Raw genomic sequence first — 57,671 nt, forward strand, 5'->3', positions numbered from 1 at the left:
CCCCTTGTTCCTTTCTGGCCAAGCCTGTTTACAAGCAGAACCTGAAACAGGCCATAGGAGCGGCCCTGGCCGAAAGGGAAAGGGAAACCCTTCTTCAAAACAGCCTCAGGCTGAATTCATTGCTTCTTGACAGCCTGCCGTATCCGGCCCTTTTGATAAATCAGCAGCGAGTGATCATAAAGGCCAATAAGGCGGCGCGTCTGATTGGCGCTTCCGAGGGCGCCGCCTGCTGGAAGATTTTTTCAAAAAATGAAATTCCTGCTGAAATCTTCTCCCCATGCTGCGGAGTGACAGAAAGGCCCCAGGAACCAGCCCGTTGCGACTTTTGCCGATTGGACGAAGTTTTGAAGACAGGACAGCCGACAAGTAATGAGTCGGTTGAACTGGATGCAAAAGTTTATGATTTTTTCTGGATTCCGGTGGATGGTGGAAACCTGATTCTGCATTACGCAGTGGATGTGACCAGGCGGGTGCGCAACCAGGAGGAGCTTTCCTGGGAACTGGCCGTCAACAATACCCTTTGCCGTCTTACAGAGCCCATTATCAGCGTTTCGTCCGATCTGGATGCCGTGGCCGACATGGTGCTGGCCGAGGCCATATCCCTTACGGCGAGCAGGAGCGGGTATATTCTTGAATATGGCTTGGGCGATATGGTGAAGGTTTTATGCAGCATCAACGATGATGTCTCTGCAGCCGGGGGCCTTTACGGGGATTTCTGCCTTCTGAACAACGATGAAACGGATGGATCTGACGAACAGTCCGACCCGCCGCCTTCCGGCCACACACCCTCCTGTTATTCCGATGCATATGCCGACCCGTTCGTTGACTTCCAGGGCGCCCCTGGCAGGACATTGTCGGTGCCGGTGAAAATGGGAACTGAGGCAATAGGCCGGATAATCCTTGCAGGCAGGAGGGATGAATACCGGGCCAGGGATTTCCAGGCCGCCCACGAGCTGGCTTCAATGTATGCACTGGCCGTCCAGAGGCGCAGGTGCGAGGACGCACTTGCCAAGAGCCGGCAGGAACTGGAGCAAAAGGTTTCCGAGCGGACTCACGAGCTTTTGGAGGCCAACCGGAATCTCACCCGCGAAATTGAGGAACGGAAACGGATGGAAGGCGTTCTCATGCAGCTCGCCCACACCGTTTCCTCATCCGGGGGGGACGAGATTTTCCCGATGCTGGCCGCAAACATCGCGGATATCCTCAAAGTCGATTTCGCCATGATCGGCGAGCTTTCCGAGGACCGTCAGGAAAGGGTCCGAACGATAGCGGTCATGTCGGGCGGCGAGAAGATGGACAACTTCGAATACGCGCTCGCCGGAACCCCCTGCGCCTACGTGGCGGGTAAAAATCTCTGCCTGTACCCGGATGGCGTGGCCGGTCTCTTTCCCGAAGACACCATGCTGAAGCAGATGAACATAGAAGGTTACGGCGGCATACCCCTGTTCGATTCCACGGGCCGCCTGTTCGGCATACTGGCCGTAATGGACACCAAGCCCTTTTCCGACACCAGCTTCTTGGTTTCCATGCTGAGGGTCTTCGGAATAAGGGCCGCCGCCGAGTTGGAGCGCCGGAACAGCGAGGAGCGAGTACGAACCAGCAGGAGAATGCTCCAGACCATTTTCGACGGAATCCCTGAGCCCCTCCTGATGTTTTCCCAGGACCTGGCCGTCCACATGCTGAATCGTCCGGCTGCCGCCTATTTCCAGACAAGCAACGCGGGCGCGGTGGGCCGGAAATGCTACGAGGCCTTCATGGGCAGGGACATCCCCTGCGAAGGATGCGGCATAATAAAGGCTATCGAGGAGGGGGCCTCGTACCGGTTCGAGCGCAAGAGCCCCCATGATCCCGACCGGCTTGAAAAAGTGATAATCTATCCCATAAACTCCGAAGCGTCCGACTCCGAGCGTTTCATAGTGCGCATAAGGGACATTACGGAGGAAAAACTTCTCCAGCGCCAGTTGATTCAAAGCGAGAAACTAACCACCCTGGGGCTGCTGGTTTCGGGAATAGCCCATGAAATCAACAACCCCAACAGCTTCATCACCTTCAACATCCCCATAATGCAGGATTACGTGAACGCCATCATGCCCATCGCCGACGCCCACTTTGAGGATTTGCATGATGCGGAGCTTTTCGGAATGAGCTACCCTGAGTTCAGGGAAGATCTTTTTCGCCTGCTGGAAAACATCAAGCACGGCTCGGATCGCATCAACGCAATCGTAAAGAAGCTCAAAAGTTTCGTCAAAATGGATTCCGTGGAGGAGAAAGCCTGGTTCGCTCCCCAGTCGGTCATTGAAAAGGGCGTCAACATGGTCAGAACCCAGGTCAACAAGAAGATCAGAATAATCACCATGGACATGGAAGAGGACATGCCGCTGGTTTACAGCAACCCCATGGTGGTGGAGCAGGTTCTCATCAACCTCCTTCTGAACGCCTCCCACGCCGCCGACAAGGCCGACTCGTGGGTGAAGATTTCGGCCTCGGTGCGAAAGGGCGGGCAGGACATCCTTTCCATTGAGGTAAGGGACAACGGCTGCGGAATGGAGCCGGAGGTCAAAAGGAAGCTGTTCAGGCCATTTTTCACCAGCCATTCGGCGGGAGACGGAACCGGGCTCGGCCTTTACATCACCAAGAACCTCATAGAGGGCCTTGGCGGCAACATAGAAGTGGAGAGCACCCCCGGCCTCGGAAGCACCTTTCAGATCAGCATGCCGGTAACGCCAAGGCGGAAAACCACGGAGCAGGCGGCGGGCTGAAGGCCCCGGCCCGGCGCAGGCCGGCTTCACGAAAGGCATCGATACCCATGACCGATTCAATTTTGGTGGTCGACGACGAACCGCACTTCCTGGACACCATCAAAAGGGGCCTGTCCTTGGCCGGTTTTCGGGACGTGGCCACCGAGAGCAACCCGGTTGCCGCCCTGGCCCGCCTGGAAGATGGCGAAAAGGCCGACCTGGTTCTTTTGGATGTAAGTATGCCGGAGATGGACGGGTTGACCCTTCTTTCCCGGATCAGGAACCTGTGCCCCGACACCGAATGCATAATGGTCACGGCCATCAACGACACCCGGATAGCGGTGGACTGCATAAGGAGGGGGGCCTACGACTACCTGTTAAAGCCCGTGAGTCGGGAGGACCTGGTTTTCGCCGTCAACAGGGCACTGGAGCGCAAGCGCCTCCTTGCCGTCTACAGCATGGGAAAGGCCGGTGACGACGTAAGGGACGACCTGCCGGAAGCCTTCGACCCCATTGTCACGCGCTCCCCGGCCCTGATACGGGTGCTCCGGGAGGCCTGCCTGCACGCCGGGAGCAATGTCCAAAGCCTGATCACGGGCGAAAGCGGCACCGGAAAGGAACTCCTGGCCAGGGCCATGCACCAGGCGAGCCTGAGAAGCGACATGCCCTTCACCGCCATCAACATGGCCTCCCTGGCTCCCACCCTTTTCGATGCGGAATTTTTCGGGCACACGCGCGGGGCATTTACCGGAGCCCAGTCCGAACGCAAGGGCTACCTGGAAACCACCCACCGGGGGACCCTCTTTCTGGACGAGATAGGCCATCTTCCCCTGGAACTCCAAGGGAAGCTCCTCAGGGTCTTCCAGGAAGGCGAATACATGAAGCTCGGCACCAGCCGGGTCATGAAGGCCGATATCCGCTTCATAGCCGCCACCAACGCAGACCTTACAGCCCTGGTGGAGTCGGGCCAGTTCAGGAAGGACCTCTACTACCGTCTCAAGGGGGCCTGGCTCAACCTGCCGTCCCTGCGGGAGCGAAGGGAGGATATACCGCTTCTGGTTTCGGATTTCATGGCTAAAAAAAGCGGCGGGGAAGGAAGGGCGGGGATCACCCAGGAGGCCATGAACCTTCTTATGGCTTACGATTTTCCGGGAAACGTGCGGGAGCTTCAGTCCATCGTAGCCTCGGCCATGAACCTGGCCCGGAAGGGAGACATAACGGCCCAGTGCATTCCGGCCTACGTGCACGAAAGCGCCAGGGTCGCCCCAACGCCCTGCCGCCCGGTTGCGGGCAAGGCAGAAAGCCTTTTTGCGGTGGAAAAAAACCACATCGTTTCAGTGTTCGAATCAACCGGGCGCAACAAGATGCAGACCGCCCGCATCCTCGACATAGGGCTCAACACCCTTAGGAGGAAACTCAAAACCTACGGCCTCGACTAGCAGCCCACCGAAAAACGCGATTTGCGGTGTTGCACTTCAAAGCCAATTCCGTCACGTACATTAAGTACGCTTACTCATTGTTTTTTCGTGCGCCTTGCGACTCATCGTTTTTCGGTGGGCTTTACTTCCAGCCTTTTTCAACAGGCTGATAGGCTTTACGGGCGATGCCGTTTTGGACCGTATCAAAACGGCACGGCATCGTATTGGAATGGCAGGCTTTCTGTTTTGGCCTGAGGCAGCCGACAGATTCAACCGCACCCCAGGGATAAAACGGGGCCCCATTATTATTGGCACGGTGCTTGCTGATATCGGGCTAAATGGACCGCCCTGAATTCCTTCAGGGCCTCAAAGTTCCGGATAGGTTGTGAAGGAGCCGTTAATGAATGTCCTTATTGTTGATGACGAAAAGGTCCAGATCGAGACCCTTCGCCGTGGTCTTCGGAGCAAGGGGCACAGCGTTTTCTCCGCGCTTTCGGCGGAAGAGGCCATGGTTCGCCTGGAAGAAAAGTCCTCGGAGATTGATTTCGTCATCACCGACTATCTTCTGGACGGAGACGACGGCCTGTCCCTTTTGCGGAAAATTCGGGAAAAATACGGAAAGCTGCCGGTCATAATGATGACCGCCTACGGCGAAAAAAAGGTGCTGATCGACGCCTTGCGCAACGGCTGCAACGGTTTCCTGGAAAAGCCCTTCACCCTTGACGACCTTTCCGCCGAACTGGCCCGCGTACAGATGAGCGTTATCCAGAACACGCCCAGCTACCGCATTGAGGAAATCCTGCCCTATCTGGTCCACCAGGTCAACAATCCCCTAAACGCCATCATGGCCTCGGCCTATCTTGCCATGAACAAGCCGTATGAGAAGGATGCGCTCAAGGTTTACATGGAGCACATCATTTCAGCCATCAACAGCATCAAGGACATAAACAAGAAGATCGGCCTCTTGAGCCGCCCAGCCGAGGAATACCTGGAAAAGGTGGACCTCTATGCCCTGGTGGAAAGCTGTGCGCGGATGTTCGATGAGCTTCTTGTATTGAAGGGCGTTTCCTTCGAGGGCGTGGAAGCCGCAGAGGGTGAATATTTTGTGAAAGGCAACGCCTTCGAGCTTGAGCAGGTTTTCAAGAATCTCATCCTGAACGCCATCGATTCCATGGACGGCTGCGTCAAAAAGGTTCTCGGCATAAGCCTGGGCCCCGGCGACGAAGCGGGCCTGGCAAAGGCCGTGATACGCGACACCGGATCGGGGATCGGGCAGGAGAACCTTGACAAAATCTTCAATCAGTATTTTACCACAAAGGAGCAGGGCACGGGCCTAGGCCTCCACGTGGTTAAAAGCATAGTGGAAAAACACCGTGGCAGGGTCTCGGTGGAAAGCGCTTTGAACAGGGGAACCGATTTTTCGGTGGTACTGCCGCTGGCTGAGCCCGGTTGATCTTGCAACAGCCTGCCTGAAAGCTGTATACTTAAAGTTGCGTGAGAAATGAGCCGATTTGCATGCGGGTGGGACAACCCGCTTGAATAGGTGTTTCCGCGCATTTTCGGTGTCTGTTTTCATCCGGCCATAGCGGTCAGCCGTTACAATCGGGCCAGCGGAGCCTCCCTCTGACCGGGAAACGAAAGGCCGCCCTGGCGCAGGGGCCATCCTGGGCGCCCGGCCCGGGGCTTTTTTCGATCCCCCCAAAGGAAACGGTTAATGGACAACGTGCTCATCGCGGAAGACGAGTCACGGTTCCTGTATTTTCTCGAAGAGGCCCTTGAGGAGTTTTCCGACCGGTTCAGGGTCCTTACCGCAGGCAACGGCCTGGAAGCCCTGGCCGTCCTGGAATCGAAGTCCGTTTCCGTTCTCGTCACCGATCTAAACATGCCGCGCATGGACGGCTTCACCCTTCTGTCCCACGTCAACGAACGTTACCCCGACCTTCCCATAATAGTGATGACGGGCTACGACCGGCCCGAAATACGCGCGAAACTCCCCAAGGATTTGGTTTCCTTCCTGGAAAAGCCCTTTTCTCCCGACAAGCTGGCCAACGCCATCATAGCAGCCCTGGCCAGGGATGCGCCGGAGGGAGCGGTAAAGGGCATAAGCCTGCCCAGCTTTTTGCAGCTCATAGGCATGGAGCAGAAAACCTGCCTGATGGAGGTAAGCTCCAAGGGCCAGCCTCCGGGGATTCTCTATTTTGAAAAGGGTGTTCCCTTCGACGCGGTTTTCGGCCCGCTCACCGGCCAGGAGGCTGCCCTGAAGGTCATCGGCCTGGAAAATCCGGGGATCAAATTTTTGAAGCCGCCGTCCAAGAAGGTGAAGAGGCGCATTTCATCAAGCCTGGCCAACCTTGTCATGGACGCCACAAGGGCCAAGGACGAGTTTGAGACCGATCTCGTTGGCGGGGACGAGGCGGTGTCCCGAAGCTGGGGCAACGGCCTTTCGGAAGGCGGCGAGCCGGACCTTTTTTCCGAAGACGAACAGGACGAGGATTCCGGGACTCACGACGAGCTTGCCAGGGGGCTCTCGGAAATGGCGGGTTGCCTTGCCGTGGCGGTCCTGGACGGGTCAGGGAGCCTGAAGGGCTCATTTGCGGGCGATTCGGGCATAGACATGAAAGGCCTCGCCTCAGCCGCATCCGACTGCATCATGGCGTCACAGAACGTCGCCCGCGCCTTGAACGCTCCCGGCGAGACCGAACTTTTCATAAGGCTTCCGGGCGATTTTCCGGCGGTGGCGGCGGTTCCGGTCGGCAGGGATTCCGATCTTACCCTGGTGGTCATTCTCGCTTTTGGGGTGGATGAAAAAGCGTTCCTGGGCCAATTCAGGGCAAGGGCCGGGGAACTGGCGGGCCTTTAAAAACATCATCCGAACGGGGCGGCCTCCGCACCGGCTTCTGATACGGGCTTTAAAAAAAATCACGGAGACAACCACATGACACAGGAGCCTTACGTTTCCGACCAGCGCAGGTATCCGCGAATACCCAAGGAAATCAAGGTGGAGGTGCAGCATCTCACGTATCCGCTCCCCAAAAATTCCGCAGCCACCGCAAAGAGCAAGGATATCAGCAGGGCCGGAATCTGTTTTTCCTCGGAATCGCCCTTTGAGCCAAAAAGCGTTTTAAGCTTGAAGATCAACCTTCAGGGCCTCGAAGGCTACAAGCGGCCCCATTCCAGGCTGGTGGACCTTTCGGAGGCACAGCCCTTGAGCGTCATCGGCGAGGTGGCCTGGTGCAAAAAATCTTCGGATGGCGCGAGTTTCGATGTGGGCATCCAATTCGTAAACGTTTACGAAGACGACGAACGCGCCCTGGCCCGGTATCTAAAGGATACGTGAGTAGCCTTTTCGATTTTGGAGTCTTTCCCCTGGGGCGGACCGGCGGTCCGCCCCTTTTTTGCGCCCGCAGTTTTCCGACCGTCCCGCCTTCCGGTTTGTCATGGTATGCCTAATTCTCACCATTCCAAAATGGCATGGGCCAATTTGGATAGCGCCCCTTTTTGGACATCCCTCCCGCCCATCCCCGTACCGCCCCTCTCCCTGCCGGGGGAAATCGGGGCCGCATCTGTGCACAATTTGTTTTATGCTGTTTTTACAATATGTTGAAAGCCTTTTTCGCATGTTGCCCTGTTTTTCCGGTTTCTGGCACGAGGCTTGCTAAGTTTTGCCTTGAGCAGGTTGTGTCTCGGAAACGAGGGTGGGCGTTCGCGGCTTTTCCGCCCCTATGGCGAAAGTCACGCGACGCCGGTTATTAATCAAACCGGAAAGGAAGGGGTGGAAAGATGCTATTCAAGAACGCGAGTCTTCGAACCAAGCTGATCGGCGGATTCGTTGCGGTTGCGGTTATTCTGGCGATGGTTGCGGGCGTTTATCAATACGCCCTAAGCAAGACAACCGGCGACCTTCTGGAATTGAACGATCATGAACAAAACATCCGCTACAACGCCGTCAAGATTCTTGCCGACACCCTGTTCATGCGAGTCAATACCAACATTTATCTTCAGACCAAGAACATCGCATCATCCGATACAGGCATGGCAAGATTGACCGTTGTCGAGGAAACCCTCAAGAACCTGAAGCCGGTTATCGAAGCCGCCAAGGCCACCGGTATGGAAGCGGATCTCGAGCCTCTGCGTAAAACGGCTGAGGAAAACCTTATAGCCTACCACAGGGATTGGCTGGCCCTGGTCGAACTTTACAAAAAACAGGGCGTAAATGAAAAAGAGGGTATCCAGGGCATCATGGTCCAGGCAGGGCGCGACATTGAAGCCGGCATCACGGGCACGGGCAGTCTTACAGCGGTATCGGGCACTGCAGGAGAGTTGAAGGCACAATCCCTGCTCCTGCAAATGCGCAGGCATGAGAAAAACTACATGTTGCGCAAACTGGTTGGTGTTACCGATGTGGAAGTTTTAAAGTACATCGAAATGGTTCACGACTTGGCGAAAAAGTTTTCAGCAGCGGTCTCGGAAAGCGGAATTCCCCAGGACAGGGCAATTGCCGTAAAGAAGGCCCTTGCCGATTACGAGAAGGCCCTGGATGATTTCGTGGCAATGGACAAGTCCATCGACGAACTCGTTGTAATTCTGCGCGGTTACTACGGCAAGGCTGACCCCGCCCTCAACGACATGGTCAAGGCGTCTGAAGAGCAGGTCACAAAGTCTGCAGAAGGCGCACGCAAAGACGCCAGAGGACTGTCGGTCCTTGCAGGCTCGATGGCCGTAATCGGCCTTGTGGTCACCATCCTCCTCATCATCCTGGTTACGGGCATCGTCCGCCTGGTGGTGAAGATTTCGGACATCATCCGGGAAGTGGCCCAGGAGCGCGACTTCACCGTGAAGATTCCGGTGGAGTCCGAGGATGAAATCGGCAGCATGGCAGAAGAAATGAACACCCTGATCGAGATGCTGGACACCTCCCTGGGAGTCGTGGACAAGAGCGCCGCCGACGTCAAGGCCCATGCCGCCGACGTGGCCCAAAGAGCCGCCGCCAACAGGGACCGCGCAGCCAAGGAAGCGGACCGCGCCCAGGAAGTGCAGAACACGGTTTCCGAAATGGGCCAGACAGCAGGCGAGGTTGCAGGAAGCTCCCAGGCCCAGAAAGTGGCAGCCGAGGAGTCCATGAAGAGCATCGAGGGCCTTGCGAAGGTTCTCGCCGAGGTGGTTGAAACCTCCAAGATTCAGACCGCTGAAGCAAACGTCGCCACCGACCGCGTGAACGACATGGGTGAGACGGGCGGCAAGGTCGTGGCCACCGCCCAGAAGCAGGGCCAGGAAGTGGGTAACGCGTCCAAGGCGGTGAGCGAGATCGAAGTGGCCGTCAACGAGCTCACCAACGCGGCGTCCCGCGCCATCAAGCACGGCCAGGACGTTCTGGACGCAGCCAACGTGGGCAGGGAATCGGTCAATGCCACCGTTGAAGGCATGAAGTCCATTTCCGAGTCATCCAGCCAGATTTCGGAAATCATCCAGGTCATCACGGAAATCGCAGAGAAAACAGACCTTCTGGCCCTTAACGCAGCCATCGAGGCAGCCCGCGCAGGCGCGCACGGCAAGGGCTTCGCGGTGGTCGCCGATGAAGTCGGCAAGTTGGCCCAGCGGTCTTCCGAAGCGGCCAAGGAAATCACCTCCCTCATCAAGAACTCCGCCGTGCGCGTCGACCAGGGCTCCCAGCTCTCCGACCGTTCCGCCGCAGCCCTTGCAAGAATCGCCGAAGGCGGCAAGGTCAACATGGAAGCCATCGTGGAAATGGGCAACGTCGCCGAGCGCCTTGCGGCAGGCACCCGGAAGGTTAACGCCATGATGCAGGATTTGAACAAGCTGGCCCAGGAGATCGGAACCATGGCAGGCGCCCAGGGCGACCGCCGCAAGGCCGCCGAAGCAGCCTTGGCCAACCTGGTGCAGAAGGCCAAGCTGGTCTTCGACCTTTCCTCCAAAATGGACGCTGCGGCAAGCGCGGTTTCCAGGGAAATGCAGGGCATCGTCTCCCGCACCGGCCAGATGGAGCAATTGACGTCCATGCAGGCCCAGCGCTCCAGAAAACTCGTCAGCCTTTCCAACGAGTCCCTTGACGCCGCCCGCCAGACGGTGCAGGGAGCGGGCAACGTCGTGAAAATCACCGGCGAGCTCCAGGAACTGTCCGAGGGTCTCACCGCCCAGGTCGACCAGTTCAAGGTGTCGGCCAAGAAGAAGTAGGATGCTTGAAACAGGCTTTGCGGTGGAGCTTTGTCCTCCCGGCGGACCCACCGCACAGACCGGCTTGGGCCGGTTGCAAGGCGCTCCCTTCGGAGATCGCCCCCCTCGAAGGGAGCGCCTTTTTCAAGCCAATATGCCTGCCGTCTTCATGGCGGTTGATCGAAAAGAACATCTCGCCATCAGGGAGAAGCCATAATGGAGCGTTCATACGCTGACGACATGATGGAAGCCGTGGAAAAGGAAAAGGATCAGCTTCTTCAGCTGGTCGGTTTCATGATCGGCAAGGAGCATTTCGGAGTGAATATCCTGATGGTGCAGGAAATCATCCGTTCGGCCTTCATCACCACGGTTCCCAACGCGCCCGATTTCATCGAGGGCGTCATCAACCTTCGCGGCAACATCATTCCGGTCATAGACCTAAGGAAGCGCCTCAACCTCAAGAAGGACGACGGCGTGAGGGAAGACAACACCCGGATACTCATAATAAACGTAAGCGGCAGGGTTACGGGCTTCGTGGTGGACGCGGTTTCCAAGGTCCTCAAAATCCTGGCCTCCACCATCAAGCCGCCACCGGACATCGTGGTGGCGGGGCTAAAGAGCAAGTACATAGAAGGCGTCTGCGAGATTGACAACAGGCTGGTTATTTTGCTTGATTTCAACAAGATTCTCCAGATCAAGGAAATGGCCAACCTGAAAAAGTTCGGCGACGAAGCCCCGGCCTGACCAGGGCGTTTTTGAATATCCTTTTTGGAGTCGGCCTAAGGCCGGCAAGTGAACGAATCGAGTAAGAAAGGGCCGGTAAATGGGCAAGCGCGTACTTGTGGTGGATGATTCATCCATGATGAGGAAAATGATCACGAAAACCCTGACTGACGGCGGCCACTCCGTTGTCGGGGACGCCAAGAACGGCCTGGAGGCCGTCGCCCTTTACAAGTCCTTGAAGCCCGACGTCGTGACCATGGACATAACCATGCGCGAGATGGACGGTTTCGCTGCGGCGCGGGAAATACTGGCCCATGACGCAAACGCGCGGATCATTTTTCTTTCCAACCTGGAAGAGGACAAGTACAGGCAGGAGGTCGAAAAAATAGGGGCCAGGGCCTTCGTGAGCAAGCACGCTGCGGAGAAGATCCTCACCGTTATTGAAACCCTGTGAAGGCGGAGAGGGTCCCTTAAGCCATGAAGGGTGCGAACGACCGGAAACACGTTTTGGCCGGATTATTCATAGCGGCGGCTTCGGGGCTCGCTTTGTCGTGCGTCCTGGCCGCCGCTTCCGGCGAGCTTGCGCTCCTTCTGCTGCTGGTTCTGGTGCTTGGGTTTTTCCTCGCGGGGGCGGTCCATTTTTATTACAGGTGGCACCTGCCCCTTGCCGAAAGCCTTGGCGTCATTATGGATATGGCTGACGGAAAGTTTGACGGGACAGCTCCCCCGACGCTTTTGGGAGACGCCGTAAACCAGGTTAGCGTCAACACCCAGGAGGCTTTTTTATTGGTCTGGAACCATACGAAAGACGCCTTGGGTTCCGTTGCCGGGGCCAGAGAGTCGATAGCCGCCCATGACGAGATGGCCGGGGCGGAAATTTTAAAGAATCTGGACAAGCTGGATGAGGCCCTGGCCGGAATAAGGGACGTCATATCCGCCTTCGGTTTTTACGGGGTCCATCTTGTGGACGAGGGGGGCGTGGCCGATTCCTGCGGTTGCGGAACGGCTCATGCCTCGCGGCCCGACTGAAAAGGGGCGGCGCAAAAAGACCGCCCCGAATGAAAAATTTTAAACACTTACAGGCATATTTAAAGTCTACATATAACGGAGTCAACATCGCGCGCCGAAACCCGCAAGGGGAAGGCGGCCAAAAGTTCACCGAAGGGAGTTCGACATGGCGGATCCTTCCTTGTTCCAGGATTTCATTCCAGAGGCCGTGGAGGCCTTGGAGGAAATGGAAACAGGGCTTTTGCAGCTCGAGGCCCAGCCCGGAAACAAACAGGTAATCAACACCATATTCCGGGCCGCCCATACCATCAAGGGGTCGGCGGAATACCTGGGGCTCGAAAGCCTGTCAACTCTCGCCCACAAGCTGGAAAGCCTTCTCGAAACCTTCCGCCACGGCGACAAGGTTCCCGACGGCCCCACCCTGGACGTCCTCATGGCCTCCAAGGACCGTATGGTCCGGCTGGTTGGCGATCTGGACGCAAGCCAGGAAGAGAGAACCCCGGTGGACGATCTCGTCGGTCGTCTCGAGGAGCTTTCCCTGATACCGGCCAAGGCCGTAAAGCCCAAAAAGGCGGACCCGGTGAAACCTCCCCCCAAAAAGGCCGCCCCGAAAAAGGCGGCGCCCGAAGCGACAGTGACGGAGGCATCCATGGACGATCTCGGAGAACTCGACTCCCTTTTGGACGATGATGTACTGGAAGGCGGCCCGAAAAAAGCCGCGTCATCCGCTCCCGCCAGGCCCGTGGACGCGGCTTTTGCCTCCGATTCCCCGCTGATGAAGGACGCGCTCGCCGAAATGGACGCCTTCGCCACCCTGGAGGAGGAATACGACAAGGAGCTCTTCTCCATCTTCGAGGAGCATCTGAAGGAGCAACTTGCCCTTCTGGCGGCGACAGTGAAACGACTGGCGGAAGGCGGCGGCGAGGAAGGCTGCCTTAAGGCCCTGGAAACGGTGGAAGCGCTGAAATCCTCCGCCGGCTACATGGACTACCAGAAGCTCGTGGCCCTTTACGATGAATGGAAGGCCGCTCTGGAAGGCTTCAGGCGCTCGTTCCCGCTCGGCGACCGGAACCTTGTGGGGATAATCGGAATCCAGGCGGGCCTTCTCCTTTCACACACGGCGAGCGTTCCCAAGGAGCCCGTGGCGGAGGATGCGGGTGAGGCCACCGAGGGCTTCGACCTGGCCTCGCTGGTGGGGCAGGCGGCCCCGGCCCCTGAGGCTCCGATCCGCAAAACGGCCCCGCCCGCCGTTTCGAGCCCGGCGGAGCCACTTTTCGAGGACCTTGCCCCCGCTCCTTCGGCCAGTGACAACCAGGGCCTTTTCGACGAGCTGGACAACGTATTCGACCCGCTGGCCGCACAGGCCCCGGTTGACGTGGCGGTGGCCGACCCGTTTGCAGACGATTTTGAGGAAAGCCTTTCCCGTGGCGCCGTGGTCCCACCCCGGACGCCCGCCCCAAAAAAGACCTTTTCCCCGGTTCCTGCGGACAGGCCTCAGCCCGGACCGGAGGCGCCCCCACCCATTGGCGCGCCTCCGGCCCCCCGGGCGGCGGGGAAGCCTCCGGCTCCTCCCGCAGCCGAGCCTTTCGTAATCGAGCCCCTGCTGAAGGCGGCTCTTGAAGATGCCGACGCCGCAGAAATTTTGGATGCCGAGCCTGAAAAGGCCGTACCCGATGCGGCCCCGGAACCAGCGCCCGCAGATTCGGCTCTTGAATCAGCAAGCGCCCCTTCAGCCGAGCCCAGGCAGCCCGCCCAGGAAATGGCCGGTTTCGGCCAGGACGATCTCGTCACCGAGCGCATCGCCAAGCAGAGCCTTCGGGTGGACGCCACCAAGGTGGACAACCTCATGAACCAGGTGGGCGAGCTGGTTGTCTCCAGGGCCTCCTACGGCCAGCTTTACTACGACATGAGGCAGTTCCAGCAGCGGCTTCACGAGATGCGCATAGATTCCAAGGAACTGAAGGCGGTGAGGGAGCTCACCTTCCGCCTTTCCGAGGCCACCGTCGCCTTGGGCCGGGTGGCCAACGACCTTCAGGAAGGCGTGATGAAGGTCAGGATGCTGCCCATTTCCCAGCTTTTCAACCGCTATCCGCGCCTTGTCCGCGACCTTGCCCACGACACGGGGAAAAAGGTCCACCTGGAAGTGAAGGGCGAGGACACGGAACTGGACAAGATGGTCATAGAGGAAATAGCGAATCCTCTGGTCCACATCATAAGGAACGCCGTGGATCACGGCATCGAGACTGTCGCGGAGCGCCTGCGGGCGGGCAAGCCCGAAACCGCCGTGGTGAAGCTGGAATCCTACCACGAGAGCAACCACGTGGTGGTGGAGATAACCGACGACGGCAGGGGCATCAACACCGACAGAATTCGCGAAACCGCCCTCATGAAGGGCTTCGCCACCCGCGAGGAACTGGACAGGATAGCCGGGAGGGAGTTGATCTCCTTCATCATGAAGCCCGGCTTCAGCACCGCCGCCTCGGTCACCAAGACGAGCGGACGCGGCGTTGGCATGGACGTGGTTAAAAAGAACATCGAAAAATTGAACGGCACGGTGGAGATAGAGAGCAAGGTGGGCCAGGGAACCCGTGTGCGCATCAAGATTCCCCTTACCCTGGCCATCATCCAGGCCCTCTTGGTCAGGGTGGGCAACGAGATTTTCACCCTGCCCCTTTCGGTGGTGGAGGAGACCCTTTCCTCGCAGATATCGGACATCGCCACCATCGAGGGCATGGAGGTCATCCAGATGCGCGACCGGGTGCTTCCGCTCCTGCGCCTCACGGACATCTTCCACCTAAAGTCCAAAAACACGGAAAGCGGCAAAATCTACGTGGTTGTGGTCAACACCGGCATGAGGGACGTGGGCCTTGTGGTGGATTCCCTGATAGGCCAGGAAGAGGTGGTCATAAAGCCTCTGGTGGATTATCTCCAGGAAAACTGCGGCTTCTCCGGGGCGACGATTCTGGGCGACGGGCGGATATCGCTAATCCTTGACGTCTACCAGATGGTCAACCTGTCCGTGGCCAGGGTGGCCAGCGCCAGGGGCCTTCTGGAAGCGACGCTTGAGAGCAAGTCCCTGGCGGGCGTGAGCGCCAAGGACGCCGGCTCCCAGGGGCTCCAGGCACAGTAGCGGCCGTCCTTCTGCATGGAATCCCCTCGCCGGGAGGAACTGCGCGACCCTGGGCGTACGGCCTTAAACCGGCGGAGTGTCACATACTGATATGTTCGTTTCGGGTGTTTGACCGGGATGGACGGCCAAAGCGGCAGGCGGCTTGAACGTGACGAACTCGCTATTAGCGGAATTGATCCAAACCTGCTGCGCCTCCGGCATCAGCACGGCCATCGCCGTTTCGCACGGGCGGGAGGAGGGTCGCCTCTTCATCAGGGACGGCGAGCTGGTTCACGCCGAAACGGGTGAACTCACGGGGGTTGACGCTCTTAGTCTGATGGCCTCCTGGGACTACAGCCAGTTCGAGACCCTGGGCTTCCCGGCGGCAGTAAAGGCCACCATAACGACCCCCTGGCGAGAGCTTCTGGAATCCCTGGCCCCGGAACCCGCAGACGCCGCCCCGGAACCCGCTCGGCTCAAGGTCCTGGTGGTGGATGATTCCGCCATGATGAGAAGGGCCATTTCGGACATTGTGGCGGCCCAGCCCGACATGGAGGTTGCGGCCACGGCGGCCAACGGCGAGGACGCCCTGGCCAAAATGGCCGAGAGCAGGTTCGACGTGATTACGCTCGACGTCAACATGCCGGTAATGGACGGCTCCACGGCCATCAAGCACATAATGATCAAAAAACCCTGCCCGGTGGTTATCATCTCCAACACAGACCGGGCCGCCGTGGGCAACATTATGGATTTTCTCATGCTGGGCGCTGTGGATTTCGTGGCCAAGCCGGTGCGCGGCGGCAACCTTGCCCTTGCCGCCGACCGCATAGCGGGAAGAATAAGGACCGCCGCCACCGCCGGGGCTTCCTCCATCACCCGGTTCAAGCCCCCCGCGCCCAGGCCGGAGCGTGAATTAGAGACAGCGGAGGGGAAAAGGCCGACGGACAGGCTGGTGGTGGTGATAGCCGGGGCGGGCGGGCACGCGGAGTGGTTCAAGCTGGTGTGCGGCCTTCCCGAAAACCTGGACGCCTGCGTTTTGGTGATTCAGAACATGCCCCCCGATTTCATGGCGCCCCTTGCCGAATATACGGCGGCAAGAAGCATGGTGGACGTCGCGCCTCTCAGCGGCGAGGCTGCGGTGCTTTCGGGAACCTGCTACATAACGGCGGTTGACGCCCCGCCCGCCATAATGATGCGGCGCAGCCTGCCCATTCTGGTGGAAGGGGACCCCGTTGCGGCCAGGAATCCGGCAGAGGCCCTTTCCGGATTTTTGGCAAGCCTTGCCGAGTCGATGGCGGAGCCCTTGAAGGTGCTTGTCCTTTCGGGCGGCGGAGGCTCACAGGCGGCGGAGGGGCTTAAAAGCGTCATTGAAAAGGGCGGCTCCGTGGCCATTCAGAACCGGGAGACCGCCATGGTCCGGGCCCCACTGGATGAAATAGCCGGACAGGGCCTTGCTGCCGGGGAAACCAGGGTGGAGGCCATGATCGAAGGAATCGTAACTTACGCCTCAGGCCGGGAGAAAAATCCGTCCTCCGTCGATGACGACGACCCCGGCCTGGACTGGCTCATTTGATATGGCTTTATCGGAGGGATTATGGCGGAAAAGCTGAAGGTCCTCATAGTGGATGACGCTGCCTTCATGCGCAAGGCCGTGGCCCAGATACTGGACTCCGACCCGGACCTCACGGTCATCGGGGAGTCCAAAAACGGCCTGGAGGCAGTCAGGGCGGCCCGGCAGCTCAAGCCCGACGTTATCACCATGGACATCGACATGCCGGTCATGGACGGCATAACCGCCATAAAGCACCTGATGATCGAACACCCGGTGCCCATAGTGGTCCTAAGCTCCCTCACCTCCGAGGGGACCGTCACCTTCGAGGCCCTTCGCCTGGGGGTGGTGGATTTCGTGCCCAAGCCGTCCGGGTCCATATCCACGGACATGGATTCCGCCAAAAAGCAGCTCATCGACCGCATCAAGGTGGCCCGCTCCGTCAACATGGACAACGTGCGCCGGGTCCGCCTTTCCCGCAAATGGGGAATAAAGGACCGCATCAACAGCCTCTACGGCTACATCCCCCTGGATCACATCATAGCCATAGGAACCACCCTTTCCGGACCCAACACGGTGATAAGGCTCCTGTCCCAGCTTTCGCCGTCCCTTCCGGCCTGCGTGGTGGTGATCCAGGAGATTTCCCCCCGGATCATCGATTCCTTCTGCCGGGAATTCAACGAGCACGTGCCCTGGAGGGTGGAGGTGGCCCGCGAAGGCCAGGCCCTGGAGCAGGGAACCTGCTACATAAGCTCCACGGAAAGCCCCCACTCCATCGATGCCGACTCAAAGGGCCTTCCCTGCCTCAAGGCTTCGGTGAACCCAAGGCGTCCCCTGGACGCCTTGTTCGAGACCGCCTCCAGGATTTTTTCGCGATCCACCTTGGGGCTTTTGCTCACGGGCATCGGGGAGGACGGGGCCGAGGGCTTCGCCGCCATAAGGGACGCCCACGGGGTGACCGTGGCCCAGAAGGCGGACTGCTGCGTCTACCCCAACCTCACCGAAAACGCCATTCTCAGGGGCGTGGTGGACAGGGAGCTGGACGAGACCGATCTGGCGAGGTTCATAGAAACCATAATCGTGTGACGGTTTGAAGTTTCGCCCCGCCCCGGAAAAGGGGACGGGACGTCGGACGCGCCCGCTTCGGCGGGCCAAACGGAAAAACGGGCGGGGTCCGCAATGGAAAGTACCATAATACCAGTGGCAAGCGGCAAGGGCGGCGTGGGCAAGACCCTCATTTCGGCCAACATCGCCATCGCACTCGCCCGCATGGGCCACTCCACCGTGGCGGTGGACCTGGACCTCGGCGGCTCCAACCTCTACACCTATCTTGGGGTGCCCAACAAGTATCCGGGCATAGGGGACTATTTAAAGGGCGGGGTGGCCGACTTTCAGGACCTTGTCGTTCCCACGCCCATCCCCAACCTGTCCTTCGTGCCGGGGGACGGCAAGACCCCGTTTCTGGCCAACATCACCTTCGAGGAGCGCCGCGCCCTCATCAACGGCATAAAGAACATCCGCGCCCGCTACGTTATTCTGGACCTTTCAGCCGGGTCCACTTTCAACACCCTGAATTTTTTCGGCATCGTGAAGCGCGGCTTGTGCGTCACCAGTTTCGAGACCCCGGCTGTCATGAATTTCGTCATGTTCCTGCGCAATTTCATGCTCCGGGTGCTTTCCGGGGTGGTGAGGAGCGACAAGAGGGTGTTCGAGATGGTGCTCTCCGCCTTCGGAGACACGGCCAGGGCGGAGATCATGACCGTGCCCTATCTCGTGGGGCAGATATCGGCCATCAACCCAAGGCTTGCCGCCGCCGTGGAGGAAACATGCCGCCGCTACAGGCCCGCAGTAGTCTTCAACATGGGGGACGACCCGGAGGAACTGGCCGTCGCAGGGCGCATAGAATCCACCCTGCAACAGGGGCTCGCCATATCCCCGCGCTTTTTCGGTTTCGTTTACCATGATGAGTCGGTGAGGGTTGCGGCCAAGAAAAGGGAGGTGCTTCTCACCCGCTATCCCACGGGCAGGGCCAGCCAGGGCATAATCCGCCTTGCGAAAAAGATCGTCTCCGACTGGGACTCGGACGCGGAGGAAACGGCCATGGATCTCTTGGAACGCACCCGCCGGGAACAGGGAGCCTTCAGGGCCTGAGGACCGGGCTGACGCCAGACGGCCACACCGTGGAGAACTTGATGGATTTGTTCAAGAAAATTCCTCCAGCCCTCATCTCCTTCGTTCTTCTTCTCTTGTGCTGGGAAGGAGTGGTGAGGCTTGGGGTATGGAGTGAAAACGTGCTGCCGGGGCCGTTAACAGTAGGCCTCGGAATGTGGGAACTGGCGTGCAGCGGGCTTTTGCTGAAGCACACTGTTTCAAGCCTTTTTCGGGTGACGGCCGGCTTTTACCTGGCCGTGGTCCTGGGGGTTCCGGCGGGAATACTGCTGGGCTACTTTGTTTTCGCAAAAAGGGCCTTAAACCCCATAGTCCAGTTTTTCAGGCCCATTTCGCCACTTGCGTGGATACCGCTCGCCATGCTGTGGTTCGGCATCGGCGACAAGCCTGCGATTTTTCTGATCTTTCTGGCAAGTTTCTTCCCCCTGGCGGTTTCAACCGGGGCCGCAGTTGAAAGCATTAAAAAGACCTATTTCCAGGTGGCGGCCAATTTTGCCTTCACCAAAAGGGAAATTTTCACCATGATCATTTTTCCGGCCATTCTTCCAACGGTTCTTGTGAACCTTCGCATAAGCCTCGGCATCGCCTGGATAGTGGTTGTGGCCGCCGAGATGATAGCGGTCAAAAGCGGTCTGGGCTTTTTGATAATCGATTCCAGAAACGCCTTGCGCATGGATTACGTTCTGGACGCCATGATCATAATCGGCGCAATAGGGGTGGTGCTGGATTCGGTGATGCTCAGACTTTCCATGGCGAGAGAAGTGCAATGGGGCGTTCGAGGCCGCTAACCCAGGCGTCCTGAAAACGCGAACTGCTAAAGCGGGCGGGTCGTCATGTACGACAAGTACTATTCCTTCCCGCCCGCTTCACTCTTCCTTGCATTTCATCGTTTTCAGAACGCCTGGGCGTGATAGCCTGAAATAAAGAACGCCTGGGTATGAGGGCCTGAAATAAAGAAAGTCGGCCTGGGCGTGTCGGTTTTTAGAAAAGACAATTAGCTGCTGGGCGGCGCAGAAAAGAGAGCCTGTGCGTGGCGGCTTTGAAAAAGAAGGTGATTCGCCATGATGAGCGCGATGCTTGCGAAGGATGAGAGGCGGAAGGACTACATCCGTATCCGCAGCCTTCGCAAGGCTTACCAGGAACGTCGCCAAGCCAGGAGGGAGCCCGAAGACCCGGCTCCCCGCCTTGGCCAGGAGAGCGTGGTCCTGGAAAACATCGATCTCGATATGGGAGAGGGCGAGATCGTGTGCGTCCTGGGGCCTTCGGGATGCGGCAAGTCAACGCTTTTACGGATCGTGGCGGGTTTTGATCCGGGCTACACAGGCCAGGTCGAGATTGACGGAAAAACGGTGAACGGGCCGAGCCCCGATCATATTTTCGTGTTTCAGCAAAGCGGCCTTCTGGACTGGATGACCGTGGGGCAGAACGTGGGCCTGGGGCTCCGGCACATGAAGGACAAGGCAGCCATGAAGGAAAAGGTGGCCGAGTATCTCGATCTGGTGGATCTTGCCGGTTTCGAGAGCCGCTACCCCTTCCAGCTTTCTGGAGGAATGCAGAGGAGGGTGGAGCTTGCCAGGGCCATGGCGGTGAACCCGGACGTGCTGTTCATGGACGAGCCGTTCACGGGCCTGGATTTTCTCACCCACATGCGGATGCGCGAGGAGGTTCTGAACCTTCACGATTATCTGCAAAAAACCATTGTCATGGTGACCCACGACATAGAAGACGCCCTCATAATGGGAGACCGCATAATCGTTTTCGGAAGCCGCCCCACCAAGGTCAAAATGGCGAGGGTTCTGGATTTTCCAAGGCCCAGGGATTTTTCCAGCGACCCGGACCTTGCCGAGCTAAGGCGCCAGATTTATCTCATGATGGGTGTCCACTATGCGCTATAGGCAGACCCGCATGGCCGAGTGGGTGGACGGGCTTTCGCTCAGGCGCAAGGTGCTGATGCTTTCCCTTGCCTGGCTTGCGCTCATTTCGGCGTCGCATTTCTGGGTCAACCGGGAGCCGACGGGCCGGATCGTGGTTCGCATGGGCTACATGCCGGTCATCTCCAACATCGCGGCCCCCATTCTTGACGCAGCCTCGAAGGAGGGAAAGGGTGTCAGGTTCGAGGCCATGAAGTTTTCCAGCTTCGCCGAAATGGGCGAGGCCCTCAGAAACGGAAGCATAGACGCGGCCTTCATAATCGCCCCCCTTGCGGTGGCCTTGCGCCAGCAGGGCGAGGACGTGAGGATAGTGGCCATTGGAGCCCGCCACGAAAGCACCCTGGTGGTGAAAAAGTCGCTTCCGGTAAAGACCTTCGCCGATCTTGCAGGTAAGACCCTGGCAGTGCCAATGCGTTTTTCCGGCCACAACCTTGCCGTAAGAAGGCTTGCGGAAAAATACGGCCTGGGGGAGAGCATCAAAATAGTGGAAATGAACCCGCCCGATATGGCAGCCGCAATGGCCGCCGGGGTGCTGGACGCCTACTGCGTGGGAGAGCCCATGGCAGCCAAAACCATCATGGCCGGGCAGTCCAGGGCGCTGTCGTACGTGGAGGAAGCGTGGCCGGGCTTCATCTGTAACCTCGTGCTCGTAAAAGGCGACTTGGTGGAGAATCACCCGGAAAGGGTGGCGGCCCTGGTTCAGGGCGCGGCGAGGGCCGGGCTGTGGGCTAAGGCCAACCTGAAGGAGGCGGCCAGGATAGCCTCCGATTACTGGGGAACGCCCCTGCCTCTTGTGGAGTACGCCCTTGAAACCCCGCCTGGAAGGGTGGTTTTCAACCGGTTCGCGCCCAAGGAATCGGAAGTTCAGGAAATGGCCGGTTACATGGCCCGGTTCAGGATCATCGAAACCGCCGAAATAGAGGGCCTGGTGGAGCCGCGCTTCGCTCTTGCAGCCGACCTTGACGGCATAAAAGGTTTTTCCTCCATCCTGCGTAAGGCCCGTGGCCGATAGGCAAGGAAGGTCTTCATGAAACGCGACGTCAAACTTTTAGTAGTGGACGATTCGGCCCTTTTCCGCCGCGTTGTGTCCAACGTCATAAGCGCCGATCCCGGCCTGACCGTTGTGGGCGAGGCGAAAAACGGCCTTGAGGGCGTAAAAATGACCCCGGTGGTCAATCCCGACGTGGTTCTTCTGGATATCAACATGCCGGTGATGGACGGCATAACTGCCCTGAAGCACATAATGATCCGCTCCCCCAAGCCCACAGTGATGTTCTCCACCCTCACCAAGGCCGGGGCCTTTGTCACCTTCGACGCCCTTCGGTGCGGAGCCGTGGATTTCATCCACAAGCCGTCTCGCCAGGGAGCGCTCGACATGGAGGAGCAGAGCCGGGAGATACTGCGGAAAATTAGGCTGGCGGCCAGGGTCAAGGTCTCCTCCATCCGCTATCTCCGGCAGGCGCATTCAAGGGCCGAGGCCGATGAAACCCCCGATGTTTCCGCCGGCAACGTGGAGAGGGTGTTCGTAATCGGGGCCTCCGAGGGCGGTTACGGGGCGCTTTTAAAGATTCTTCCGGCCCTGGACAGGCGGCTTCCCGCCACCTTCCTGGTGGTGATTCACGATGACCCTGAGCACGTGGATTCATTTATACGCTACATGGACAGCCTCGCCCCCGGCCTGGTGCAGAAGGCCAGAACCGGCGTGCTCCTGTCGCCCGGCAGGGCCTACGTGTCATCGGGCATGGAATACGTCACCCTTTTGCGAAGCGGCGCGGATCATTCCCTGCACGTCTCGCCCTCGCCCTTTCCGGGCCGCAGAGGGGCCATCAATATGCTTATGTTTTCAGCCGCCGAAGCCATAGAGGACAGGGCGGCGGGCATGATTCTTTCGGGGTCGGGAAACGACGGGGCCGAGGGGTTGGCAGAAATAGCCAGGGTCGGGGGCGTGGCTCTTGTCCAGGAGCCCTCCACCGCCTTTTGCGACGAGATGCCTCAATCGGCCTGGGACATGTGCCCTTCGGCCAGCCTTGTTTCCGACCGGGACGCAGCTCAAAGGTTCATGGAAATCTGCCTTGCCGACAGGCCTGGTTCCAAGAGACCGCCCCGCCAGTCTTCGGGATTATGGGGCCTGTGAGGCACGGTATCGTCGGCGCATTGAAGGCCGATTTCCTGCCGTGAATGGGCTTTTCGGACGGGCCTCCCCCAGGGTCAACGATGGGGCTGATCAATTATTACCATCCATTTCATTTGGTTATGCTTCCGCTGGGGAAACCGGAACACCTTTGGCCTTGTGCCATGTTGAAACCTAAAACCCCATTCAGGACCTTTTCCCTCGATGGAAAACGATCAGGATAACAGGGGGGCTTTGCCCGACGGCGGAGGCTTCTCCGGCGTCAAGCCCGACGCCCTCAGCCGGAAGAGCCGGGGGTTCAGCTTTCTCCTGGAACTTTCCCGGCTCCTTTCCAGAAAAGACCTTGACGATGCCGAGGTCCTTTCCAGGGTATCAGACCTCGCCCCCACGGGCCTGGCCCGTCCCGAACATGCAATGGTGCGCCTGTTGGTCAACGGGTGCATTCACGGAAGGCCGGATTTCCCCGCCGGGGCAAAAACGATCGAAAGCCCGGTAATGGTTTCCGGCCACTGCGTGGGAAGCCTCGATGCGGCATATCCAGGAGAGACGCCGGAAGGTTTTTCCGTCGAGGAAAAGAGCCTCATGGCCGAAACCGCGCACAGGATTTCCAGCTTCGTGGAGCGCAGCTTTCTGCAGTCGGCAAGAAAGAAGGGCATGGCGGCCAATGATCTGCTTACGGATTTTTTTTCCTGCATCCTAAATCCGTCGCCCATTGGCGAATTGACCTTGAAGGCGCTGGAAATATCGAAAATTCTGACCGGGAGCCCCAATGGGTTCGTGGGTTTTCTGGACCCGGAAACCGGCTACATGGTCTGCCCCACCATGCCTGCCGCAAAGAGTGTGCAAGGCGAAGGCCCCGGCGACCACATGGTTTTCAAGAAGTTTTCCGGCCTGTGGGGCTTTGTCCTCAAAAATCGCCGGGCCCTCATGGAAAATTGCCCCGAAAAGCATCCGAGTTCCGTGGGGGTTCCAGCCGGGCACATAAACGTCAGGCGCTTTCTGGGCGTTCCGTCGGTGATAGACGGAAGCATTGTGGGCATGATCGCCCTAACCAACAAACCCTCGGATTACACTGATTCGGACCTTAAAATAATATCCCGCGTGGCCGATCTTCTTGCGCTGGCCATTTCGCGGGTTCGTGTGGCGGACGCCCTCAATCAGTCCAATGTACTTCTGGAAAGCCGGGTAAGAGAGAGAACGCGACAGCTTACGGACGAAATGGAGGCGCGGAGCCGGGCGGAGGAAGACCTTAGGCGCAGCAAGGAAATGTTCCAGGCGGTGTTTGACGGCATATCCGATCCTCTTTTAATGCTGGGCTCGGATATGTCTGTGCTGATGCTCAACAGGGCCGCAGCCGAGTACTATCGCCTCAGAAATCCTGAACGCTCACTCGGAAAGGCTTGCTTCAGGACCCTTGGGGGGGCTTCAGCCCCGTGCCCGGAATGCGGGATTCTCTCCGCCGTTGAACAGGGGCAGGCCGTGACCATCGAGCGCAAGGGGTTCAAGGATCCTGACCGCTACGAGCAGGCCACAGTTTATCCCATCAAGAATTTCGCAACAGCTTCCTCAGCCTCGATTATTCACATTAGGGACGTAACCGAGTCAAAGGCCGTGCAACGCCATCTGGTTCAGAGCGAAAAACTGGCGTCCCTCGGCTACCTCATTTCGGGGATTGCCCACGAAATCAATAATCCCAACAATTTCATAACGTTTAACATACCAATACTGCGGGAGTACATTCAAAGCGTGTTGCCGGTTCTGGACGAACATGCTGAAAAAGCGGGTGATTTCAACGCCTGCGGTATGCCATACCAGGAATTCCGGGAAGACCTTTTCAAGATTCTGGACAACATAGAGTACGGTTCCTACCGGATAAACTCCATAGTCAGCAACTTGAGGGCTTTTTCCAGAAAAAGGGAGCAGGCCGAACCCAAGTGGGTGGACGTGGCCGAAGTTGTTGAAAACGCGCTGGCCATCTGCCGGATAAAGCTCTCGCATTCCGTGAAGACCCTCCAGGTTTCGGTGCCCGAGGACCTGCCGAGGCTCAAGACCGATCCCGACATGCTGGCGCAGATAATAATCAATTTCATGGTGAATGCCGCCCAGGCCGCCGACAAACGGGATTCATGGGTAAGCCTTGGGGTGAGGCTGGACGAAAGGGACCAGGGGCTTTTGGTGATCGAGGTGGCCGACAACGGCTGCGGCATGGACGAGGCCACAAAGGAGCGCATTTTCGACCCCTTCTTCACCACCAGGAGGGCGGGGGAGGGGACCGGGCTGGGCCTGTCCATGAGCCACCACCTGGCCGCCACCCTTGGGGGAAGAATCGAGGTGGAGTCAAAACCCGGCGAAGGAAGCTCCTTCAGGCTTTATCTTCATCTGTAGCATGGAGTTTTTGCCTGACGGAAATTTCAGGCTTGCGGGCTCTGCATTAGGGCAGGTGGGAGATTATGGCCGACTGAAGCTCTTCCTCCCGGCCCCAGAAAAAATGGTCGGCATGGGGAATCATCGTGAAGCGGGCTTCCGGGTTCCACTTTTGGGCGGCTTCGAAAACCATGTCTGGCGGGCCGAAGGTGTCATCCTCCCCGGCGATTACGGCAAGAAGGCCTTCTATCCGGTCTTCCGGGAAATCCAGAAGCGCCACCGGCGGGGCCACCAGGAACATGGGTGGATGCCCCAGCCGCCCTGATGCCTTCGCGTTGATCCAGGCTCCGAAGGAATACCCGGCTAGAAATATCCTGTCTTTTCCAAGGCCGAGAAGGTGATTCATGGCGGCCATCACGTCGTCCTGTTCGCCAAGGCCGCCGTCGTAAGCCCCTCCGCTTTGCCCCACTCCCCGGAAGTTGAAACGAAGCGTGGAAATGTCCGTGTTCAGAAAGGCCATCTGAAGCGACACCACCACGTTGGAATTCATGTCCCCCCCGTAGAGGGGATGGGGGTGGGTTATCACCGAAGCCGTGTTTCCTGAGGCTTCCGTATAAATCCCTTCAAGCTCGATGTCGCCGGAACCGAAACGGATTTGTCGGGTCACGTCAAATCTCCGAAAGGGCCGCTTCGAAAAACGACCCAAGGCTCTTTTTCGCTATGGCTTCCTGTTCGTCCAGAATTTCCCGCAAAATTCCCATGTGGGTTATGGGGTTCATTATTACGGCGCGAAGCACCACCGTGGGGCCGCCCTTGTTTTCCGGGAGCCGCAGCGTGGTCCTGGAAACGAAGCTCTTGCCCGCCTCCCGCTGCATCCTCTGAAGCTCGGTGTTGGCGTTGTTGACGTGCTCGTTTAAGCGGATGATGAGTTCCGGGTCAGCCTTGCCGAATTTTTCCTTAAGGGCCTCTGGCATGTATCTGTAAGTCAGGATGTTCAGCTCCGGCCTTGTCATTAGGGCGAAATTCGGTCGGGATTCGATCTCTTCGGCAAAGGCCCTGGCGGTTTCTATGCCGTTGTCGATTAGAAGCGCGTAGCCCCTCTGGCCCATGATTTTTAAGGCGCAATCAAGGATGAGGGATGTGGACGAGCGCGATCCTGCAAGGCTCCGGATGCCCAAGTCCACCGAGCCGGGGCGGTTGACGTAGGACGCGTAGTAGGCCACGGCGTCCATTGCGCGGGGGTCCTTGAAATAGACCATGCCGCAGGTCATTGGCATGTAGAACTGCTTGTGGCCGTCTATGGTCACCGAGTCGGCCTTTTCGATGCCGGAAAGCAGGTGGGCGTATTTTTCGGAAAAGAGGGTGGGGCCTCCCCAGGCCGCGTCCACGTGAAAATGGATTTTGTGGCGCGCGCAGATTTCGGCGATTTCATTCAGGGGATCCACGGTTCCGGTTTCGGTGGTGCCCGCCACTCCCACCACGGCCATTATAAGGGTGGCCGGGCTTTCATTTTTGAGGGAGTCGATGGTGTTTTCAAGGCAGTGAAGGTCCATGCGGTTCTTGTTGTCCACCGGGACAGAAAGCACGTTGGCGTTTCCGATTCCCAGCACCCCCCCCGCCTTCCTTAAGCTGTAATGGCCGAGCTGGGACACCAAAACCACGCACCTTTCGATACCGTAGGCCTTGCAGGCGGCGGCCACGCCCTCCTTTTCAACGCCGGAGAAACCGTTTACCGGAGCCAGAAGCCGGTTTCTGGCCACCCACAGGGCGGTCAGGTTGGCCTGGGTTCCGCCCTCCACGAATCCTCCGAGGCTGGTGTAGCCGCTCTGGATGTGCTCGTTGTAGAAGGCGTCGTCCTCCTTGTAGATCATGCGGTGGAGTTTGGCCAGAACCTGCTTTTCGACGATGGAGACCACCTTGCTGGTCTCCAGCTTGACCACGTTCTGGTTCAGCGCTGAAACTATGGTGGAAAGATGAACCATGAAAAAGGGGATGGCCGAGGTCATGTGCCCTATGAAATAGGGCGACGACACGTTCACGGCGTGGGGGGCGATGTTGTCTATGAGATCGGTTATGACCTGAGCGAGCTTTTTTTCCGGTTCCTTGCTTATGGCCGAATCCATGAAGCGCCTTGAAAGCTCGGTCAGGGCAAGTTCTTCGGTGATGCCCACGTGGTTGCGAAGAAAATCCTGGAGCCCGAAAAGGATCTGCTCCATGTACTTGACAAGGGTGGCCCTTGCCGAGTCGTTTTCCCTCAGTATGAAGATGCGTTTAAGGGTCTCCCGGTTCGCCACGAGTTCACGGGTGGCGTCAGGGGGCCTTGCCGCTGTTCTATCGAATATCTGGGCCGTGTTTTTCATTTCTCTATGGGCAGGCGAATTTTTCGCCGGAAGCTGCTGCAGGTTTTGCCCCGGTCGATTCCGAAGGCCCTTGAAAAGAATTTCTTTTCACCCGGTTTGCTTCTGCGGTCAAGGGAAAAGATCGGGGAATGCGCCCTTCCGGTCCGGCTTGCCGCAGGTCCCGTTGGCGCATCCGCAACCGTGCGCTTCCCCAGGGCTTTCCTGGGAGTCATGGCCCTTGTTTCTTTTAAAGGCGCGAAAAAGCGGGGGGGCCGATATGGCCAAAAGAATCAGGAGGCTGGCCCAGGCCGCCCAGCCCGGCACGATCTCGGAGGCCTGCCCGGCAACCGCCCTGGCTGAAACTCCGAAAAAGGCGTAGGCACGGTCAACGGCGAATCCCGCCGCAACGGAAAAAAGGGCGATGGACGACAGGTAAATGGTTGCGGCCCGTTTTCCAAGGATGCCAAAAATAACCGTAAGGGACGTGATGTTGGTGGCCGGCCCGGCCAGGAGGAAAACCAGGGCGGAGCCGGGGCTTACCCCGGAAAGTATCAGGGCCGCCGCTATGGGGGTGGACGCTGTGGCGCAGATGTAGATGGGAATGCCCACAAGAAGCATTATGAGATAGGAAATGATACCGCCGCCCATGTACCTGGAAAGGGCGTCCGGGGGAATGATTGCGGTGATGACTCCGGCAAGAAGGATTCCAGCGAAGAACCAGCCGGCCATGTCGGCCCACACGTCATTGAACGCGTACTTGAGCCCTGACACGAATTTTTCGCCCAGGCCGTGATGGTTCCTGTGGTCCTGTGGCGGGCAGTCGACGCCGTCGCAGCAGCCGTCAACTGGGCACGAGAGGTCCGGCGTAACGGTCGCCCCGGTGCCGCGCCAGCCGACAAGGTTTTCCGTTATTCCGGCGGCGACGGCGGTCACAAAGGCCGCAAGGGGCCGGGCCACGGTCATTATGGGGTCCAAGAGGGCGTAGGTTATGCTTATGGAATCGATGCCGGATTCGGGCGTGGCTATCATGAAGGCTGTCGTCGCCCCGTTGTTCGCTCCCTGCTTTTTAAGGGAGACGGCGGCGGGGAGCACTCCGCACGAGCACAGGGGAAGCGGGATGCCAATTATTGCGGCCTTGAATACCGAGGAAAAGCGCCCGGTTCCAAGGTGGGCGGATATCCCCTGGGGGTTGATGAACGCCCTTAAAAGGCCCGCCACCAGGATTCCGAACAGGATGTAAAAAGCCGACTCGAACAGGAGTTTCCATGTTCCGCTGGCCGCCTCGATTAGAAATTCAGTCATGTCGCCTTCCAGTTCCGTGAATACGAGCTTTGATCTCATCGGGCTTATCTTCGATCCTCAATGAAGCACGAACAGCCGGGTCAGGCTGTTTTACAAAATAAGACGTCTGGAAGACGGGGCAAGCAGGCACGAGAGATAAAAGCGACACTGAAGGCGAAAATTGAGGAAAAGCCGGACAAAAACAAAAAAGCGGGACAGCGCCTTGCCAGGCGGAAAAGCCTGCTGCGCAGAAATCCACTACGGGCTCCCTCCCCATTTAATCGGGTCGCGGGGAGGGGGCCCCTTGGGAATAAGGGGTTGAAAAGACAGGAAGGAGTGTCAGGCGCTGGCCAGGGTCTGCATTTCCTGGGCTTTGCCAGAACGGCGGACGGTTCTTGTGCCTCTGTAGGCGGCGTGCTCATCCGGCCAGAAAATGGCCCGCAGTAAATGCAGGTAGGCCGTGATGTCAATTTCCTCGCGGTCAACGTAGGCTGTCTTGTGCTTGCAACCGCCGCAATCCCAGCCTGGAGCGTTTTTTTTGGCCGCACGGGACAAACATGCATCATACTTCGGGCAATCAGGATTTCGCATGGCTGACCTCTTGCATGTTGAAGATAAGGATTGCCCCCCCACCCTTGCCGGAAGACTTTACCTGTAAGTATGCAAATTGGATTCCAATTTATACATGCGATATAAAAAAATTAATAACATCTTGTTTTATCATCAAATTTTTTTATGCCGCATTGCGACATGAAAAACAGGCGAAATGGTGAAAATAACCGCATATCTTGGGGAAAATGCCCGCATGTCAGGGCCGTTTTGTGGCTGATTTCACAATTATCAAAGGAAAATGTCCGCTTATCGGACCTTCATGGCGACTGACAGGTATTTTTTTCTTTAGAGCGATGGATTATTGGGAAATAATGCCGCTTTATTCTTTTACGTAATTTCCATTATTGCCTTCTTGAGCCGTGTATTCGCTCTTTTTGCCTCATTGACACTTAAAGCTTAATCGTTTATAGAAGCCTCAAAAATTTTCTCAGGAAAGAGGGTCTTTACAATGATCAACGCAGGCGAGCTTAGAAAGAACATCAAGATCATGGTTGAAAACGAGCCGTACGTCATGGTGGACGTGCAGTTCGTCAAGCCCGGCAAGGGAGTGGCCTTTTACAAGTGCAAGATGCGCAACTTCCTGACCGGTACGCTTCTTGAGCGCACCTACCGCTCCGGCGACGTTTTCGAGCCCGCAGAGATGAGCGAGCGAACGATGCAGTATTCGTACCTCCAGGACAACGAATACTACTTCATGGACACCCAGACCTACGAGCAGGTGATGCTCACCGCCGACCAGGTGGGGGACGCCAAGGACTTCATCATCGACAACCTGGAAATGGACATCCTGTTTTTCCAGGACCGGGCCATCGGCATCACCCTTCCCAACTTCGTCGATCTCAATGTGGTGAAGGCCGACCCCTGGGCCAAGGGCGATTCCGTTGCAGGCGACTCCAAGCCCGTGACCATGGGGACCGGCCTCGTGATCCAGGTTCCGCCGTTCATCGAGGAAGGCGACAAGATCACCGTGGACACCCGCACCAGGGCCTACGTCACCCGCGCCAAGAAATAGGCCGATGGCTGATCGCGTTTCAAGGCAGGCGCAAATTCGCGGAAATCTCAAAATCCGGGCAGCCCTTTACAGGGCTGTCCGGATTTTTTTTGAGCAGGAGGGTTTTTTGGAGGTGGAGGTGCCATGCCGGGTTCCGTGTCCGCTTCCCGAAGCCAACGTGGACGCGGTTGAAAGCGGGGAGTGGTTTCTCCAGGCCTCGCCGGAATCGTGCATGAAGCGTCTTCTTGCCGCCGGTTATCCCAGAATTTTCACCATCCACAGGGCCTTTCGGAAAGGCGAAAGGGGAGGCCGCCATTTGCCGGAATTTTCGCTTCTCGAATGGTACCGGGCCGAAGCCGGTTACACCGCGCTCATGGACGATTGCGAAAGGCTTGTTGCCTTTATTGCAAAAAGCCTTGGTGCGGAAAACAGCCTTGTTTACGGTGACTTTCGGGTTGATCTGAAACGCCCCTGGCCGCGCCTCTCGGTTTCGGACGCTTTTGCGCGTTACGCGCAAAAAAGCGCGGGGCAGGCGGTAACGGATGGCTCCTTCGATTACGACATGGCCTTTGCCGTGGAACCGGCCCTGGACCCGTCACGCCCGGTTTTCCTCTGCGATTACCCTAAGGAAAAGGCGTCCCTGGCACGGATATCGACCAATAACACGCTTGTGGCCGAGCGCTTCGAGCTTTACGCGGCGGGCCTTGAAATCGCCAACGGCTTTTCAGAGTTGAACGACGCAGAAGAGCAGCGAAGGCGTTTTGCGGATGAGGAAAAGGATCGCAGGGCCGCCGGAAAGCCGCCTTATCCCGCCCCGGAAAAATTCCTGGAAGACCTTTCCCGTATGCCGCCCGCAGCGGGCATAGCCCTGGGCCTTGACCGGCTGGTGATGCTTTTTGCGGATGCCCGGGAGATAGATGAAGTGACGGCCTTTACTCCCGAAGAACTGTAAGATTGCTTAAAGTTTTTTGGAAAGGGTGGGGGCGGGGGAGGCCGTCGGAACCGGGCGCGCCACCGGCGTGATTCCCGCCGGAGCCGGGCTTGCCGTAAGCGGCTTGGCCGCTGCCTTCGCTTTAGCGGTTTCCCCAGCTGCGCGGGCCGATTTGTCGAGCCTCGCCTTTTCGGTCTCCCGCCTTTCCAGCTTGGCTTCCAGGGCCTCCAGGGCCTTTTCCACGGAAACGTCCATCACCGCCGTATCGCCCTGGCTCACTATCACCCGCTTGAGTTCGGGAAAGCGGCTGGCGGTCCTGGCCCTCAGGTACACCGGTTGAACGTAGAGCATCTTTTTCGCTATGGGCAGAACTATCATCCGGCCCCGCTTGACCTCGCTTCCGGCCTGGTTCCACAGGGTGAATTCCTTGGAGATGTCAGTATCCTGGTCGATTACCGTGTTGACCTGGCTCGGTCCGTAGACCTGCTCGCCTGCCGGGAAGTCGTATACCATGACGTCCCCCAGTTTTTCGCCGTCGCAGCGCCCCACCGCCAGGGCCGCGAGGTTGTCCCGGTTGATGGGGCTCAAGGGGAGCACCAGCAAAAATTCCTGCCGGCCCGGCTTGATGAGGTCCACGGTAATATAATAGGGGGCCATGGAAACCGCCTTTTTTCCCTCGTAGGACTTGGCGAACTGCATCAACTCCCTTTGCTGGAAGAAGACCACCGGGTCCTTCTGGTGATATTTCAGGTACTTTTCCATCTGTATGACGAAAAGGTCCTTGGGATAGCGAAGATGTTCCCGGATGTCCCTGGGGATGTCGGCGGTTTTTCCCGAGAAAAGGCCGGGATAGATGGCGTCGTAAGCCTTGGCTATGGGGTCCTTGGGGTCGGTGATGTAAAATTTCACGGTTCCGTCAAAGGCGTCTATGGTCGCCCTTACCGAGGCCCTTATGTAGTTGAAGCTGCCGTCCAAAACAGGCGAGCTGCCGGGATAATGGCTGCTGGTGGTGAAGCAGTCCACCACCCAGTATAACCTGTCCTTCGCCACCACCAGGTAGGGGTCGGAGTCCTGTTTCAGGAAGGGGGCGATCTCCTTCACGCATTCCACGATGTTGCGCCTGAAAAGGATGCGGCTTTCGTCGTTGGTCTGGAATGTGGTGAATATCTTGCTGTCCTTGAAATACACTGCGAAGAGGAACTTACGCCAGATGTTCCCCATTGGGACGCCGCCCTTCCCGGTATAGTCGCTCTTGCCGCTTATAACGTCGGTTTCCCTCACGTCGTTGGGAACCAGTATGTACGGGTACTTGTCCGTCCCGTAGTAGAGGTCCGATTCCCCGGGCGCGAGGCCGAAGGGAGAAATGGGCGGGACATCCTTCAAGGCCCAGGAAATGCCCTGGTCTCCGCTCTGGACCGCAGGGGTCATCACCGCGCCCTGGCCGTGGGTGTAGGTCATGTGCTCATTCTGCCAGTTGCGGGCGATGGCCGGCATCTTGGAAAGGTTCACCTCGCGTGCGGCAAGGTACACCTGCTGGTAGTTGCCTCCCAGGTTGTAGCGGTCGACGTCGACGTCTGCGAAATTGTAGTAGGTGCGCAGGCCCTGAAGCTGAAAATAGACCTCTTTCAGAAATTCCTGGTCCCAGACCGGTATGTTCTGGATATTCATCTGGAAGCTCTGGTCCGTGGCCAGGCGGTAGCCCTTGTCAAGCGGGTAGGAGCGGTTGACCGCGTAATCCAGGCCGTAGCCCTCAAGGGTGGCCTGGATGCTGTTCTTGATGTAGGGCTTCTCCCTTTCTATCTCGTTGGGCTTCACCACGTACTTGTCGATGATGTCAGGCAGGAAGGTGGTGTTGACCAAAAGGAGGCAGACGGCGAAAAGGGTCGTGGAAATTGAAAGCAGCACGTAGCCCTTTTTCGTGTGGATCAGTACAATAAGGCTTAGGGCCGTTGCCAGGAGCAGAAAAATGGCTCCGATGGTAAGATACAGGATTATATTGATTTCCGTGTATCCTGGTCCATAGAACAGTGGCTCGTGGGCATTGGAGTAAACGAGGCTGTGAGCCTTGAGCACGAATCCCCAGGCCTGGATGACGAAAAGCGCCAGCACCAGTATCGAAAGATGGGCCTTGGCCGCCCTTGGAAAAGGCTGGCCCTTCTGGGCGAAAACCCCCTTCTGTATCCAGTACAACGACGCTAGGGCCGCAAGCACTGTGAGCGCCGCGATTAGAAGCCTGGTCTGAATGAGGGTGTATATCGGATAATTGAAAAGAAAATAGGTCACTTCCTTTGCGAATACAACGTCCTTGAGGTCCGAGTTCGAACCGGCCAGGAAAAGCAGGGTTTCCTCCCACCTGTTGTAGAGAGGCACGGCGATGAGCACGGCAAGTATCAGGGAAAGGGGGGCGAGTACCTTCATAGACCCGCTCAAAAAGACCCTGGAAAGGCCCTGTTGGATTTTTTCCTGCTTTGGGTCGGCCTTGGCGGCCCCCCCCGTGCTTCCGAGGAATCTGGCTGCGAACCAGAAATTGAGAAAGAAAACGAGAAAGAAGAAGGTTGTGGCCGCGAAAAAGACGACGTAGCGATACATTTCCCGGAGCCAGAAGTAGCCTGAAAAGCCCAGGGAATCGAACCACCAGTAATCAACGATGAAGTTGACGAAAATGAGGTTGGATATGAGATAAAGCGCCCCCAGGACCAAAAGAGCCAGGGCGGCCATCAAGGCCCGGCGTTTCCATCGTGACATTTCAATGTCTCCGTTTCACTGGCGAATATCTGTGCAATCGGGATTTCGATATGGAAAATGATGGTTCTTCTGAAAGTCTCCCCCGGAAGAGGACGATATGCTTTTTCATAACCAACATGCGAGAAAACATCAATGGAATATTGACGGCAACGCACAGGTCAGCCGTGAGGCTGCTCTTGCTGGACGCCTGTCGCCGCCGGGAACCGGATCAGGAAACGGGTGCCCTTGTCCGTGGTGGTTTCAACCGAGCCCGAAAGCTGGTTCTTGACCAGGCCCTCCACCAGCACTATGCCCAGGGATTTTGACGTTGACGGGTCGTAGTCGTCAGGTATTCCCGGCCCGTCGTCCTCTATGATCATCTCCAGCACCTTTCCGGCCACTATCCTGGCGGAAAAATTTATGGAGCCCGGCCCGCCGTTGGGAAAGGCGTGTTTGAGCGAGTTGGTTAGAATCTCGTTTATGATCATGCCGCATGGCACGGCCTGATCGACGGCAAGGGTGATTCCGTCGGCCTCGATGGAAAGGGCTATCTTTTTTTCGTGGGCTCCGTAGGCGTCGAAAAGGCTTCGCGCAAGAATGGTGACGTACTGGCCGAGGCTTATCTGGGCCAGGTTTTCGGCCTTGTAGAGGGTCTCGTGGACCAGGGCCATGGCCTTGATGCGGTTCTGGCAGTCCCTGAAGGCCCGGTTGACGTTTTCGTCCGAGAGCTTGGCGGCCTGGAGGGTCAGCAGGGCGGATATGACCTGCATGTTGTTCTTTACCCTGTGGTGCACCTCCTTTAAGAGCATTTCCTTTTCGTGCAGGGCCACCAGAAGTTTCTGCTCGGCGGCCTTTATGTCGGAAACGTCCATCATGCATTCCAGGGCGCCCCACACCACCCCGGCGTCGTCCCTTATGGGATGGGTGAAGACCTTGAAGGTGGCCCCCCTTGTTTCTATCTCGTCGGCGGCCATTATCCTGGTGACGAGCCTCTGGGTGGAGAGGGCCGCAGGCATGGTGCAGACCGGGCAGGGCGATTTACGGTTGTGGTAGACCTTGTAGCATTTTTTGCCGATGGCCGCCTCGCGGTTGGGAAGCCTGTGAAGCTCGATGAGCCTGTCGGAGATGTCCAGCACCGTGAAGTCCTTGTCCACCACATGGACTCCGCCCGGAAAGGTGTTGAACACGGCCCGGAGCTTCTGGAGAGCGGTGCGCAGGTTCTTTTCGGCCTCCACCTCGCGGGTTATGTCAACGCCTATTCCGCCAACCATCCTGGGCTTTCCCTCGCGCACGATGGGAAACTTGAAGGTGCGGTAGACCCTTTCCACGCCGTCCTTGTCGGGAATTGAACCCACGGTCTCAAGGGTCTCGCCTGCAAGGGCGCGGGCGTCCTCCTCCACGAAGCGGTCAGCAGTCTTCTTGTCGAAGAGCTTGTGCATGGATCCGCCCACCCATTTCTTGCGGCCAAGGCGTTCGGACATGTGGCGGTTGGCGTAGATGAACTGGCCTGTCTCATCCTTCATGAAGGCAAGGCCCGGCAGAAGGTCCATGAAAGTGGCGAAGCGCTCCTCGCTCTCGGCCAGGGAAGCCTCGGCCTCAAGACGGGCTATCACGCCGCCCATGCGGGCGGCTATGCCCTCAATGGCCCTTCGGGCGCTTTCGGGAATGCGGTCCTGGGAGTGGGAGCCCAAGTTGATGGCCGCAACTATGCCGCCCTCGTATTCCACGGGAATGACGGCCATTGCCCGGAGCCCGCCCCATTCCGGGGTTTCCGGCCCGGTCATGTCCTCGTGAAGCCCGTAAACGGGGAGGCCCCTGGCCACTATGCGGGCCTGGGGGGAGTCTGCGTCAAAGTGCTTGACCCTGGAGACGAACTGCCGGGGAAGCCCGGCGTGGGTGACGAGGTTGAGATCGCCCGTGATGGCGTCCACCACGTAAACCCCTCCGCAGTCTATGCCGTGAACCTTGAAGCTCGCCTTCAGAACATGGTCGGCGGCCTGCCTTAGGTCCCTGGCCTCGGAAAGGTCCAGGCCAAGGTCTCGCTGGATGCCCAGCATGTTCTCGGCGCGTTTTCTTTCGGTCAGGTCCCTGGTGATGGAAAGCAGGCAGGGCTCGCCGTGGATGTCTATGGGCCAAGCCGAGATGAGCCCGTGGACCACCTCGCCGTCCCTTGTGCGGAAGCGCGACTCCAGGGCTATCACCTGGCCTTTTTCGGCCAGCTGGCTCATGAAGTTCTTCCTGTCCTTGGGGGTCACCCAGGTTTTCAGGTCATCGGCGGTCTTGCCCACGGCCTGGGCTGGCTCGTACTGGAGCAGGCTGGTGAATCCGGGGTTAACGTCCAGAAGGATTCCGTCCTTGCGTCGGATGAGGGCCACCGCGTCCGGGTTTTCCAGAAACGCGGCCCGGAACATTTCCTCGGTTTCCCATATGAGCCCTGCCGCGAACCTTCTCCCCAAAAGCTGGCCTTCAAGGTACTGGACCCTCTGCTCCAGCTCCTCGTAGGTGAGCTTGGACTCCGGCCTGGAATCGCCCGATATTCCAAGGCGGTTTCGGAGGCTTGCGAAAAGTTCGTTTCTGGATTTGGGTATTTTCATGTGGGCGATTTTGTTTGGCCGAAAAAGTTGGGCGGCAGGCAGAACCTTCAGGCCTCACCAGGTCCACGGGCTTTGCCTGCGCGCCCCTTGGGCCGTGCAAAACCCTCCTTACCAGCCTGTTGAAAACTCAAATTACACAGAGGTAAATGCAGAACCACCCAACCGAAGGTTTGCAATCGCCCCCTGTTTTTTTAGATTACACTGATTGGACTTGGTGATACGACAGGCTGATGAAAAACGATGAGCCGCAAGGCGTGCGAAAAGCCAATGAGTCAAGCGTACTTTTCGTACGTGACGGAATTGGCTTTGAAGCACAAACAGCGGATCGCGTTTTTCGACAGCCTGTTACAGGAGGTCCGGGTCGAAGTCTCCTATGGCCGGGCTTCTTTTCCAGCTCCGCTTCGGGTCTTTTTCCGTCTTGTCCTTGTGAAGGGCCATTTCTATGCCGATATAGAGCTCCCTTTCGGTGAAGGGCTTCAAAAGGTAGCCGAAAGGCTCGGTCAGCTTGGCCCGCTCTATGGTCTCGTCGTCCGAATAGGCCGTAAGAAAGACTATGGGCACGCTGATCTTTTTTCTTATTTCCTCGGCGGCTTCGATTCCGTCGAGCTTGCCGGGCATCACTATGTCCATCAGTATGAGATCGGGCAGGTCCTTTTCAACAGCCTTCACCGCCGCCTCCCCGGAAGTGTGGTGGGACGTCACCGCGTAGTCCAGGGCCGCCAGCTGGGTCATGAGGCCCTGGGCCAGGATGAATTCGTCCTCCACTACCATTATGCGAGCCTTGGGCATGATCCCTCCTTCAAAAGGATGGTACAGGGCTGACGGATGGCTGAAACGCCTGTATCGGACCGGCTGGCCTGACCGGGATGGTGAGTTTTTCCGTCAGCACCCTTGAACTCCACATCATATACAATCGGCCCTCAAAAGAAAAGCGCGATTTTTTTGTGGTCACGGGCCATGATGTGTGTATAAATGGGATTGAATGGTTTTTAGATTTTTTCAGGGCCCCGGAGAGCCGTATGGGGATATTGCGGCCCCGGTATTATGGATGAGCCAAAGACTTGCTTTTTAACCCCGCAAGGCTTTTTGAACTCGCTGTTTTCCGGTTTCATAACCAAAAGCCTTGCCTGGTAATTTTCCGAAAAGATTCGGGCTGATACGCTGTTCGGACTTTCCGGCGCGGAGGGATGGCACCTTGAAAATTTCCACCTTGCTTTCCGGGATGATGACGGTTTCCGTTGCGGATTTCTCCCCGTCGGAGCCGGGCTGGAAGGAAGACGTAAAATCCGACGAATACAAGACCTTCTACCAGGATTCCGCCGGGGGCGAAACCCGCAAGGTTCTTCTTCTGGGTATTTTGAACGCGAGCCCGGAAGCCTGCTTCTCCCTGGTGACAGACTATGATCGCTTCGGCGATTTCATGCCCTTTGTCCAATACACGAGGCTCCTGGATTCCGAAAGGGTGAACGACGACACGGTGAAGAACTGGGTCTTCTTTTACCTTAACCCCCCCATGGTGGCCAATCGCTTCTACACCATTGAGCTCGTTGACGAAAAGAACGTGGACGGACGCCTTGGGGTGTACCGGTCCCGCTGGAGCCTGGACACGAGCGGACGCAGGAAGACCCCGGACGACCGGGACATTAAGCCCAAGATTAGGGGCGGCTTTAAAAAGCCGGTGGAAACTCCCCTAAACGACGGGTTCTGGCTCTTCGAACCCCTGGAGGGCGGCAGAAAGACCAAGGTGACCTACTGGGTATGGACCAACCCCGGCGGGAGCATCCCCCCCGGCATCGCCGACAAGGCCAACGCGATAGCCCTCCCCAAGCTGTGGACTGCCTTTGTGGAAAGGCTGAAGGAGCGCCAGAGGGGCAAGGCAAGGTGATGAAAGCGGTTTTCCGGGAATGCGTCCGCATCGGATCGGGAAAAAAGGAGTCTTTCACTTGCGGTTGAAAATTTTTGCGGCTGTGGCGGTTTCCTGCTGCCTGGCGGCGTCAGCCTTGGCGGCTTCCGCGCGGGACGACCTTGCGCCCGCCGATTCCGGCTGGACGGAAAAGACCGGCGGCAGGGACTACAGGACCTACCTTCGGTACGTGAAGGGGGCAGACACCGCAGAGGTGCTCATGGTGGGCAGGGTTTCGAAATCCCCCAGGGAATGCCTCGCGGTGGCGACATCCTACGCGGCCTTCCCGGAATTCATGCCCTACATAAAATTCACGCGTCTTCTGTCCTCGGAAAAAGCCTCGGCCACAAAGACCATAAACACGGTGTTTTTTTACGTGGAAGCCCCCCTTGTAAGCCCCCGTTTTTACACCCTGCGCCTGACGGACGAAATAGGCCCCACCGTGTGCCAGAGCGCCTGGGACCTGGAAAAGGGAGCAAAGCGCAAAACCCCCGCCGATCCGGCCTTTGCCGGGAAAATCCCGGACCCCTCAAGCGCTGTGGAAACGCCCCTCAACAGGGGACACTGGCGCTTCACCGCCCTGCCCGGTGGAGCCGGAACCAGGGTGGATTACTACGTGTACACCAACCCCGGCGGAAAGATACCTCCCTTTATCGTCAACAAGACCAACGCCATCGCCATGCCCTTATTGTGGAAGGCCTTCACGGAAAGGCTTTCCGGGAGGAAATGACAGTGAACCAATTTGGCGCAGGCCGTGCTGCATTCGAGGACGCGTACGTAACGCTTGCCTATTTCGCCAGGATTTGGCTATCCACCGCCAGGCTGGGACTTCGCCTGGGTCCGGTTTCAATGGGCCGAGCGGCCATCCGTTATCCCTGGGTGATGGCCTTTTTGAAGGTGAATTCCTTTTACGGAAAGCTTATAGGCGGACGAAGCGGAATCCAGAGAAGGGCCGGCGCCCATTTGGTCCATGCCCTTCAAAACGAGGGCACCAGGGCGTTTGAGGAACTGGTCTCAAGGCCCGACCGTCTCATACTGAACGAGGACCTGGTACCCCCGGAGATTTTTTTCGCCATGGGGCTTTCCTCCTGGTTCGCCGAGCTTCTGGGTTTCATCCTTCCCATGTTCGACGCCGGAAAGGCCGAGCATTACATAGACGTGGCCGAAAGCCACGGCCTTCCCCCAGACATTTGCAGCCTCCCCCGCCACATCATGGGCATAGCCCTTTCCGGCCACCTTCCGAAGCCTGCCGCAGTGGTCACTTCAAATTCGCCCTGCGACGGCGGAATGGCCTCCTACAACATAATCGCCAAAGAGCTCGACTGCCCTGTTTTCCGCCTGGACATCCCCTATAATTTTGAAACGGAGAGGGCTGCGGATTATTTCGCTGGCGAGCTTTCGCGCCTGGTCGCGTGGCTGGAACTTTACACCCCCGGACGCATGGACTGGGACGCCTTGCGCGAAATCTGCGAGGAGCGCAACCGGATGCAGGAGGCCGAGGCCGCCCTGTGGGACATGCTGAAGGTGAGGCCCGCGCCCCTGGCCGCCGAGCCCGTGTATCTCTCCCACCTGTGGGGTTTCGTGGTGCAGCCGGGCAGGGCCTCGTCCACCCGGCTTATAGAGGCCATGACGGAATTTGCCCGTAAAAACATGGAGGCGGGGCAGGGGGCCCTGAAAGATGAGCGCTTCCGCACCCTTTTATGGGGGCCTTTTCCCGCCCACCTGCCCGAAATCTGGGCCTGGGCCGAGAAAACCTTCGGGGTGGCCCTTCTTCTGGACAGCCTTTCCTACAACAGGCTTCCGCTAATCGATACAAAAAGCCCCGAATCCATGCTGAAAAGCCTTGGAAGGACCATAATGGCCGGACCCATGGCGAGGCATTCCAGAGGGCCCGCGCAAAACTACTTTGAAGACATGTTCTTCGCGGTGGAAAACTTCGGGGCGGACATGATCTGGCATTCCGGCCACGTGGGCTGCAAGAACGCGAGGGCGCTTATGGGCATGCTCCGGGAAAAATGCCGGGAAAGGCGGATTCCCCTACTGGTGATGGATTATGACCTTTCAGACCCCAGGGCTGGTGATTTGGCGGCGGTGAAGGCCCAGATAAGCCACTTCATGGAAAACGTCATGAAAACCGCGCCGCTTGCCTGACCGGCGCTTCCAGGTTTTCCGTGTCCGTTTCCGTCTTCCTCGTCCATCCCGCTTTTATCGCGTGTCTTCCGTTCCTCTTTCGTTGAAAATGGCTTCAGGCTGTTATAAAATTTGGCGTTGACTGATTTTACGTTAATTGCACCGGAAGAGTTTTTGGGGATTCACTGGATGGCTGGCATTTACGGAAATCATCGGGGAGAAAGCCGTTGAATCCAAAAGGACCGGAATCGGCAATGGACAGAAAAATATTTTCGCTGGGCTTGACCGTTCCGGCGGTTTCCCTCTACATCCTCTGCACAACCCTGGTGGACCAGGGCAGGACGGTTTCCAGGCGAAACATAGCCCCCACCTGGAACTCCTCGGAAGACGACCTGGACGCTGCCTTTTCGGAGCTTGAAAAGCGCGGCGTGGTTCGGCGCATACTCTCCGACCTTGCCGGAAACGACGTTTTCCGGGTCATGGATTCGGGGGAGTGGAATTGAAAGCTGAAATTTTCATAAAGGAGAGATGTTCAGCCACTGCCTCGATTAAGGCAAGCCGGGCTTTCACCCATCTTATCGCAAGCCTCGCCCTGGGGGGCTGAGGGCGATGATATGCAAGGAAGGGTAGGAGGGCGGGAAGGACGTGTACTTTAGTACACGACGCGCCGACCGACGAAGCCTGACGCCGCAGATCGCGCCCTCAGCCCCCCAGGGTTTCCTTATGCTTGCACTGGCGGTTGGGACATGCCAGATAAAGACCCTCCTTCTTGCTGGTTTTTTCCACAAGAAAGGGCGAGCCGCAGGCGGGGCAGGGCTTGGGGACGGGCTTGTCCCAGGTGGCGAAGTTGCAGTCAGGGTAGCGGTTGCAGCTGTAGAAAATCTTTCCCTGGCGCGATTTTTTTTCCACCAGTTCTCCGGTGCAGGCCTCCTGGGGGCATTTGACCCCGGTTGAGGCGCTGGAGGCCGGCTCGGCCTTGCCGCCGTTTCCGTTCAGGTTTTTCGTGTTCTTGCACTTGGGGTAGCCGGTGCAGGCCAGAAACGGCCCGAATTTTCCCTGGCGCACGGCCATTGGCTTTCCGCATTTTTCGCAGGCTTCGGTTTCTTCCAGTTCGGGAAGCTCAACGATTTCAGCCTTTACCTGCCCTTTTTCATCCCTGGTGTAATTGCTCGTGAACTTGCAGTCCGGGTAGCCCGTGCAGGCCAGAAAAGGCCCGTTCTTGCCGAGCTTTATGTTCACCGGTTTTCCGCACTGGGGGCAGTTCATGTTTGCCGTTAGCCCCACGCCCTTCACGTTGACCATCTCGCTTGCAGCCGCTTTAAGCGCCTCCCTGAAATGCCCGTAAAACCTGTCGAGAATTTCCAGGGGCTCGGCCTGGGCGGTTTCCACCCGGTCGAGGTCGTCTTCCATGGCTGCTGTGAAGGTTACGTCGAATTCCCTGGTGAAGCTGGCCACCAGTATGTCGTTCACCACGAAACCCAGTTCCGTTGGCCGGAAATAGCCCTTCACCAGCTCGACGTAGCTCTTGTCCCTGATGGTGGAAAGAATGGCCGCGTAGGTGGAGGGGCGGCCTATGCCCTTTTCCTCCAGTTCCTTTACGAGGCTCGCCTCGGAAAAACGGGGCGGCGGCTGGGTGAAATGCTGCTTGGGCTCTATTTTGAGGCGCTTTAAGGCGTCCCCGGCGTCCATCATGGGAAGGCGGCTGTCGTCCTTGTCGGAGGCGTCCTCAACACTCTCGTAGAGGACCGTGAAGCCGGGAAAGACCATTATCTGGCCTGTTGCCACGAATCCGTAGGGGCCAGCGCTTATCGATATGGTGGTCTTGTCCAATAGGGCCGGCTGCATCTGGCTTGCCACGAAGCGCTGCCAGATAAGGCGGTAGAGTTTGAGCTGATCGGGCGTAAGGAATTGCGCCACCTTTTCAGGGGAATTGTAAACCGAGGTGGGCCTTATGGCCTCGTGGGCGTCCTGGACCTTTTTGGTGTTCTTGAAAAAGCGGGGGGCGTCGGGCCGGTAGTCCTTGCCGAAGGTTTCGCCGATATAGGCCAGGGCCTCGTGGGCCGCTTCGGGGGCGATTCTGGTGGAGTCGGTACGCATGTAGGTGATGAGGCCCACGGGCTCGCCGGGGCCGAGTTCAACGCCCTCGTAGAGAGACTGGGCCACGCTCATGGTTTTCTTTGCGGTCATCCGAAGCTTGTTGATGGCTTCCTGCTGCATTTTGCTGGTGGTGAAGGGCGGAAGAGGGTTTTTCTTGACCCGCTTTTTGTCGACTTTTTCCACAACGAAATCAAGCCCGTTTAGGGCCGCGACAATGGCCGCAGCCTCGTCGCCGTTTTTCACCGTTATCTTTTTTTTGTCTTTGGTGCGAAGTCCCGCAAGAAAGGTGGGTGGGCCGTCTTTTTGAAGATGGGCGGTTATGCTCCAGTATTCTTCGGGCACAAAGGCCCAGATGGCCCGCTCGCGCTCGCAGATGAGGCGCACGGCCACTGTCTGGACCCTGCCCGCCGAAAGCCCGCTTTTCACCTTGCGCCACAGAAGGGGCGAGACCTGGTAGCCCACCAGGCGGTCCAGGGTGCGGCGTATCTGCTGGGCGTCGAACTTGTGCCGGTCGAGTTCCACCGGCTCGGCCATGGCCTTTTTTATGGCGCTTTCGGTAAGCTCGTGAAAAAGCACCCTGTGAAAGACCCGGCCCTTTTTTTCCAGGATTTTGGCGGTGTGCCAGGCTATGGCCTCACCTTCACGGTCGGGGTCGGGGGCGAGGTAAATTTCCGTGGAGTTGGATGCGGCCTTCCTGAGATTGGCCACCACTTTGCCCTTGCCGGGAATCACCTCGTACTTGGGCTCGAATCCGTGCTCGACGTCTATTCCTATTTCCTTGGGCGGAAGGTCAACAATGTGGCCCACCGTGGCCTCCACGTTGAATTTTCCGCCAAGATATTTTTTAAGCGTCTTCACCTTGGTGGGTGATTCCACTATGACCAGGGGCTTGTCCAATTTATTTATCGCCTCGCGCAAACAGTTTTCCGGGGCTCTGGCAAACCAGGCCCTGAAGTTCAAGGGACAGAAGAATGCCGGAAAGGCTTCCGGCGTCCATTTTAACCTTGCGGCTTATTTCATCCACGTGAACGGGCCATGATTCAAGGGCTGCGTACACCAGGGCTTCGTCTTCGGGAAGAGGTGGCGCGGCCTTTTCCGTTTGGGCGGATCCCGCGCCCAGGGCTGTTTCGATATGCCCGAAAATGGGCTCCAGCACGTCCAGGACATCCCTGGCGGATTCTATCAGGCAGGCCCCCTGGCGGATGAGCTGGTGGGTCCCCGCGCTTTTGGGGGAAGCCACGGAGCCGGGTACCGCGAAGACCTCCCGGTTCTGCTCCAGTGCCATACGGGCGGTGATGAGGGAGCCGCTTCTGGCGGCGGCCTCAACAACAACCACCGCTGCCGAAATCCCGGAGATTATCCGGTTTCGGGGCGGAAAATGCCAGGCCTCCGGCTTGGCGTTCATGGGAAATTCCGAGATCACGGCCCCGTCTTTTATGATTTCCGCGAAAAGGTCCTGGTTTTCAGGGGGATAGACCACCGAAAGCCCGCATCCCAGAACCGCGACGGTTTTTCCCTTTGCCTCAAGCGCCCCCTCGTGGGCGGCGGTGTCGATTCCCCTGGCCCCGCCCGAAACAACTGTGACTCCCGCTTCGGCAAGGTCCTTCGCCATGCGCCGGGTGACATCAAGCCCGTAGCGGGAAGGGTCGCGTGAGCCGACAAGTGCCACGGCCCTGGATGCCGCCGTAATGTCTCCGTAGTAATACAGATAAGGCGGAGGGTCTGGAATCTGGCGCAACAGCGCGGGATATTCTTCATCGGAGAAAGTCGCCACCCTTGCGTAAGAGGAGCGCACCGCCTCCAATTCCTGCTTTACCTCGTCGGGAACCTGCTTCGCCAGAAGAAACGCCCTGGTTTTCTCAGGCAGGCCAGCGGCCTGTTTTAAGGCCTTTTCCCCGGCGTTTAATATGGCATCGGGGCTTCCAAGGTTGTCGTAAAGGCGCTTGAACAAAATATTGCCCAGTCCGGGCGCACTTTTGATGAAAAACCAGGGAAGCAGCGGGTCGTTTTTATCCCACATGGGCCTTTGCCAAAAAAAAGGGCGCACGTAAAACGCGCACCGTGGGGTTTAAGGGGAGGGGCCGGTTCATGATCGCCTGAAAAACGGGGCTTCCGCAACGGAAGAAACGGGCGGCCCCTGGTGCAATGGGCCGCCCGTCAATCAAAAAAGCGGACAATCATTTGGCCATCATGTCCGCCCCAACGGCCTTGTTGCCGCCCCGCCAGAAAAGCAGAAAGGGGCAGGCGATGAATATTGATGAATAGGTTCCTGCAATGAAGCCTATAATGATTGCCAGGGCGAAATCGTGAAGAACCTCACCGCCGAGAAAAAAGATGGCGAACACCGTAAGGAGGGTTACGCCGGAAGTGAGCACGGTGCGGCTTAAGGTTTCGTTGACGCTTCTGTTGATGACGGCTTCAAGGGGCATCCTTGCGTACTTGGTGGTGTTTTCCCTCACCCTGTCGAAAACGATGATGGTGTCGTTGACCGAATAACCGATGATGGTGAGGATGGCCGCAACGATCTGGAGGTTGAACTCCTTGCCGAGAAGGGCCAGTATCCCCACCGTCAGCAAGGTGTCGTGCAAAAGCCCCACAATTGCGCCCATGGCGGCCCTTAGCTTGAAAAAGTAGAAACAGACCACGGCGATTACAAGAGCGATGGCCATGAGCGCATACATGTGGATGCCGAAAAGGGACAGAACGTACATGGTCCCCAAAATTATCGCGCTCATGACAGCCGAGGGCAGCCACTGCATTTCAAAGCGGCCCGAAATGTAGATCAGCATGAAGATCATGGAATAGAACATGGCGTTTAAGGCCTTGTCCCAGAGGTCGCGCCCTACCTGGGGTCCGACCGCGTCCTTGCCTATAACCTCAAAATTGGCCCCGTAGCTCTTTTTGAGGGCCTCGTCAACCTTGAGGCCGAATTCGGAGGTTGCTGCGTCGGCCTCTGATTCGCCGCCCTTGATGGCGAAGGTTTTCTCTTCGGCAAGTCCGAACTGCTGGATTGAACTGGTTCCAAGGCCCACCTTGTCCAGGGTCTTTCTTATGGCGTCGGCGTTGGTGGCCTGGGAGAACTTCACCACAACCTGGGTGCCGCCCGCAAAGTCGATGCCCATTTTGGGGCCGCCGTTGATTACCAGGATAAGAATGGCGGCTATGTTGACCAGGGTGGAAAGGCCTATGGCGATCCACTTCTTGCTGAGGAAATCTATGTTGATGTCGGGCTTTATGAACTGCATGGCCGATTGTCCTTTATCCTTTGTATGTACGCATCAAATGGAGAGCTTCTTCACGCGGCGGTAAAACACGAAGTAATCGAAGATTATCCGCGTAACCACAATGGCCGTGAAAAGGCTTGAAACAAGACCCAGAATCAACGTTACCGCAAAACCCTTGATGGGTCCGGTCCCGAACTGGAACAGGATGAGGGCCGTTGCGATGGTTGTGACGTTCGAGTCTATGATTGCGTACATGGCGCGCCCGTAACCCGATTCAATGGCGGCGGCGATGGTTTTACCCGTTCGCAGTTCCTCCCGGATGCGTTCGTTGATAAGGACGTTGGCGTCCACCGCCATACCAAGGGTGAGGATTATACCAGCGATGCCCGGAAGGGTAAGGGTGGCTGAAAAAGCCGCAAGGCCCGCGCCGATCAGAAGCGTGTTCAGGATGAGGGCGAAATCGGCGGCAACGCCAGCGCCCATGTAGTAAATGGCCATGAAAACGAAAACGAAGCAGACGCCCACAATGCCCGCGATGAGGCCGCTTTTTATGGAGTCGCGCCCAAGGCTCGGCCCGACTATGCGTTCTTCAATGGCCTTGACCGGCGCGGGAAGTGCCGTGCGTAGGACGATGACCAGGTCGTGGGCCTCTGCGTCGGTGAAGCTGCCTTCTATGATGCAGGCTCCGCCAGCTATCTTTTCCCGGATCACCGGGGCGGATTTAACTACGCCGTCCAGAACTATGGCGAGGCGCTTGTCCTTGTTGATGCCGGTTATCCGCTCGAACATGGTGGCGCCCATGGAGTTGAACTTGATGGCCACGTAGGGAGAGCCGTTCTGGCTGTCGAGCTTTACTTCCGCCTTGGTGATAGTGTCGCCGGTCATGAGGGTCTTTTTCTTGACCATCATCTTGGAGCGCGTGACCACGCCGGTTTCAGCATCCCTGCTCTCTATTTCGAGAATCTCGGTGCCGCGCGGCAGGCGCTCCCCGGCCTCGTACTGGGCCGCGTCGTGCTCGTCGTCAACCAGCTTGAACTCCAACTGGGCTGCGGTGCCGATTATGTCCTTGGCCCGCTGGGGGTCTTTGACGCCCGGAAGCTCGACCAGTATGCGGCGCTCGCCCTGGCGGCGGATCTGGGGCTCGGTGACGCCCAAGGTGTCCACGCGGTTTCTGATGATCTCCGTGGCCTGCTCAACCGAGCTTTTTTTGATGCGGTCCTTTTCCACCTCCAGCATGGTCAGCGTGCCGATCCGGTCGTTTCCTTCAATCCTGCTGGTGTAGGAAATTTCCGGATGTTCCTTTGAAAGCAGGTCCCTGAAGGACTTTTCAGCCTCAGGCCCGTTCAAGGTGACGGATATCTTGTCGCCTTCCACGCGCTCTATGTCCGAGTGGGGGATGCGGGCCTTGCGAAGGGCCTCGTAAAGCGCGTGGACCTTCCGCTCCATCATGGTCTCCACGGCCTTTTCCGTCTGGACCTCCATCACAAGGTGCATTCCGCCCTGGAGATCAAGGCCAAGGTTGAAGACCTTGTGGGGCCAGAGGGTGTTTTCCTTGGTGGGGCTGTCGCCTTCCTTCTTGTTGCGGTAGTAATCTATGGAAGGCGCGAGCAAGGCTATGCCCACGGCCATAACGGCGATCACCAGCGCCACGCGCCACGTGAAGTTTCTCAAGGCAGGTCCCTCTTATTTCTTTTTGTTGTTGTCTTCGTCGTCGCCGCCCTTTGCCGCCGACTGTATGACCGTGGCCACCGCCGCTTTCTGGAACTTCACGCGGGTCTTTTCGGCGATTTCCAGGGTCACGGTCGTGTCGTCAACGCCCACCACCTTGCCGTACATGCCTCCGGCGGTGATGACCCGGTCTTCCTTTTTCAGGGTATCCCTCATCTTCTGCTGTTTTTTGGCCTCCTTCTGCTGGGGCCGTATCACCAGAAAGTAGAAGATGAAAAACATGAGAAAAAGCAGGATGAAGACGCTTGCGCCTCCTCCTCCGGCCTGTCCGCCCGCGCCGCTAGGGGCCGGGGCCATTGCATAAGCTGTGTCGAACAAGGTGAATCCTCCCTTGATTAATAATTTCTATGAGCCTGTCCAAAAACGCGAACTGCTGTGTCAAGCTTCAAAGCCAATTCCGCTACGTACTTTATAGTACGCGTGGCTCTTTTGGCTTTTTGCGTGACGTGTTCATCGTTTTTATTCAGGCTTATATTCAGCCATTTACAATGGGCTGGTAATATTAGGCGAAAACACGGTTGAAGATGAAATCAACGTGTTTCAGATGGCCCTTTACGTCAAAAACCTCGTCAAGTTTTTCCCTGGGGACCAGGGCGGAAATTTCGGGATCAGCGAAAATGGCGGCCTTGAAATCGCCGTTTTCGCTCCAGGCCTTCATGGCGTGGCTCTGTACCAGCCTGTATGCATCCTCTCGCGAAAAACCGGCCTCGGCAAGCAGAAGAAGAACCTGCTGGGAAAAAATGAGCCCGCCGGAAAGGGCAAGATTTTTGGCCATTTTTTCCGGGTAGACAACGAGTTTTTCGATAAGCCCGGTAAGGCGCGCCAGCATGTAATCCAATAAAATCGTGGAATCAGGCCCGATCACCCGTTCAACGGATGAATGGCTGATGTCCCGCTCGTGCCAAAGGGCAACGTTTTCCATGGCGGCGAAGGCGTTGGCCCTGACCACCCTGGAAAGCCCGCACAGGTTTTCGCTTCCTATGGGGTTCCTTTTGTGGGGCATGGCCGAAGAGCCCTTTTGACCCTTGGAGAAGAATTCCTCGGCCTCGCCTACCTCGGTGCGCTGAAGATGCCTTATCTCCAGGGCGATCTTTTCAACCGAGGCCGCGCAGAGGGCCAGGGCGGTGAAAAATTCCGCGTGCCGGTCCCGCTGTACTATCTGGGTGGAAGCGGGTTCCGGGACAAGGCCCAGCTTTTCGCACACGTATTCCTCAACGCGGGGGTCTATGTTGGCGAAGGTGCCCACGGCCCCGGAAATCTTCCCGGCTGCCACGCAGTTTATCGCGGCCTCCAGGCGCTTTCTGTTGCGCTTCATCTCCTCGTACCACACGGAAAGCTTGAGGCCGAAGGTTATAGGCTCCGCGTGGATGCCGTGGGAGCGCCCCATCATGGGGGTGTACTTGTGCTCGAAGGCACGGGTTTTTATGGCTGAAAGAAGCGCATCAAGGTCTTTTATAAGGATGCCGCCGGCCTCTTTCAAAAGCCAGGCAAAGCTGGTGTCCAGAACGTCGGAGGAGGTGAGGCCCAAGTGTATGTAGCGGGATTCCGGCCCCACGTGCTCGGCCACGCTGGTTAAAAATGCGATTACGTCGTGCCTGGTCTCCTTTTCGATCTCGAAAATCCGATCGACGGTGAAACCGGCCTTCTTCTCTATGATTTCAACGGCTTCCACGGGGATGCGCCCAAGCTCGGCCCAAGCCCGGCAGGCCAGCACTTCAACTTTCAGCCAGGCTGAAAAACGGCTTTGGTCCGTCCACAGGCGGCCCATTTCTTCTCTTGTGTAACGCTCTATCATGATTGATTCCCACGAGGTGCGGCAGGTTGTAAAAAAAAGGCGTCGGGCCGTCAAGAGCTATTTTTCCGGCTTGGCGCTTTCCGAGCGTATCGAGAACTGGCCCGGAGCAAGCGAAACATCGCCCTTAAGGATAATTTCAACGTGCTGCTTGGCTTCCACGTCGTAAAGGGATTTTCTCTTTTTGTTCTGAAGGTAGTCGGCCACCACAGGCGGCACGACGGCCTCCACCAGGACCACGTCGGCCTTCTGGGCCTCGGTGCGCAGCTTGCGCAGGATGGTGAGGGAAACCGTCTCCACCGAAGGGACCGCGCCCTTGCCGTGGCAGGCCGGGCATTCTATGTAGCTGCCGTACTCCACCGGCGGGCGGATTCTCTGGCGGCTCAGTTCCAGAAGCCCGAACTTGGAGATTTTTCCTATCTTTATCCGGGCCTTGTCGCGCTTGGTGTGGTCCTTCATGGCCTTTTCAACCGAGGCCCGGTGCTTGCTGTCCCGCATGTCGATGAAATCCAGCACTATGAGCCCGCCCAGGTCGCGCAGGCGAAGCTGCCGGGCGATTTCCTCGGCGGCTTCCATGTTGGTCTGATAGGCGGTTTTTTCGACGTTGGATTCCTTGGTGGATTTGCCGGAATTGACATCGACGGTGACAAGGGCCTCGGTGGGCTGTATGACCAGGGAGCCGCCCGACTTGAGCGGAACCCGGCTTTCGAAAATGGCCGCTATCTTTCTTTCGAGCTCGTGGCGGGAGAATATGGGCTTGTCGTCCTTGTGGAGCTTAAGGATTCCGGCCCGCTTGGGGCTGGCGGCCGTTATGAACTCCGAAAGCTCGTCGAAGACCTCCTGGTCGTCCACCAGAATCTGGGAGACCTCCGGGGTCAGGTAGTCGCGCACGGCCCGTATGGCAAGGCTCATTTCCTTGTGAAGGGCCACCGGTGCCTTGTCGGAGATTCCCTTTTTCCTTATGTTGCGCCATAGCCGCATGAGCTGCTGAATGTCTTTGGCGATGACCGTCTTGGTCTGGTCCATTCCGGCGGTGCGCACGATGAGGCCGAAGCCTTCGGGCAGTTTCACGCCCTCCACTATTTCCTTTATGCGGCTGCGTTCGGACTCGTTTTCGATCTGGCGGCTGACGCCCTTGGTGTCCGAGCCGGGCATGAGAACCACGAAACGGCCCGCAAGGGAGATGAAGGTGGTCAGCATGGCCCCCTTTTTCCCCACAGGATCCTTGGTGACCTGCACCAGAAGCTCCTGGCCGTTTTTGAGCACGTCGTTGATCCCCGTGCCGCCGTTCGGGGTGTCCTGGTAGTAGTCGGAGTGGATTTCGTGGCGCTGGAGAAAACCGTGGCGGTCCGCGCCGTAATCGACGAAGGCGGCCTGAAGGCTTGGCTCCACGCGGGCTATGACGCCCTTGTAAATGTTGCCTTTGGTAACCTCCCTGCCGGCGCTTTCAATATAAAAGCCTTCCAGGTGGCCGTCCTCAAGTATGGCGAAGCGGCATTCTTCAGGATCAAGGGCGTTTATGAGTATTTGGGTTGGCATGATCACTTTCGGGTTTATCAGCCTGTCTAAAAACGCGAATTGACAGTGCCCGCGCTTTAAAGCCAATTCCGTCACGTACATTTAGTACGCGTGACTCTTGGCTTGTCGCACTCCTTGCACTTCATCGCCAATATTGCGATTGGTATCCAGGCTTCGTATCCAGCCATTTTCAACGGGCTGTTGTACATGAACATCGGTGGGCAGGAACTCCGAAAAAGAGATTCCCCTTTCCCGCGAAATTTTACTTGATAAAGATTATTTGCGGCCAAGTCAAGCATTTCCGCCCGGATAATCGAGACAGGCCATTTTCGCCCGGCGGGGCCATCGGTCTGTGGAACCTCCTGGAAAGAGCTCCTCACACTTTTCCGGCCCTCCAATTTGCCGATTCCGCCTGTTGCGCATTGACTTTGACCCTGGTCTTTTCTATTGTATGTGTCTTTTCGGCAACACGCATTTAAGGGATTGATTCCCGCGCTGCTTTCGGGGCTTGTCCGACCCGTGCCGGGGCTAAAAAACTTTTTCGCCATAATGCTTCAGGGAAGGCGCCATGTACAAGATTCTGGTGGAAGGCGGTCACCGCCTCAAAGGTGAAGTTCGGATAGGCGGCGCGAAGAACGCGGCCTTGCCCATTCTGGCCTCGGCCCTTCTGGTTGACGGCGAGTGCGTTTTCGAAAACACGCCCGATCTCAAGGACGTGAAAACCTTCATGAAGGTGATGGAGCACCTGGGCGCGAAGTGCCGGTACGAAAATCACGTGGCCGTGATAGACGCCTCGGCCTGCGAATCCAAGGAGGCGCCCTACGATCTGGTGCGCACCATGCGGGCCTCGGTGCTGGTCATAGGCCCCCTGGTGGCCCGGTGCGGCAGGGCCAGGGTGTCGCTTCCCGGAGGCTGCGCCATCGGAGCACGGCCCATCGACCTTCACCTGAAGGGCCTGGAAGCAATGGGAGCCACGGTTTCCATGGAGCACGGCTACGTGGAGGTTACAGCCGAAAGGCTCATGGGCGCTGACATCTACCTCGATATGCCCACCGTTACGGGAACCGAGAACCTCATGATGGCCGCCGCCCTGGCAAAAGGCGTCACCACGCTGCGAAACGCCGCCCGCGAGCCCGAAATAGCGGCACTTGCCGAGGTCTTGAACCTCATGGGGGCAAGGGTCACCGGAGCCGGAAGCGAGGTCGTCACCATCACGGGCGTGGACGCCTTAAAGCCCGCCAGGTATTCCATAATCCCGGACCGCATAGAAACAGGCACCTACATGGTGGCCGCAGCCCTCACCAAGGGAGACGTCACTTTAACCCACGTTTGCCCCGACCATCTTTCGGCGGTCATCCACAAGCTAAGGCAGGCGGGAGTCACCATTGAAACCGGAGCCGACACCATCCGGGTCATGGGACCGGAAACCATAAAGAGCGTCGATCTCACCACCCGCCCGCATCCCGGTTTTCCCACCGACATGCAGGCCCAGTTCATGGTCCTCATGTGCGTAGCAAATAGCAATTCGGTGATCAACGAGACCATCTTCGAAAACCGCTTCATCCACGTAAGCGAGCTGAAGCGCCTTGGGGCCGACATAACGGTTACCGGGAACACCGCCGTTGTGCGCGGGGTGAAGCGCCTTCTGGCCGCCCCGGTCATGGCCTCGGACCTAAGGGCCAGCGCCTGCCTTATTCTTGCAGGTCTTGTTGCGGAAGGGGTCACCGAGGTCAACCGGGTCTATCACCTGGACCGGGGCTATGAATCCATCGAAAAGAAGCTCACCGGTATCGGAGCCGTCATCCGAAGGGTCTGGGAAGACTGATCCCGGCTGGTTTTCCAGGCCCCTGGTCCCCCTTGCCGCCGCCTTTATCGCCGGAATCCTTCTTGGCCGCCTTTCCCCGTGGTGGGAGCCCGCGTCCATCGGCGTCATGTCGGCGGCCTTCGCCCTGGCCGGTTTCCTCGTTCTGCGCCTTAAAAGCCAGGCTCGTAGGATCGGCGCGGTGCTGGCCTTTTTTTTGTTGGGCCTTTTTCTGTATGATTCAACCGAGGCCTTTGACGTTCCTTCCGGCCATGTGGCAGGGCTTATCGACGGCTCCCAGGCGAGAGTGACGGGAATCGTCTCCGGCCCCCTTGAAAACCGCCCGGAATGCCTACGATTCGTCCTGAAGGCGGAAAGCGTTTCAAGGGGCCGAAGGCTTTTGCGGGCCAGCGGCAACGTGAGGGTATCGGCCTATGACGTGCGCCCGGCGGTGAAATCGGGCGACCGCGTTTCCTTCGTCACCCGCCTTCGCAGAATCCAGTCCTTCAAAAATCCCGGCAGTTTCGACTACGCCGCGCACATGGCGGACAGGGACATCCTTGTCTCGGCCACGCTGGGGAAAAAATCCCGGCCCGTCATTTTTGCCGGGGCCTCCGGGAACGGCGGATTTTTTCCGGCCCTGCGGCGGGATATAGCGGATAACGTTGGCCGGGCCGCGCCGGGCCAGGGTGGAGACGTCCTATCCGCCCTGGTGACCGGGGACGTTTCGCGGATTTCAGCGGACCTGCGCCAGTCCTTCGCGGATTCCGGCACAGCCCACATCCTTTCGGTGTCCGGCCTTCACGTGGGGCTTGCCGCAGGCTTCGCCTTTTTCGTATTGAACGGGCTTCTGGGATTTTTTCCAAGCCTTGTTCTCACCGGAAAAGCCAGGCGGACGGCCCTGGTGCTGGCGGTGATACCGGCCATCCTCTACGGGTTTCTCACTGGCATGTCGCCCGCAACCCTTAGGGCGGTCATAATGGTGGGCGTCCTTTTTCTGTCATTTTATGTCAAAAGGCAGAGCGAGGCCATAAACAGCCTGGCCGCAGCCGCCCTCGCCATTCTGATCATCAGTCCCGGAAGCCTTTTTCAGATTTCGTTTCAGCTTTCCTTCCTCTCGGTATTCTTCATTCTTGTGGGCTTTCGCTCGGTTCCTTTTTTGAGGCATCGCCCAAGGGAGAGCGAACTTTTTCGCCTGTGGCTGTACCGGGTCGCCTCCCTTTTCGCCATTACGGTTTTCGCCACCCTGGCGACCCTGCCCATAGTTCTCCGGGCCTTTCAGCAGGTGAGCGTTTCCGGGTTCGCCGCCAATTTTTTCCTGGTGCCCCTTGTGGGAACGGCGGTCCTGCCCCTCGGCCTGTCCGGCGTGGCAATACTGCCTGTCTGGCCGGAATTGGCCTCCTGGCTGTTTTCTGCGGCGGGATTTTTCATGGAATGGGGAGTTGTGGCGATACGATGGTTCGCCAGCCTTGAATTTTCAGCCGTGATGCCAGTTTTTCCAAGCGTGTTGGAATCGGTTCTCTATTATCTTTTCATATTCTGCGTGCTGAAATTCCGGCAAAGCCCATACGCCAGGGCGGGTCTTGTTTTGGTGTTCCTCGTTTTTGCGGGTGACGCGTATTATTGGTATCAGGAGCGTTTCCTTGACGAGTCTTTACGGGTGACGGTGCTGGACGTGGGCCAGGGGACAAGCGTCGTGGTGCGCTTCCCCAAGGGGCCGGTGATGCTGGCCGACGCTGGCGGGCTTACCGGGGAATCGAGCCTGAATATCGGAAAGGCGGTGGTGGCCCCTTATTTGTGGAGCCAAAAAATCCACACGGTTGACGTGGCTTTTATCACCCACCCGGACCAGGACCACGCGGGAGGAATGCCTTTCATTCTGGAACACTTCGGCGTACGCAAGTTCTGGTCCAACGGCCAGGAGACCGAAAGCGGCACCTATGAAAAAATCATGAGCATGGTGAGCGGAAAGGGAATCGCCCGGAAGACCCACCAGGAGCTTTTTTGCGGAACCGTCATCAACGGGGTTTCCATCAAAAGCCTTTATCCGCCGCCGGAATTTACTCCGCCTCCCAACAAGCGCACAAACCAGTTCTCCCTGGTGCTCCGCCTTAAAATGGGCGAAAAGACAATATTGATAACGGGCGATGTAACCAAGCCGGGCCTGAAGAAAATGCTGAAGACCCTTGACCCCAAGGAGCTTGACTGCACGGTGCTGGTGGTTCCCCACCACGGAGCCAAATCCTCGTTCTTGCAGGAATTCGCCGACGCCGCCCGGCCAAGGTGGGCCGTGGTGAGTGTGGGAAGGAACAACCCCTGGAAACTGCCCCGCGAAGACGTTCTGGCCGCCTATCGCAGGGCCGGGGCCGAGATTTTCCGCACCGACCATGACGGCGCTGTCTTCATCGAAACCGACGGAGAAACCACGGAGGTTTCCACTTTTGTGGATTGAATGTGGGCGGGTGGAGAACCCGTATGTTCGCATTTGAAAGTCGGCAGTAAAAGTCTTTGAAACGTGGGTGGATCCGGCAGTCAGTTAAAAATGCACTTTGTTCCGCATAATGATGAGCCTTTATAACCGATTATTGGCTTTTACAATCTACCAGTTTGCAAGTATTTTTTTTGCTTCTTCCTCCATCATTGGTGAACATAAAGAAAGAATCCCAACCGCATTGTAACAACCATTATGCTCACGACAATACTCAAGAAGGTCTAAGACGTGCCCACCAGGGATATGTATCTTTCTAATTAACATCTTAATGACAGGCGTAGCAATTATAACTTCTTGTGTTGGTCTTTCATGACAGAGTTGTTCCAATAATGATAAAGATAGATCGATAAATTTTCCTGTTGGTTCATTAATAAACTCAAGACAAATCATAAGGGCTGCGTTATCAGAAATCCCTGCCCCAATAGATAAAACTTTCCTCGCATCTTCTTCATTTTCGAATGGAAATGACGCATCAATAGAATCGATGAATTCAATTTCTTGTTTCGATGCCATAGCACAACCCTTTACAAACACCGAATGCGATGGATCTTCAAATGAAATGCGCCTCCGGGTTTCTTTCACGTTGAAAGTGACCCGGAGGCGCATTTCATTGCCGATGAACCAGCCTGCCGAATGAGGCAGGATTTCAGCCTGGATAAAAACGATGAAATGCAAGGAAGGCGAGCGGCGCGGGAAGGAATAGTACTTGTCGTACATGACGACCCGCGCCGCGATGCCTGACACAGCAGTTCGCGTTTTTAGACAGGCGGTTACTTGATACACACCTTGCGGACCTGGATCAGGTCCAGCCTTCCGGTGAATATCTTTTCGATGCCGTCCTGTTTCAGGGTGGCCATTCCGTCTTCAATGGCCTGTCCGCGAAGGGTTTCCATGGGGGCCTTCAGCTGAATCTGCTTTTTCATCTCGTCGGTGCCCATTAATAGCTCGTGGATACCGCAACGGCCCCTGTAACCGGTCTGGTTGCAGCGGTCGCAGCCCTTGGGCCGGTGAAGGGTGAGTTCCTTGGAATAGGGATAGTTGCTGTGACGCTTCCCGAACGCTTCCAGGTCGCCTTCCCCGTATTCCCTTACCAGTTCGTCGTATTGCTCGCGGGTGGGGTTGTAGGGCTCCTTGCATTCGCCGCAAAGGGTTCTTGCAAGGCGCTGTGCCAGGATGCACAAAATGGCGTCGGCGAAGTTGAAGGGGTCCATGCCCATGTCGAGAAGTCGGGTGATGGATTCCGGGGCGCTGTTGGTGTGGAGGGTGGAGAAGACAAGATGGCCTGTGAGGGACGCCTCGATGCCGATGTGGGTGGTTTCCTTGTCGCGCATTTCGCCCACCATGATGACGTCCGGGTCGGCGCGGAGAAAGGCGCGCATGGCGGCTGCGAAGTCGAAGCCGATCTTGGGCTGGACCTGCACCTGCCGAAGTCCGGCCTGGGTGATTTCGACGGGGTCCTCGGCGGTCCAGATTTTGGTTTCGGGCTTGTTGATGAAGCCCAAGGCCGAGTGAAGGGTGGTGGTTTTACCGGAACCGGTGGGGCCGCACACGAAGATGATGCCGTAGGGCTTTTCCACGCAGGAGACGAACTCCTTGTAGTTGTGGTCGGAAAAACCCATTTTGTCGAGGGGTATGGGCTCGCCTGCGGCCAAAATACGCATGACCACGTCTTCAAGGCCGCCGGTGGTGGGAATGGTGGCGACGCGGAGTTCGATGTCCTTGCCCCCGTACTTCTTGAACTTGATCTTGCCGTCCTGGGGCTTGCGGCGCTCGGCGATGTCGAGATCGCTCATGATCTTAAGGCGGCTTACGATGGCGTTCCGGTACTGGTACGGGATCATCTGGTACACCGTACAGGCGCCGTCTATGCGTATCCGCACCTTGGTGTTCTGCTTGCCCGGGAAGGGCTCTATGTGGATATCGGAAGCGTTTCTGGCGTAGGCGTCCAGTATTATCTTGTTGACGAGCTGCACGACGGCGGAGTCCTCCTCGCCCACGCGCTGCATGTCCTCGTCCATCTCCGCTTCTTCGCCCTGGAGCTGGCCAAGAATTTCGTCGATTGAGCCCAGCTCCTTTTCGTCGGTGGTGAAGAGCTTGATGAAGCCCAGGATTTCCTCCTGGAGCGATATATGGAACTCCACCGTCTTTCCGGGATAGATGGCCCGCACCATGTCCATTCGGGGAACGTCTGCGGGGTTGTCTAT

42 protein-coding genes (2 of these 42 running past the window's edge) are annotated in these 57,671 nt (G+C 57.7%); 26 read left to right on the forward strand and 16 right to left on the reverse strand.

All coding sequences use genetic code 11. The features are described from left to right. From HZB23_12720 to HZB23_12805, 18 genes are all read left to right on the forward strand, one after another. Positions 1 to 2,759 carry the 3' portion of a PAS domain-containing protein gene (locus HZB23_12720; GenBank protein ID MBI5845519.1) on the forward strand. The gene continues 286 nt to the left of window position 1, outside the view, so only the last 2,759 of its 3,045 coding nucleotides appear in the window; its start codon lies off the left edge, out of view; the stop codon is at positions 2,757 to 2,759. Between the two features lie 47 nt (positions 2,760 to 2,806). Then, entirely contained in the window at positions 2,807 to 4,177 is a 1,371-nt protein-coding gene (locus HZB23_12725; GenBank protein ID MBI5845520.1) for a sigma-54-dependent Fis family transcriptional regulator, read from the forward strand. A gap of 379 nt (positions 4,178 to 4,556) precedes the next feature. Beyond that, positions 4,557 to 5,609, forward strand: a complete 1,053-nt coding sequence (locus HZB23_12730) for a HAMP domain-containing histidine kinase (GenBank protein ID MBI5845521.1) — start codon at positions 4,557 to 4,559, stop codon at positions 5,607 to 5,609. Positions 5,610 to 5,870: 261 nt separating this feature from the next. Then, the gene (locus tag HZB23_12735) at positions 5,871 to 7,016 is read left to right on the forward strand and encodes a response regulator (GenBank protein ID MBI5845522.1); all 1,146 of its coding nucleotides are present in this window, start codon (positions 5,871 to 5,873) and stop codon (positions 7,014 to 7,016) included. A gap of 75 nt (positions 7,017 to 7,091) precedes the next feature. Continuing rightward, entirely contained in the window at positions 7,092 to 7,493 is a 402-nt protein-coding gene (locus HZB23_12740; protein ID MBI5845523.1) for a PilZ domain-containing protein, read from the forward strand. Positions 7,494 to 7,936: 443 nt separating this feature from the next. After that, positions 7,937 to 10,348 carry a HAMP domain-containing protein gene (locus HZB23_12745; GenBank protein MBI5845524.1) on the forward strand — a complete coding sequence of 804 codons (2,412 nt, stop codon included), beginning with the start codon at positions 7,937 to 7,939 and terminating at the stop codon, positions 10,346 to 10,348. Between the two features lie 219 nt (positions 10,349 to 10,567). Further along, positions 10,568 to 11,071 (forward strand): chemotaxis protein CheW, encoded by a 504-nt coding sequence (locus HZB23_12750; GenBank protein ID MBI5845525.1) that lies wholly within the window; start codon positions 10,568 to 10,570, stop codon positions 11,069 to 11,071. 79 nt (positions 11,072 to 11,150) lie between these two features. Further along, positions 11,151 to 11,504, forward strand: coding sequence for a response regulator (locus HZB23_12755; protein MBI5845526.1), 354 nt, complete (start codon positions 11,151 to 11,153; stop codon positions 11,502 to 11,504). Positions 11,505 to 11,527: 23 nt separating this feature from the next. After that, on the forward strand, positions 11,528 to 12,079 hold the full coding sequence (locus tag HZB23_12760) for a hypothetical protein (GenBank protein ID MBI5845527.1): 552 nt from the start codon (positions 11,528 to 11,530) through the stop codon (positions 12,077 to 12,079). 145 nt (positions 12,080 to 12,224) lie between these two features. Further along, the gene (locus tag HZB23_12765) at positions 12,225 to 15,188 is read left to right on the forward strand and encodes a chemotaxis protein CheA (GenBank protein ID MBI5845528.1); all 2,964 of its coding nucleotides are present in this window, start codon (positions 12,225 to 12,227) and stop codon (positions 15,186 to 15,188) included. A 142-nt stretch (positions 15,189 to 15,330) separates the two neighbouring features. Beyond that, positions 15,331 to 16,740 carry a response regulator gene (locus tag HZB23_12770; GenBank protein MBI5845529.1) on the forward strand — a complete coding sequence of 470 codons (1,410 nt, stop codon included), beginning with the start codon at positions 15,331 to 15,333 and terminating at the stop codon, positions 16,738 to 16,740. 21 nt (positions 16,741 to 16,761) lie between these two features. Then, a complete protein-coding gene (locus HZB23_12775) occupies positions 16,762 to 17,802 on the forward strand; it encodes a response regulator (GenBank protein MBI5845530.1) in 1,041 nt (346 codons plus the stop codon). A 93-nt stretch (positions 17,803 to 17,895) separates the two neighbouring features. Next, the gene (locus HZB23_12780) at positions 17,896 to 18,867 is read left to right on the forward strand and encodes a P-loop NTPase (protein MBI5845531.1); all 972 of its coding nucleotides are present in this window, start codon (positions 17,896 to 17,898) and stop codon (positions 18,865 to 18,867) included. 41 nt (positions 18,868 to 18,908) lie between these two features. Then, positions 18,909 to 19,673, forward strand: coding sequence for an ABC transporter permease (locus tag HZB23_12785; protein ID MBI5845532.1), 765 nt, complete (start codon positions 18,909 to 18,911; stop codon positions 19,671 to 19,673). Positions 19,674 to 19,958: 285 nt separating this feature from the next. Next, positions 19,959 to 20,780, forward strand: coding sequence for an ABC transporter ATP-binding protein (locus HZB23_12790; GenBank protein MBI5845533.1), 822 nt, complete (start codon positions 19,959 to 19,961; stop codon positions 20,778 to 20,780). Then, the gene (locus HZB23_12795; protein ID MBI5845534.1) at positions 20,770 to 21,828 is read left to right on the forward strand and encodes an ABC transporter substrate-binding protein; all 1,059 of its coding nucleotides are present in this window, start codon (positions 20,770 to 20,772) and stop codon (positions 21,826 to 21,828) included. The genes HZB23_12790 and HZB23_12795 overlap by 11 nt, the downstream gene beginning before the upstream one ends. 15 nt (positions 21,829 to 21,843) lie before the next feature. Beyond that, a complete protein-coding gene (locus tag HZB23_12800) occupies positions 21,844 to 22,950 on the forward strand; it encodes a response regulator (protein ID MBI5845535.1) in 1,107 nt (368 codons plus the stop codon). A 201-nt stretch (positions 22,951 to 23,151) separates the two neighbouring features. Beyond that, positions 23,152 to 25,332: a GAF domain-containing protein gene (locus HZB23_12805; GenBank protein ID MBI5845536.1), complete on the forward strand. Its 2,181-nt coding sequence runs from the start codon at positions 23,152 to 23,154 to the stop codon at positions 25,330 to 25,332. A gap of 46 nt (positions 25,333 to 25,378) precedes the next feature. Here the strand turns inward: HZB23_12805 and HZB23_12810 are convergent, their stop codons facing one another. The 4 genes from HZB23_12810 to HZB23_12825 form a co-directional block, all read right to left on the reverse strand. Beyond that, entirely contained in the window at positions 25,379 to 25,978 is a 600-nt protein-coding gene (locus HZB23_12810) for an alpha/beta hydrolase (protein MBI5845537.1), read from the reverse strand. A gap of 1 nt (position 25,979) precedes the next feature. Then, the gene (panP, locus tag HZB23_12815; protein MBI5845538.1) at positions 25,980 to 27,671 is read right to left on the reverse strand and encodes a putative pyridoxal-dependent aspartate 1-decarboxylase; all 1,692 of its coding nucleotides are present in this window, start codon (positions 27,669 to 27,671) and stop codon (positions 25,980 to 25,982) included. 108 nt (positions 27,672 to 27,779) lie between these two features. Then, positions 27,780 to 28,952, reverse strand: coding sequence for an SO_0444 family Cu/Zn efflux transporter (locus tag HZB23_12820; GenBank protein ID MBI5845539.1), 1,173 nt, complete (start codon positions 28,950 to 28,952; stop codon positions 27,780 to 27,782). A gap of 318 nt (positions 28,953 to 29,270) precedes the next feature. Next, complete coding sequence (locus tag HZB23_12825) at positions 29,271 to 29,522, reverse strand: hypothetical protein (protein ID MBI5845540.1); 252 nt, start codon at positions 29,520 to 29,522, stop codon at positions 29,271 to 29,273. Between the two features lie 469 nt (positions 29,523 to 29,991). Between HZB23_12825 and efp the strand changes: the two genes are divergently transcribed. Together efp and genX are read left to right on the forward strand one after the other, a co-directional pair. Continuing rightward, entirely contained in the window at positions 29,992 to 30,555 is a 564-nt protein-coding gene (gene efp / locus HZB23_12830) for an elongation factor P (protein ID MBI5845541.1), read from the forward strand. A gap of 4 nt (positions 30,556 to 30,559) precedes the next feature. Beyond that, complete coding sequence (gene genX, locus HZB23_12835) at positions 30,560 to 31,486, forward strand: EF-P lysine aminoacylase GenX (GenBank protein MBI5845542.1); 927 nt, start codon at positions 30,560 to 30,562, stop codon at positions 31,484 to 31,486. A 6-nt stretch (positions 31,487 to 31,492) separates the two neighbouring features. Here the strand turns inward: genX and HZB23_12840 are convergent, their stop codons facing one another. The 3 genes from HZB23_12840 to HZB23_12850 form a co-directional block, all read right to left on the reverse strand. After that, entirely contained in the window at positions 31,493 to 34,210 is a 2,718-nt protein-coding gene (locus tag HZB23_12840; protein MBI5845543.1) for a UPF0182 family protein, read from the reverse strand. A gap of 158 nt (positions 34,211 to 34,368) precedes the next feature. Further along, positions 34,369 to 36,783: a PAS domain-containing protein gene (locus HZB23_12845; GenBank protein MBI5845544.1), complete on the reverse strand. Its 2,415-nt coding sequence runs from the start codon at positions 36,781 to 36,783 to the stop codon at positions 34,369 to 34,371. Between the two features lie 345 nt (positions 36,784 to 37,128). Continuing rightward, a complete protein-coding gene (locus tag HZB23_12850; protein ID MBI5845545.1) occupies positions 37,129 to 37,572 on the reverse strand; it encodes a response regulator in 444 nt (147 codons plus the stop codon). Positions 37,573 to 37,978: 406 nt separating this feature from the next. Between HZB23_12850 and HZB23_12855 the strand changes: the two genes are divergently transcribed. The 4 genes from HZB23_12855 to HZB23_12870 all read left to right on the forward strand — a co-directional run bounded on the left by HZB23_12855 (position 37,979) and on the right by HZB23_12870 (position 41,319). Beyond that, positions 37,979 to 38,668, forward strand: a complete 690-nt coding sequence (locus HZB23_12855; protein ID MBI5845546.1) for a hypothetical protein — start codon at positions 37,979 to 37,981, stop codon at positions 38,666 to 38,668. A 58-nt stretch (positions 38,669 to 38,726) separates the two neighbouring features. Beyond that, positions 38,727 to 39,416, forward strand: a complete 690-nt coding sequence (locus HZB23_12860) for a hypothetical protein (protein ID MBI5845547.1) — start codon at positions 38,727 to 38,729, stop codon at positions 39,414 to 39,416. Next, positions 39,413 to 40,837: a 2-hydroxyacyl-CoA dehydratase gene (locus HZB23_12865; protein ID MBI5845548.1), complete on the forward strand. Its 1,425-nt coding sequence runs from the start codon at positions 39,413 to 39,415 to the stop codon at positions 40,835 to 40,837. Before HZB23_12860 ends, HZB23_12865 begins: the two co-directional genes overlap by 4 nt. A 233-nt stretch (positions 40,838 to 41,070) precedes the next feature. Next, positions 41,071 to 41,319, forward strand: coding sequence for a hypothetical protein (locus tag HZB23_12870; protein ID MBI5845549.1), 249 nt, complete (start codon positions 41,071 to 41,073; stop codon positions 41,317 to 41,319). 199 nt (positions 41,320 to 41,518) lie between these two features. Here HZB23_12870 and topA read toward each other — a convergent pair whose 3' ends face one another. The 7 genes from topA to HZB23_12905 form a co-directional block, all read right to left on the reverse strand. Continuing rightward, positions 41,519 to 43,810 (reverse strand): type I DNA topoisomerase, encoded by a 2,292-nt coding sequence (gene topA / locus HZB23_12875; GenBank protein MBI5845550.1) that lies wholly within the window; start codon positions 43,808 to 43,810, stop codon positions 41,519 to 41,521. Position 43,811: 1 nt separating this feature from the next. Next, complete coding sequence (gene dprA, locus HZB23_12880) at positions 43,812 to 44,933, reverse strand: DNA-protecting protein DprA (protein ID MBI5845551.1); 1,122 nt, start codon at positions 44,931 to 44,933, stop codon at positions 43,812 to 43,814. Between the two features lie 157 nt (positions 44,934 to 45,090). Further along, positions 45,091 to 46,158: a protein translocase subunit SecF gene (secF, locus tag HZB23_12885; protein MBI5845552.1), complete on the reverse strand. Its 1,068-nt coding sequence runs from the start codon at positions 46,156 to 46,158 to the stop codon at positions 45,091 to 45,093. A 33-nt stretch (positions 46,159 to 46,191) separates the two neighbouring features. Continuing rightward, entirely contained in the window at positions 46,192 to 47,808 is a 1,617-nt protein-coding gene (gene secD / locus HZB23_12890; GenBank protein ID MBI5845553.1) for a protein translocase subunit SecD, read from the reverse strand. Between the two features lie 12 nt (positions 47,809 to 47,820). Beyond that, positions 47,821 to 48,183, reverse strand: coding sequence for a preprotein translocase subunit YajC (gene yajC / locus HZB23_12895; protein MBI5845554.1), 363 nt, complete (start codon positions 48,181 to 48,183; stop codon positions 47,821 to 47,823). 184 nt (positions 48,184 to 48,367) lie between these two features. Further along, positions 48,368 to 49,660 (reverse strand): adenylosuccinate lyase, encoded by a 1,293-nt coding sequence (locus HZB23_12900; GenBank protein ID MBI5845555.1) that lies wholly within the window; start codon positions 49,658 to 49,660, stop codon positions 48,368 to 48,370. A 57-nt stretch (positions 49,661 to 49,717) separates the two neighbouring features. Next, positions 49,718 to 51,196 carry an Rne/Rng family ribonuclease gene (locus tag HZB23_12905; protein ID MBI5845556.1) on the reverse strand — a complete coding sequence of 493 codons (1,479 nt, stop codon included), beginning with the start codon at positions 51,194 to 51,196 and terminating at the stop codon, positions 49,718 to 49,720. A gap of 547 nt (positions 51,197 to 51,743) precedes the next feature. Between HZB23_12905 and murA the strand changes: the two genes are divergently transcribed. Further along, positions 51,744 to 53,000, forward strand: a complete 1,257-nt coding sequence (gene murA, locus HZB23_12910; GenBank protein ID MBI5845557.1) for a UDP-N-acetylglucosamine 1-carboxyvinyltransferase — start codon at positions 51,744 to 51,746, stop codon at positions 52,998 to 53,000. Continuing rightward, positions 52,936 to 55,428, forward strand: coding sequence for a DNA internalization-related competence protein ComEC/Rec2 (locus tag HZB23_12915; GenBank protein ID MBI5845558.1), 2,493 nt, complete (start codon positions 52,936 to 52,938; stop codon positions 55,426 to 55,428). Before murA ends, HZB23_12915 begins: the two co-directional genes overlap by 65 nt. Positions 55,429 to 55,575: 147 nt before the next feature. Here the strand turns inward: HZB23_12915 and HZB23_12920 are convergent, their stop codons facing one another. After that, complete coding sequence (locus tag HZB23_12920; GenBank protein MBI5845559.1) at positions 55,576 to 56,184, reverse strand: hypothetical protein; 609 nt, start codon at positions 56,182 to 56,184, stop codon at positions 55,576 to 55,578. Between the two features lie 53 nt (positions 56,185 to 56,237). Continuing rightward, positions 56,238 to 57,671: the 3' portion of a GspE/PulE family protein gene (locus HZB23_12925; GenBank protein MBI5845560.1), read on the reverse strand. Its footprint extends 867 nt past the window's final position; only the last 1,434 of its 2,301 coding nucleotides appear in the window; the start codon falls outside the window, past its right edge; its stop codon occupies positions 56,238 to 56,240.

The sequence above is a fragment of the Deltaproteobacteria bacterium genome, assembly GCA_016235345.1.
In the GTDB taxonomy this organism is placed as follows: Bacteria; Desulfobacterota; Desulfobacteria; order Desulfobacterales; family Desulfatibacillaceae; genus JACRLG01.

What these genes read in the sequence shown, in the direction of transcription:
- HZB23_12760 (MBI5845527.1), top strand. Translation starts at nt 11,528, where the DNA reads ATGAAGGGTGCGAACGACCGGAAACACGTTTTGGCCGGATTATTCATA.
- HZB23_12865 (MBI5845548.1), top strand. Translation starts at nt 39,413, where the DNA reads ATGACAGTGAACCAATTTGGCGCAGGCCGTGCTGCATTCGAGGACGCG.
- dprA (MBI5845551.1), bottom strand. Translation starts at nt 44,933, where the DNA reads ATGTGGGATAAAAACGACCCGCTGCTTCCCTGGTTTTTCATCAAAAGT.
- panP (MBI5845538.1), bottom strand. Translation starts at nt 27,671, where the DNA reads ATGAAAAACACGGCCCAGATATTCGATAGAACAGCGGCAAGGCCCCCT.
- HZB23_12825 (MBI5845540.1), bottom strand. Translation starts at nt 29,522, where the DNA reads ATGCGAAATCCTGATTGCCCGAAGTATGATGCATGTTTGTCCCGTGCG.
- genX (MBI5845542.1), top strand. Translation starts at nt 30,560, where the DNA reads ATGGCTGATCGCGTTTCAAGGCAGGCGCAAATTCGCGGAAATCTCAAA.
- HZB23_12745 (MBI5845524.1), top strand. Translation starts at nt 7,937, where the DNA reads ATGCTATTCAAGAACGCGAGTCTTCGAACCAAGCTGATCGGCGGATTC.
- HZB23_12820 (MBI5845539.1), bottom strand. Translation starts at nt 28,952, where the DNA reads ATGACTGAATTTCTAATCGAGGCGGCCAGCGGAACATGGAAACTCCTG.
- secF (MBI5845552.1), bottom strand. Translation starts at nt 46,158, where the DNA reads ATGCAGTTCATAAAGCCCGACATCAACATAGATTTCCTCAGCAAGAAG.
- HZB23_12730 (MBI5845521.1), top strand. Translation starts at nt 4,557, where the DNA reads ATGAATGTCCTTATTGTTGATGACGAAAAGGTCCAGATCGAGACCCTT.
- HZB23_12785 (MBI5845532.1), top strand. Translation starts at nt 18,909, where the DNA reads ATGGATTTGTTCAAGAAAATTCCTCCAGCCCTCATCTCCTTCGTTCTT.
- HZB23_12795 (MBI5845534.1), top strand. Translation starts at nt 20,770, where the DNA reads ATGCGCTATAGGCAGACCCGCATGGCCGAGTGGGTGGACGGGCTTTCG.
- HZB23_12800 (MBI5845535.1), top strand. Translation starts at nt 21,844, where the DNA reads ATGAAACGCGACGTCAAACTTTTAGTAGTGGACGATTCGGCCCTTTTC.
- HZB23_12850 (MBI5845545.1), bottom strand. Translation starts at nt 37,572, where the DNA reads ATGCCCAAGGCTCGCATAATGGTAGTGGAGGACGAATTCATCCTGGCC.
- murA (MBI5845557.1), top strand. Translation starts at nt 51,744, where the DNA reads ATGTACAAGATTCTGGTGGAAGGCGGTCACCGCCTCAAAGGTGAAGTT.
- HZB23_12765 (MBI5845528.1), top strand. Translation starts at nt 12,225, where the DNA reads ATGGCGGATCCTTCCTTGTTCCAGGATTTCATTCCAGAGGCCGTGGAG.
- HZB23_12905 (MBI5845556.1), bottom strand. Translation starts at nt 51,196, where the DNA reads ATGCCAACCCAAATACTCATAAACGCCCTTGATCCTGAAGAATGCCGC.
- HZB23_12750 (MBI5845525.1), top strand. Translation starts at nt 10,568, where the DNA reads ATGATGGAAGCCGTGGAAAAGGAAAAGGATCAGCTTCTTCAGCTGGTC.
- HZB23_12870 (MBI5845549.1), top strand. Translation starts at nt 41,071, where the DNA reads ATGGACAGAAAAATATTTTCGCTGGGCTTGACCGTTCCGGCGGTTTCC.
- HZB23_12780 (MBI5845531.1), top strand. Translation starts at nt 17,896, where the DNA reads ATGGAAAGTACCATAATACCAGTGGCAAGCGGCAAGGGCGGCGTGGGC.
- HZB23_12840 (MBI5845543.1), bottom strand. Translation starts at nt 34,210, where the DNA reads ATGTCACGATGGAAACGCCGGGCCTTGATGGCCGCCCTGGCTCTTTTG.
- HZB23_12725 (MBI5845520.1), top strand. Translation starts at nt 2,807, where the DNA reads ATGACCGATTCAATTTTGGTGGTCGACGACGAACCGCACTTCCTGGAC.
- HZB23_12755 (MBI5845526.1), top strand. Translation starts at nt 11,151, where the DNA reads ATGGGCAAGCGCGTACTTGTGGTGGATGATTCATCCATGATGAGGAAA.
- HZB23_12845 (MBI5845544.1), bottom strand. Translation starts at nt 36,783, where the DNA reads ATGAAAATACCCAAATCCAGAAACGAACTTTTCGCAAGCCTCCGAAAC.
- HZB23_12805 (MBI5845536.1), top strand. Translation starts at nt 23,152, where the DNA reads ATGGAAAACGATCAGGATAACAGGGGGGCTTTGCCCGACGGCGGAGGC.
- HZB23_12915 (MBI5845558.1), top strand. Translation starts at nt 52,936, where the DNA reads ATGAATCCATCGAAAAGAAGCTCACCGGTATCGGAGCCGTCATCCGAA.
- HZB23_12775 (MBI5845530.1), top strand. Translation starts at nt 16,762, where the DNA reads ATGGCGGAAAAGCTGAAGGTCCTCATAGTGGATGACGCTGCCTTCATG.
- HZB23_12790 (MBI5845533.1), top strand. Translation starts at nt 19,959, where the DNA reads ATGCTTGCGAAGGATGAGAGGCGGAAGGACTACATCCGTATCCGCAGC.
- efp (MBI5845541.1), top strand. Translation starts at nt 29,992, where the DNA reads ATGATCAACGCAGGCGAGCTTAGAAAGAACATCAAGATCATGGTTGAA.
- HZB23_12900 (MBI5845555.1), bottom strand. Translation starts at nt 49,660, where the DNA reads ATGATAGAGCGTTACACAAGAGAAGAAATGGGCCGCCTGTGGACGGAC.
- HZB23_12920 (MBI5845559.1), bottom strand. Translation starts at nt 56,184, where the DNA reads ATGTACGACAAGTACTATTCCTTCCCGCGCCGCTCGCCTTCCTTGCAT.
- HZB23_12740 (MBI5845523.1), top strand. Translation starts at nt 7,092, where the DNA reads ATGACACAGGAGCCTTACGTTTCCGACCAGCGCAGGTATCCGCGAATA.
- HZB23_12735 (MBI5845522.1), top strand. Translation starts at nt 5,871, where the DNA reads ATGGACAACGTGCTCATCGCGGAAGACGAGTCACGGTTCCTGTATTTT.